Source organism: Spiroplasma endosymbiont of Acasis viretata (assembly GCF_964031275.1).
GTDB lineage: Bacteria > Bacillota_I > Bacilli_A > Mycoplasmatales > VBWQ01 > Spiroplasma_E > Spiroplasma_E ixodetis_A.
On record NZ_OZ035019.1, the window covers coordinates 1,384,116 to 1,441,786 of the forward strand.

Consider the following 57,671-nt stretch of genomic DNA (forward strand, 5'->3'; position numbering starts at 1 on the left):
AAAAATTCAGTGTTGAAGAAGGTATTAATTCAATCAAAGAAATTTTAAGTATCTTAGGTGATGAATATTTAGAACAATTAAACTTAGCATTATTACCAGGTAGAATTGACTATTATGAAGACACAAATAAACGAACTGGTGCTTATTCAACAGGTGGTAATGGCGTAGAACCCATTATTTTAATGAATTGAGATGATACTATTAATTCACTTAATACACTATCTCATGAATTAGGTCATTCTGTTCACACCCTATTTTCAGAAAAATATCAAAAATATCCAAATGCTGACTATCCAATTATTTTAGCTGAAGTTGCTTCAACAGTTAATGAACATCTAGCATTTGATTATTTATATAATAAAGCGTCAAATAATCAAGAACGCATTTACTTACTACAAACTCATATTGAAACTGTAATTGGTACTTTTTTTCGTCAAATTCAATTTGCTGAATTTGAATGAGAAGCACATAAATTAGTAGAAAAAGAAGTGCCATTAAACGCCGATATTTTGGCTGATTTATTTGAAAATACAGCTAATAAATATGGACAAAAAGCATTAGATAAATACGAAGAAAAAACAAAAGGATACTCATGACCACGAATTCTTCATTTTTTCCACTCACCTTATTATGTTTATAAATATGCTACTTCAATTACCGTTTCTTATAAACTTTATGAAGATGTTAAAAATGGTAAAAAAGAAAATTTACTTAACTTTTTAAAAGCTGGTGGCAGCAAATATCCATTAGATATTTTAAAAGATGCGGGTGTTGATTTAACACAAATTGATGTTTATAACCCATTAATTACTAATTTAAAGAAAATGATTAACCAATTATCAGACTTAATTAATAATAAAGATAATTAAATTGCAAAAAAATAATATATAATACTAATGGTGTTTTAGTCCTTTAGCATTTTATTTAAAACGTTATAAAATAATATGTACATATTTTGACTATTACAATTAGTAAAAACTAAGGAGAATAAATAAAAATGAATGTGAAATTTGATTTTGAAGATATAAATCTAATTGCAAATAAAGGAATAGTTAAATCGCGAAAAGAATGTGATACCAGTGTTAAACTAAATGGTTTTACTTTTAAAATTCCAATTATTCCGGCAAATATGAGTGCTGTCATTAACCAAGAATTATGTATTTGATTGGCTAAAAATAATTACTTTTATGTAATGCACCGTTTTAATATCGATCAAATTAAATTTATTAAAAATATGCATGAACAAAAATTATATGCTTCAATTAGCATTGGTGTTAAAAAAGAGGATAAAGAGTTACTTGAACAATTAATCAAACTGAATCTAATTCCTGAATTTATTACTATTGATATTGCTCATGGTCATAGTAATGCTATGGAAGAAATGATTAAATTTATAAAAACTACTTTTACTAAAACAAATAGTAAACCTTTTGTTATTGCTGGTAACGTTATGACAAAAACCGCTGTTAAAGATTTAGAAAAATGAGGCGCTGATGCAATTAAATTTGGTGTTGGTCCAGGAAAAGCTTGTATTACTAAACTAAAAACTGGATTTGGTACAGGTGGTTGACAATTAAATGCTTTACAAGATGTTGCCAATAGCACCACTAAACCATTAATTGCAGATGGTGGTATTAGATGTAATGGTGATATTGCTAAAGCAATAGCTTTTGGTGCCACTATGATTATGGCAGGAAGTATTTTAGCGGGTTATGATGAATCACCTGGCAAAATTGTTACAATAAATGGTCAATCTTACAAAGAATATTTTGGATCAGCAAGTATTTTTAACAAAGCGGAAGCGAAAAATATTGAAGGTAAAAAAATACTTGTTCCATATAAAGGTTCAATTGCTGATACTTATAAAGAAATGGAAGAAGATTTACAATCTGCTATTTCTTATGGTGGCGGTAAAGATTTATCTGCATTAACAAAATGTGATTATGTTATTGTTAAAGGTACTATTAATAATGGTGATGATCGTTAATAACTTTTAATTTTTCGAGGCTTTTATGTAATCTGTGTATCTTTGTTTTACAAAGTACTAGTTTAGATTAATTCTATCTTCAAATTTTATCATAAAATGAACAATTGCTGTATTTCAATTTTGAATGGGCATTGTTCATTTTTTTGTTATATTTTCAATTGCTAAGTAAAATATTTTGAAAACTGCCATATCATTTGGAAAAACTTTTTTATTTCTGATGACTTTTCGTAATTGACTATTTACAGATTCAATAGCATTTGTAGTATAAATCACTCTTTTGATTTCTACTGGATAACTAATAAAAACCATTAAATTATCTCAATTTTTATATCAAGATTTAGCAATTTGAGGATATTGTTTATTTCATTTACTTTCAAAGGATTCTAAAGCCTGCATTGCTTGTTCTTCACTACATGCAGTATAAATTGGTTTTAAATCTGCAACTAGAGATTTTCTATGCTTATATGAGACATATTTCAAACTATTTCTAATTTGATGAACTATGCATAATTGATGTTCTGTTTTAAGATAAACTGATTGTATTGCTTCTGACATGCCTGTTAAATTATCACTGCAGGCAATAAGAATATCATTTAAGCCACGATTTTTCATTTCTGTTAAATTTGCTAATCAAAATTTAGCACCTTCATTTTCACTAATTCATAAACCTAAAACATCTTTTTTACCTTCTAAATCAACTCCTAAAGCTATATAAACTGATTTATTAATAATCCTTTTATCTTGTCGTACTTTCACTACTATGCAATCAAAATAAACAATCGGATAGACACTTTCTAATGGTCGATTTTGCCATGCTTTTACATCATCAATAACATCATCAGTAATTTGGCTAATAACACTTTCACTAATATCAGCACCATGATATAACTCTTGTAATTGCATTCTAATATCTGATAATGTCATTCCTTTTGCATATGGTGGTTGGCCCTTAATTACTGGACCATTTTTGATATAAAATTCTAAATTTTAATTTGTAAAATTGGTGGTTTTAGAAATTTAGAATGTATTCTTTCATAATTATAAAACATAACATATTGATTTACATCATTTATAGCTTCATTGATGGATAAATATTGATTTGATCCTTTAGGTAGTCATTCTTGAGATAAATGAGAAAATCAGTTTTCAGATAATACATTACCACCAATATCATAAGGTTGTTTTTTGCTTAAAATTATTTGTTTATCCTCTGCTCATTTTGTGATATCGTGACAATAAAATTCGTTGGCGTTATCTGAATGTAAAATAACATTTTTTACTTGATTTCAAGAAAATTGTTTGTTGATTTTTTCAAGAGCAGGAAGAATTAAATCCTGATATGATTTATTAGGAGCAATATTAGGTGGTTGGCCCTTAATTACTGGACCATTTTTGATATAAAATTCTAAATTTTAATTTGTAAAATTGGTGGTTTTAGAAATTTAGAATGTATTCTTTCATAATTATAAAACATAACATATTGATTTACATCATTTATAGCTTCATTGATGGATAAATATTGATTTGATCCTTTAGGTAGTCATTCTTGAGATAAATGAGAAAATCAGTTTTCAGATAATACATTACCACCAATATCATAAGGTTGTTTTTTGCTTAAAATTATTTGTTTATCCTCTGCTCATTTTGTGATATCTTGACAATAAAATTCGTTGGCGTTATCTGAATGTAAAATAACATTTTTTATTTGATTTCAAGAAAATTGTTTGTTGATTTTTTCAAGAGCAGGAAGAATTAAATCCTGATATGATTTATTAGGAGCAATATTATAACTAACAACATTATTTGAATAAAAATCAATAATTACAAAAAGATATAATCATCCTTCTTTAGTATTTATTTGTTTAGTGTCCATTGATCAAATTTGATTTGAAGAGGTTGTACTTTTATAATCTTTGTTTACTTTATCCATTGTAGGTATTCACTTATTTGGATTTTTTTTGTTTTTAGGATAGTTATTTTTAGTTTGTTTTAATCCTTGAATATTGTGTTCTTTCATAATTTTTCGCATTTGTTTTATTGATAATTCTATATTTAAAATGATATTTTTTTCTTGTTTTAATCACTCTTTAAAAGCTGAAAAAATTCTTAAATATCCATAAATTCTGCCTTTTCTTGTAGAATGAAATTCGATTAAAAGTTGGCATATTTTTTGATATTTATGATTGCATTTAATAATATGATTTTCTTCTTTTTTAATAGGTTTTTGTTTATTTTTTAAAAAGTAATATGTTGATCTGTTTAATTGAAGATATTGACATAGGTTTCTAATTGAATATTGATTTTTACAATCATCAATAATTTTAATTTTTTCTTTGATATTTAATTTGTTAATTACTAATGCTATTTGTTTAATTTTATCCATTAATAAAAATCCTTTCAGGTTAAAATTAGTGTTAATTATATAACACAATTGTTTTTAGAATACATTCAGGTTTTTTAAATTAATGGTCTAGTAAAAAGGGCTAAGTGGCAAGTGGCAAGTGGCAAGTGGCAAGTGGCCTTCAACATTTGCATTTATAATTGTTTTAATTTTAGAAGCAAATTTTTCACCAGTATAACCAGCATCTACTAGTATTTTTTGAACTGCAGAAAGATTCTCTTTTTCATTTTCAATCATTATTATAGCACTATTACGATCTGTTTTTTCTGCTGTGGTTATGTAAATTGCATGTGGTAAACCTTGAGAATCAACAGCAATATGACGCTTTATTCCTGAAATCTTTTTACCAGCATCATAACCTTTATTTTTAGTAGTATCTGTATTTTTAACACTTTGTGAATCAATTATACAAAAACTAGTTTGTTCTTTTCTACCATTATTGATACGAAATGCCTTGACTAATTTTTTTTAAAACTAATTGTAATACACTAGGTTCTTTATCATTATTTTTACTTCAAGCTTGAAAATAATAATATACAATTTGTCATTTTGGAAAATTTTTTGGTAACATTCTTCACTGGCAACCACTTTTTAATACATATAAAACTGCACAAAATACTTCATATAAATCTAAACTTCTTGGTTTAGTTCTCTTTTTAGTATTTTCTAAAATTGATTTTATATTTTCAAATTGCTCTTTGCTAACATTACTAGGATAATTTTTACACATATATACCTCTTATTTTAAAATATATAATCATTTTATCCTATTCTCTAAAAGATTTTAAACAGGTTCTTAGTAATCTGTGTAACTTACAAAAATAACTATGTTTAATTAATTCTAGTAAATATAATTAAATGACTAGAAAGAGTGAGTTACAGATGGCTAAAAAAGATAACTTTAATAATAATGATCCAATATCAAAAGCAGTAGATTTATTACTAGAAAATACTGAAGATTTAACAACAGTTTTTAAACCTGGCGGTTTATTTAAAAGACTTGGTGCAAAACCTTTAATTTTAATAATTTAACGGTTATTATTAATATCAAAGGTGATAATTATTATGTTAAAAAAATACAAAGATGAACAAGAATTTTATAGTTTAGTGGGAATAAAACTACAAACATTTCAAAAAATGGTTGAAATTTTAAAAAAAGCTGAAGCAATTAAAAAAGCAGTTGGTGGTAAACCTAATAAATTATCAATGGAAAATCGTTTATTAATGACATTAGAATACTGAAAAGAGTATAGTAGTTATAGAGTTATTGCAAAAAGATATAATATTAGTCATACTAGCTGCATTCGTAATATTTTTTGAATTGAAAATACTTTAATAAAAAGTGGAATTTTTAATTTATCTGGCAAAAAAGATTTAATCAAAAATAAAGGAATCAATAATACTTTACTAGCTATTGATGCTACTGAAACTCCAATTGAAAGAATTAAAAAAAACTAAAATTACTTTTTTCGGGTAAAAACAAACATCATACTCTTAAATCGCAAATAATTATTGATATTTTAAATGGAAAAATTATTTCAACCGCTTTTTGTTTTGGAAGCATTCATGATTTTAAATTACTTTTAAAATCTAAAACTTTTATTCATCCAGAAAAACAAGTTTTTGTTGATTCAGGTTATCAAGGAATACAAAATATTCATAAAAATACATTTTTGCCATTTAAAAAAAGTAAATACAATAAATTAATACCAATTCAAAAAGAATACAATAAAACTTTAAGCAAAATTATAATTAAAATTGAACACGTATTTGCTAAACTAAAACGTTTTAAAATTTTAACTTTAAAATATCGCAATAAAATACGAAGATTTGCATTAAGATTTAATTTAATAGCAGAAATATATAATTTTGAATTACCTTAGTTTTGCACCAAGTCTATTAAATCATTGTCACCTTTTCCATCAACAATAATTACTGTTTGATTTAATTTATAAACAAGTTGATTGATTATTGATAATGCTGTTGTAGTTTTCCCCGAACCAGTTGCTCCAATCAATAATGTATGTTGGTTTAGGCCACTTGCCACTTGCCACTTAGCCCTTTTTACTAGACCATTAATTTAAAAAACCTGAATGTATTCTAAAAACAATTGTGTTATATAATTAACACTAATTTTAACCTGAAAGGATTTTTATTAATGGATAAAATTAAACAAATAGCATTAGTAATTAACAAATTAAATATCAAAGAAAAAATTAAAATTATTGATGATTGTAAAAATCAATATTCAATTAGAAACCTATGTCAATATCTTCAATTAAACAGATCAACATATTACTTTTTAAAAAATAAACAAAAACCTATTAAAAAAGAAGAAAATCATATTATTAAATGCAATCATAAATATCAAAAAATATGCCAACTTTTAATCGAATTTCATTCTACAAGAAAAGGCAGAATTTATGGATATTTAAGAATTTTTTCAGCTTTTAAAGAGTGATTAAAACAAGAAAAAAATATCATTTTAAATATAGAATTATCAATAAAACAAATGCGAAAAATTATGAAAGAACACAATATTCAAGGATTAAAACAAACTAAAAATAACTATCCTAAAAACAAAAAAAATCCAAATAAGTGAATACCTACAATGGATAAAGTAAACAAAGATTATAAAAGTACAACCTCTTCAAATCAAATTTGATCAATGGACACTAAACAAATAAATACTAAAGAAGGATGATTATATCTTTTTGTAATTATTGATTTTTATTCAAATAATGTTGTTAGTTATAATATTGCTCCTAATAAATCATATCAGGATTTAATTCTTCCTGCTCTTGAAAAAATCAACAAACAATTTTCTTGAAATCAAATAAAAAATGTTATTTTACATTCAGATAACGCCAACGAATTTTATTGTCAAGATATCACAAAATGAGCAGAGGATAAACAAATAATTTTAAGCAAAAAACAACCTTATGATATTGGTGGTAATGTATTATCTGAAAACTGATTTTCTCATTTATCTCAAGAATGACTACCTAAAGGATCAAATCAATATTTATCCATCAATGAAGCTATAAATGATGTAAATCAATATGTTATGTTTTATAATTATGAAAGAATACATTCTAAATTTCTAAAACCACCAATTTTACAAATTAAAATTTAGAATTTTATATCAAAAATGGTCCAGTAATTAAGGGCCAACCACCGTAGAACGAAGTTTTGCATGATTAGAAAAATGCAGAAGATTATGAAAAAATTGTGAAAAAAAATTAAATACTAGCTTACAAATGGTTGTTCTTGCCTTTATTTCAATTTTATTGAAAAGATTTTAAACAGGTTCTAAAGGATCAAATCAATATTTATCCATCAATGAAGCTATAAATGATGTAAATCAATATGTTATGTTTTATAATTATGAAAGAATACATTCTAAATTTCTAAAACCACCAATTTTACAAATTAAAATTTAGAATTTTATATCAAAAATGGTCCAGTAATTAAGGGCCAACCACCTTCAAATTTGGTAATGTTTAGTAATCTGTGTAACCCATCCAAATTTTATTGTTAAAAAAGTATACAAAGAACTTATTTCGTAAATATTGTAAAATTATAATAATAAAAAATATGATTTAAAATATTTTTAAGAAAGGAGAATAAAAATGTTTAAAAAAATAAAAGAAATTAAGAAAAGTAATAAGCTTAAATCTATAAATGATTATCAGTGATTAGCTTTAGATATTGGAACTGAAAATTTTAAAGCTAGATATATTAATACTGGTCTTAGGTATGATGCACCAACATATTTAGCTGAAGATTATGAAAAAAATATAATTATTTATGGTGAAGAAGCAAAAGTATTGATGGATAAAACTAATGAAAATGTTATTATTAAACGTCCAGTTCGTGATGGTAATATTGCTGATCCCGATGCTTTACAGCGTATTCTTGCTAAAATTTTTCAAGATTTTAGACTTGAAATTAAAAATTCAAAACAAATTGATAATAATATTATAAAAAATTCTAAAGAACTTGAAAAAATAGATAAAAATCGTGATTTAATTGTATTAATGGCTACACCAAGTGAAATCAATACAATACAAAGAGAAGCCTTAGAAAATATTGTTCATCAATTAGGAGCACTTCGTGGATTTGTACAAGAAGAAGTTAAAATGGCAGCTTTAGGTTCGGGACAAGATATTTTTGGAACAGCAATTATGTGTATTGATATTGGTGGAGGAAGCACTGATATTGCTGTCATTAATAATGATTCAATTTTATATTCATATACAACACATTGTGCTGGAGATTTTTTAACACAAAAAATTCAAGAATACATTGCTAAAAAACATGCTATAAAAATTGGAACAAAAGAAGCTGAAGATGTTCTTAAAAAAATTGGTTCACTTATGAAATATCAAAATGAAAAACCGTATACTATTTCGGGGATTTCATTACCTAGATTGGACTCTCAACCCGGAGAAACAATGTCAATTTCTAAAACTATTGAAATTACACCCGAAGAAATTCGTGAAAGTGTTATGCAAGTTCAATTTAGAGAGCATGTTATTCCTACAATTAGAACAGTGTTAAGAACTGTCGGAGACAAAGCTGCTGGAAGTGTTAGTGACTTAAAGAAAAAAGGTAAGGGAATCACAATTTGTGGTGGTGGAGCTTATATTAAAAAAATAGATGAATTTATTATGGAAGAATTATCTAAAGAATATTTCATTGAAATTAAATCTAATAAATCTGGTACAAAACCAGTTCGTCAAAAATATGAAGGAGATATCTTTGAAGTACGTATTGCTCAAAATCCTTTAGAAAATGTTATTGATGGTTGTGTAAAATATCGTGATACAATTTATAAACAAATAATAGCTGAACAAAATCCTAACCGTGAAATTCTTAAAAAAGAATAGGGATTTTCCTAAAAACTGTGTTTTTAGAAAAAATTCATTTGTAAATTAGCAAAGAAACACAGATTAGAGGAAAGTTCCGAAGAATAAAAATAATTAAAAATTAAAATTTTTGGAGGGATAGTATGAATAAAAAATAATTAGTAAAAGGAATAAGTAATGAAATTAATCTAAATCAAAAAGATGTTGAAAACTGCATTGATAAACTTTCAGAAATCATCATCACTAAAAATTCAACTGGGGAATTTGTTGATATTTCAAATCTTGGAAAGTTCATGATTGTTAAAAAGAACGCAAGAATAGTAAGAAATCCTAGAACTGGTCAAACTTTACAAATGAGTGAATATTACTCACCAAAATTTCAACCAAAATCTATTTACAAACAAACAATTAAATCGGGATTTTCCTAAAAACTGTGTTTTTGGAAAAAATTCAGTTGTAAATTAGCAAAGAAACACAGATTACAGGAAAGTCCCATTAAAGCAATTATTCAAAAAGAAACTGAGGTAAAAACAAATGTTTAATAAATTAAAAGAAAAATTTAAAAATAGAAAATGTAAAACTGGTTCATGTGAAAATAAAAATAAACCAGTTGCAAAATCAGAATTTGAAAATAAAAACGAAACCGAGCATAAATAATTAAATAAAGGTCATATATGACCTTTATTTAAAGACAAAACAGCAAGTTGTAAAAATCTGTTTAAAAATATATATTAAATAAATAAGTGTTAAAATATAAAATAAAAGGGTTAGAACCTGTTTAAAATCTTTTCAATAAAATTGAAATAAAGGCAAGAACAACCATTTGTAAGCTAGTATTTAATTTTTTTTCGGTAATGTTTAGTAATCTGTGTAACTTACAAAAATAACTATGTTTAATTAATTCTAGTAAATATAATTAAATGACTAGAAAGAGTGAGTTACAGATGGCTAAAAAGCAAAATATTAATAATAATGATCCAATATCAAAAGCAGTAGATTTATTATTAGAAAATACTGAAGATTTAACAACAGTTTTTAAAGAGAAAGGATTGTATAAAGAATTAACAAAAAGATTAGTAGAAAAAATGTTGAATTCTGAGATGCAAAATTATTTAGGATATGATAAGAATCAACATAGTAATAGTGACAATGCTCGTAATGGTATAAGTTCAAAAAAATTAATAACTCAACAAGGTAAAATTGAGATTGATGTACCACGAGATCGCAATAGTAATTTTAATCCTGTAATAGTTGCAAAAAGACAAAGAAGATTTGATGGTTTTGATCAACAAGTTCTTTCTTTATATGCAAAAGGTATGACATTATCTGACATTAGAATGCAGTTGCAAGAGTTATATCATGGTGCTGATATTAGTGAAAGTGTTATTAGCCAAATTACTGATGATATTATTGATGATGTAAAAGCATGGCAAAATCGACCATTAGAAAGTGTCTATCCGATTGTTTATTTTGATTGCATAGTAGTGAAAGTACGACAAGATAAAAGGATTATTAATAAATCAGTTTATATAGCTTTAGGAGTTGATTTAGAAGGTAAAAAAGATGTTTTAGGATTATGAATTAGTGAAAATGAAGGTGCTAAATTTTGATTAGCAAATTTCACAGAAATGAAAAATCGTGGCTTAAATGATATTCTTATTGCCTGCAGTGATAATTTAACAGGCATGTCAGAAGCAATACAATCAGTTTATCTTAAAACAGAACATCAATTATGCATAGTTCATCAAATTAGAAATAGTTTGAAATATGTCTCATATAAGCATAGAAAATCTCTAGTTGCAGATTTAAAACCAATTTATACTGCATGTAGTGAAGAACAAGCAATGCAGGCTTTAGAATCCTTTGAAAGTAAATGAAATAAACAATATCCTCAAATTGCTAAATCTTGATATAAAAATTGAGATAATTTAATGGTTTTTATTAGTTATCCAGTAGAAATCAAAAGAGTGATTTATACTACAAATGCTATTGAATCTGTAAATAGTCAATTACGAAAAGTCATCAGAAATAAAAAAGTTTTTCCAAATGATATGGCAGTTTTCAAAATATTTTACTTAGCAATTGAAAATATAACAAAAAAATGAACAATGCCCATTCAAAATTGAAATACAGCAATTGCTCATTTTATGATAAAATTTGAAGATAGAATTAATCTAAACTAGTACTTTGTAAAACAAAGATACACAGATTACATAAAAGCCTCTTTTTTTCACAATTTTTTCATAATCTTCTGCATTTTTCTAATCATGCAAAACTTCGTTCTACAACTCATCTTTTTGGTAATACTACAAAAGAATGTAATTCATTACGTTTTATAACTTCAACATTTGCATTTATAATTGTTTTAATTTTAGAAGCAAATTTTTCACTAGTATAACCAGCATCTACTAGTATTTTTTGAACTGCAGAAAGATTCTCTTTTTCATTTTCAATCATTATTATAGCACTATTACGATCTGTTTTTTCTGCTGTGGTTATGTAAATTGCATGTGGTAAACCTTGAGAATCAACAGCAATATGACGCTTTATTCGTGAAATCTTTTTACCAGCATCATAACCTTTATTTTTAGTAGTATCTGTATTTTTAACACTTTGTGAATCAATTATACAAAAACTAGTTTGTTCTTTTCTACCATTATTGATACGAAATGCCTTGACTAATTTTTTTTAAAACTAATTGTAATACACTAGGTTCTTTATCATTATTTTTACTTCAAGCTTGAAAATAATAATATACAATTTGTCATTTTGGAAAATTTTTTGGTAACATTCTTCACTGGCAACCACTTTTTAATACATATAAAACTGCACAAAATACTTCATATAAATCTAAACTTCTTGGTTTTGTTTTCTTTTTGCTATTTTCTAAAATTGATTTTATATTTTCAAATTGCTCTTTGCTAACATTACTAGGATAATTTTTACACATATATACCTCTTATTTTAAAATATATAATCATTTTATCCTATTCTCTAAAAGATTTTAAACAGGTTCTTAGAAAATAAAGTAAAATCATTATATACTTTAAAAGTAAGAGGTGTATATGATTAAAATTTAATTTTATATTCATTTTTTATAATTATTTTGTTCTATAAAAAATAATAACAATTTAATTATAACACTTTTATTTTATATTTAAAACTTATTTAAGTTAAATATTTTCATTAAAATTATACAAATAAAATTGCTAAATAAACTGCACAATTGTGCAGTTTTAAAGTATTTAAGATTTACATTTTTTGTGATTTACTACTAGAACTTTGACCTTTACTTGTTGAAGCTTTATTATTTATTTTTTTAATTTCTTTGAATCCCAAAGAATTACCAACTTTTTGTTTTTCTGTTCATACTTCTTTCAACTGTTCTTGTTCTTTTTTTATAGTGTCTTCTTTTTCAAATCCAAGAGCATTAGCAACTATTTCTCTTCTTTCTTTTTCCTTACTTTCTCCTCATGCTTTGTTTGTTTCTTCAGCTCTTTTTTTTCATGAATCTTTTTCCGCTTGACTTCATTTGTCATATGGTTCTCATGGCATAATTATTTTTCCTTTCTTTATATTATTTTTAAATATTTTTTTCTATCCTTAAAATACTCACAAAAAATTATATATTTTTAAAACTAAAAATGTGTAAAAAATAATAAAAAAATAACTATTTTGAAAAAATAATGATTAAAACTTTATTAATTATGTTAATAAGCATTTTACTTTATTTCAGTTATGATTTGAAGTTGTTGCTAGTAGTTGTTCTTGTTGGTTTACTGTATTTCGTATAGATGAATCAAAATTTTGATTATTTTCTGATTTAATATCTAAATTTTCAGAAATATTGTTTAAATTATGATTTATTATGTTGTTACTTAGTTCGTTGGTATTTTTTTCTTTTCTGTTATCTAGTTCTTGTTTTAAAATCTTATATTTTGTTTCTAATTTTATTTCTTTTTTATCACTAGTAAGATTTTTAATTATTGCTTCACGCTCTTTTTTTTCTTTAACTTTTTGGTTTGTACTTTTAAAATATTTATTTCTAAATCATGATTTAACTTTTTGTGTAGCATTTTCATATAGTGACGAAATTTCTTTAAAGACAATACCTGCAACAGCAAAAGAAACGGCAATTATAACTTTTGTTTCAAGTAGTAATGCTGTTGCTGTTGCAGGTATAAGTGCAGGAATAACAAAAGTACAAATAGGAACTACAACTGCAAAAAATAAAGTAATTCCAATAATAATACCTCATGTTTTTCATTCTTTTTTATTTGGTTTTAGTTTAAAATCTTGTTGTTGTTTTAAAAAATCTTTTGCTGTTATTTTTTTTAAATTTTGATTTTGTTCATCAATTAAAAAAATATTACTTTTATATTCATTTATATTTTTGTAGTATTTGGTTTGTTTTATTATTTTTAAACTATCATCATTAATATTATGAAAAGTTAATATTTCTTCAGTTATAGATTTATTTGCATTAACAAAAGTTGTAATAAAATATAGTTCATTATTAATAGGTAAAATTTCTTCGTGAATTTTTTCAATCCCTGTATCTTTTCTTTGCTTTTCATCATAAATTGTTATGGCATTATATTTAAATTTAGCAAAATTTACATTGCCTTGCTTTAGTTTTAATTCTTCATTTTCTTTTTTAAGTTGTTGAATTTCCTTTTTTAGTTCTTGAATTTTTCTTTGAACTTGTATTAGTTCTTCTGCATTTGGTTTTGGTAAATTTAAGTAATTAGTTAATTTTGTTCATATATCATTATTTGTTTCTTGCTCTTTTTCGTTATTTGTTAAACTAGTTGCAATTGGTTCTAAATTTTCTTGATTTATTTCTGATAGGTCATTATTAACTAGCTGATTATTAGCATCATCTTTTTCAATTATTTTAAATGCTGAACCACCATGTCTACTTTTTTCTAAAACTTCAATGTTTGTTTGTTTTTTAATTTCTTCTATGGATTTATTTTTTGATAGAAAATTATATGTTTGTGATTTAGTCTTATCTATTGTTGCCATTTTAATATCTCCTTTTAAACATTAAAACCCATTTACTTTGGTATAAAAGTAATGGGTTAAAACTTATATATTGGATAACAACTACATGTTATCAAATTTTGTGTATTTTACAATTATTTAAAGTTTTAACCAAAATTGAATTATTAAATATCAATATTATTAAATATTTCAATAGACTTGGTGCAAAACTAAGGTAATTCAAAATTATATATTTCTGCTATTAAATTAAATCTTAATGCAAATCTTCGTATTTTATTGCGATATTTTAAAGTTAAAATTTTAAGAACCTGTTTAAAATCTTTTCAATAAAATTGAAATAAAGGGGTGGTTGGCCCTTAATTACTGGACCATTTTTGATATAAAATTCTAAATTTTAATTTGTAAAATTGGTGGTTTTAGAACCTGTTTAAAATCTTTTAGAGAATAGGATAAAATGATTATATATTTTAAAATAAGAGGTATATATGTGTAAAAATTATCCTAGTAATGTTAGCAAAGAGCAATTTGAAAATATAAAATCAATTTTAGAAAATACTAAAAAGAGAACTAAACCAAGAAGTTTAGATTTATATGAAGTATTTTGTGCAGTTTTATATGTATTAAAAAGTGGTTGCCAGTGAAGAATGTTACCAAAAAATTTTCCAAAATGACAAATTGTATATTATTATTTTCAAGCTTGAAGTAAAAATAATGATAAAGAACCTAGTGTATTACAATTAGTTTTAAAAAAAATTGGGAGCGTACCGATGTTGTCAATAATATTCAAATTTGTCTTAAAATTATAAAGTTAGACGAGAATAATTTTGACTTCAATATGCAATTGTATGTTAATCTTAACACTTGAAAAATATTAGTCAATAATAATACTTACTTTTATAAGTCAAAAATTCTTATTAAAGTTTACTTTAATAAGTTTTTAATATGTTATAATGTAATAAAGTCCTTTAAGATAAACCGTATACCGTTATGATTACTAAGCGTATGTAAAGTACGTGGTCTCTTAGGCAAATCCCTTAATTAGGGATTTTTATTTTATAATAATTATACTGCTGTGTTTATTTGATAGCATTTAAAATTAACCATTTTTGTATACATATCAATGTTATAAGTTCTATCACCAATCATATGCTTTAAAATTTGTTTAATATTAGTTTCAGTAAAGCAACCAATGTTTTCAACTAATGCTTGGTTTAATACACCATCTTTTGCATTAATAAAATAACCAACTTTTAATTTTTTATATTGTAAAGTTAATGATTGTAAAAAATCAATTAATTCATAATATTCACCTTTGGCAAATAAATTTATTGCATTTTGATAGTGTAATTTAGCAATTTGATTTTTTCTTCTTCCAGCCATGATACCAAGAAATAAAACATGAAAAGCATGAAATTTATCTAAAATAAATTTGGCATTTAAAATTGTAGCAGTTTTTCTAATTCATTTTGCACTGTCTCCACAAACTATTAAATTTGCTTGGTAAAAGTTTTCAAAAAATAAATTACCATATTTTTCTATTAATTTTGCGGTTTTTTCAGCACCAATTTCTGTTTTTGAAACTCTTATTTTACATACAGCTCTTTTATTAATTAATTTTCCATTTTTCTTTTTACCAGTACACATTACTATTAATCTCATCGAACATTTTTTACAATTTTTAGTATTGTGTTTTTCATTAAACTTAAATTTTCGATGACCATCATCAATATTTACATATAAATTTTGATTTGGTTGTAATGGTATTTTGGGAATATTTGCTTTTGGTAATTCAAATTTTTGATATCTTCTACAAACTGTACTAGTACCTATTAAATCTTCAATAAAAGTATCACAAACATCACGGTATTTTTTACCATCAGCAAAATATTTTAAAATTTGTTTAATAACATCTGGTGCTAATTTACTATACTTTTTAACACCAAGATATATATCTAATAATGAAACAAATTCCTTTTTTTGTGTTTTTGGGTTATAATATGTACAAATACGTCGTTTATAATTTAATAAACCTTTTTTTGTTTTTAATTTTCTTTTTCTAAATCTATATGATTTATATAAAGATTTATTACATGTATTTCATAAATAATCATCTATTTTTTTAAATAATTCTTCTGTTTGTTGTAAATTTAATTCATCTTGATTAAAATAGTGTTTGTCTCAATCAAAATGATTAGGGAATGGTAGTGTTAACATTTTTAATGTTCCTTTCTTTTAAATAATTTAATTTTAACTTATATATGTTAATAAGGAGTAAATATGGCTTTTATCACTAGTTATGCACAATTAAATAAAAAATATAATCTTAATTTTAGTGATAATAATTATGATTTTAGTTGAGATATTTTTAAAAAATTTGTTGGTGATGAATGAGCCGAATATTTTACTACTAATTGTTTTTATCGTTTTATACCAACAGCACGTGGAACAAGAAAAACTTGAAATTGCTTAGCATTTGATTTATTTATATGTTGTAATTTTAGTGATAGTAGTGTTCAAGAAGTAAGAAGATATGAAAATACTCATAGTGAAACTACAATTGGTGCTTTAATGAATGTTTGTCAAGTTTTATTAGATACATATAATATTAATTTACTACCTAATAATCCACATGGAATTAAATGAAAAATTACTAAGGATGGTGGTTGTATTATTTTTCCTAATAATCAACAAATTGACTTTATTGGTTATGCTAATGGTAATAAAATTTTTGGAAAAGAAGCGGGTGGGTCAAGTTTTTTAGGTTCAAGAACAGATGAAATAATCATGGCAGAAGAAAAAGAAACGTTAACAGAAAAGCAATTAACATATCGATATGAACGTTTACAAAACTCTATGTTTAGAAGTAATCGTATTAAAGTATCCAAAGAACCTATTAAAGAATGAAGTTGAACTTTTATTGATAATAATATATATAGTCCTACTTTTGGAAAATTGATTACTCGTTATTTTTATAAAAGTTTTTTCATTACTTTTACATGTAATCCTTATGATAAATATCATCCATTTTATTTAAAATACTGTACACCATTTTTACCATTAAATGATGAACTCATGAAAAATCTTAAAAAAGTTGGTAAAGTTTATTATGAAAATAAAGATATGTTTAGTGGTTTAGGTTTATTTGTTTTAAGATTTACTATTCAACCATTTTGAAATAAATTACCTGACATTCAACAAAGAACATTATTACAAATGGAAAAAAGTAATCCAGATGAATATAATACTGTTTATTATGCTTTTGAATTTTTAGATAGCGATGCAACAATTTTCCCATTTCAAAAAACAGTAAAATATTGACAATCATATGATTTAAAACAATTTTATAATCAAGAAAAAGAAATGTATAAATTTGATTTTTATAGTGTTGGTATTGATTGAGCTACGGGACCAAAAGACCATACTGTATTTATGGTAGTTGGTTTTAAAGAATATAATAATACTGGTTATTATGATACTTATATTATTTGTGAATTAGTAGTTACTCCAAATGATTTTATTAATGAAAATGAAAAAATTAATGCTTATGTTAATGAAATTTTAGGATTAATGGATAATTTTGAAAATTTTGAACAAGCAATTTATCTTTATGATGATAAAGCAAGAACAGCAATGGATTGATTAAATCAAAAATTAATTGATGAACATAATACTATTTTAATAACACAAACTGCTATTAAACATGCTTCAAATTTAAATCAAGAAGCCGGATTAACTAATAGAGTAGTTTGAATGAGAAATATTATGAGTTATGGAAATTTTTATGCTAATAAAGATGATTTACCAAAAACTACTCAATGTTTAGAAGAATTACGTTATGATGAAACAAAAACTAATATTCCAGACAAGAATATGTATCAAGACCCTTACGATGCTTTGTTTTATGCACTGTATCCATATAAAAATGTAATTAGGGGTAAAAATAATGCTACTGTGAAAAAAAGTATCTTCACATTTGCTATATAATAAACAATTTCAATATAATTAATAGTATAGGTCTCATAAAATAAACGCCTTTAATTTAGGCGTTATTTTGCATTTAAAAGCATACTTGTAAAAATAATCAAAAATAGTATACTTTATAAGTAAAATCAAGGAAAAAAGGAGAAATTTAATATGAAAGCATGAATAAAAACAAATTTAAGTAAAATAACATTAGCATTAGCACTAACTGGTGCAATAAGTGGAGTAACAGGTTTAATAATTGGTTCACTAGCACATAATAAAACAAATGATTTAACTTATTTTTTAGACCATCATTATAATGCGCACTGGGGGGGGCTTCTATTTGACAAAGCCAAAGAGGAGACCATTATAAAATAGATTTATATTTTGCAATTAAACCTAATAAAGATAAAGATATAAAATGAGATGGAACATATCCTGTTGGATATTTTGATAATTAAATTTCTAAATTTATATAAGCAATATTTTCATTATATTTATCAAATAAACCAATATTAGTTAAATTAATTTCTTGTTTATTGGTTATTAAAATTAAATCATAATTTCCAGCACCAAATATTCCACTAATTTCAATCCGATTTAAATTATTAATCGGATTTTCAATTTGTAATTCAAATTCACCATTATTATCAATTTGTGATATTTCTTTATAAAATTCTAATTTAGAAAATAATTGTGATTTATTTGAACCATATAAATTTAAAGCATTTTCCATTTTATTAGTACTAACAATTATTCTTGTAAAGTATTTTCCATATTCACCATTACCTAATGTTCAATCAGTGGGAATTAATGAAGGAATATTGTTGCTTTCCAATTCATTTGTAATAGATAATCAATTAAACTGGTTATCATCTAATTTGAACAATTCGTTTTGACTAATATCATTATTTTTTAATTTAATGTTATTAACATCTGTAAAATCAAAATATTCAGATTTTAATACTACTTTTGCATCTTTAAATTCTCAAACTTTTTCAGATGTAGAATGTATAGGATTTGATTTTAATTCGAAGTAGTAAGGTAATAAAAGTTTATAATCATCATTCACTCCTTTATTTATAGACATTGTTGAATAAATATTACTAGATAACATAATAACTATTTGTTTAAATATTTTTATTTGTTCTAAACTTATATAATTTGGATAATCTAATTTTCATTGTTTAAATAAATTAGTTATAACATCTTCTGGTTTTTGTCCTTCAAATTTTGCTCGCATTATATCTAAATCATTTGGAGATTTAGTTGAATCCAATAATGCACCATCAAAGTTTCTATTATAAGTATATGTATAAGTTAACATATCTAATAATACTTTTTGTAAACTATCATTAGTTGGTGCATCTTTAATTTCTATTTCAATATCATCAAATTTATTATTAGTTGCAACATATTGATAAAATTGACTTTCACCTACAAAATCTCAAACTTCTTTATCCTTTAATTCTTTTTGACTTTTTAATGGTCATTTACCACCTAAAACATTACTAAACTCATATCCTAATCAAGCATGTGTAACTCTTGCGTTTTTAATAACTTCTCTTCTTGTTATATTACCACTACTAATTTTAATTAAATCTAAAACTGATTTTTCTTGTCCTATAAATTGTTTTGCTAAATTTCAAGGTAATATTTGTTCACTAAATCATTGTTGTAATATTCTAACTTTTGGTTGGGTTTCAATAGGCATTGATAATAAGGGAAATGCTATTTTATCTTTAACAAATAATTTAGGGTATACTTCCATATTATCAACTTCACCAAGTACCTTTATATTGCCGAAAATCATGCTTCTAGGGGCTTTAATTTTTAAACTAATAACTTTGGTATCTTTATCTAATGGTTTTTGTAATTTAATAATAATTGGATAACCATCTCTTGTTTTAAAATCTTTAATTTTAATAATAGTAATACTTTTAGTACTTCTTGTTTTTGGATTTTGATAAGGTTGTGAATAGTTATTAATGATATATAAATTATCAATATTATTTTCATTTAATGGTTCATTAATAGATACAGCATATAACTTAAATTGATTTAATAAATTTATTTCTTGAAATATTAAATTTTTAATATCAGTCATACTATATTCAATTGTATTATCATTAATATTAGTACTTGCTCTTTGATTTAATTGCATAGTAAAGTCTGATGTTTCAACAGCAGTAGTTTTTAATACTTTATCAATATCAATAAAACCAATCTTAATAGTATTTGCTGAAAATTTTAAACTATTATTTTCATTATTTTTAAATAAACGTTCAATTTCATAAATATAAATTGTTCTTTTTTTAAATTCATCATATGCTCTATTAATATCTGGGTCACTAGTAGCACTCATCATATTAGTAAAATCATAAGGAATATTATCAATTAAATAATCATTTTCTAGTTCTGCTTGATTAAGTTTAGTTTGCTTCTGTTTCTGTGGAAACTTCGTTTGTGGTTTGTTGTTGTTTTCCATTGTTCTCTCCTATTAATTGGTTATTTTCGGGATTAAATAATTTTAATTTAACAGTTAAATTATTAATTTCTTGTTCATCATTAATATTAAATGTTTTACTATTTAATAAATCTTTATCAATTCTCACTAATATTTGAATAAATTTAAGAATATCAATATTAAATTGTCATAATTTTTGTTCAATATAATTAATAGTTGAAATATTTACTGCTGTACTTTCGGGAACTGATTGTTGTGCTGATTTCTTTTGACTTGGTATATGAATACCACAACGTTTAAATATTTCATTAACATTTCAATCATATATATCAGTTAAATTTTTACCTTTAAAATTACTATTTGTCATATTAGACTTGGTGCAAAACCTTTAATTTTAATAATTTAACGGTTATTATTAATATCAAAGGTGATAATTATTATGTTAAAAAAATACAAAGATGAACAAGAATTTTATAGTTTAGTGGGAATAAAACTACAAACATTTCAAAAAATGGTTGAAATTTTAAAAAAAGCTGAAGCAATTAAAAAAGCAGTTGGTGGTAAACCTAATAAATTATCAATAGAAAATCGTTTATTAATGACATTAGAATACTGAAAAGAGTATAGTAGTTATAGAGTTATTGCAAAAAGATATAATATTAGTCATACTAGCTGCATTCGTAATATTTTTTGAATTGAAAATACTTTAATAAAAAGTGGAATTTTTAATTTATCTGGCAAAAAAGATTTAATCAAAAATAAAGGAATCAATAATACTTTACTAGCTATTGATGCTACTGAAACTCCAATTGAAAGAATTAAAAAAAACTAAAATTACTTTTTTCGGGTAAAAACAAACATCATACTCTTAAATCGCAAATAATTATTGATATTTTAAATGGAAAAATTATTTCAACCGCTTTTTGTTTTGGAAGCATTCATGATTTTAAATTACTTTTAAAATCTAAAACTTTTATTCATCCAGAAAAACAAGTTTTTGTTGATTCAGGTTATCAAGGAATACAAAATATTCATAAAAATACATTTTTGCCATTTAAAAAAAGTAAATACAATAAATTAATACCAATTCAAAAAGAATACAATAAAACTTTAAGCAAAATTAGAATTAAAATTGAACACGTATTTGCTAAACTAAAACGTTTTAAAATTTTAACTTTAAAATATCGCAATAAAATACGAAGATTTGCATTAAGATTTAATTTAATAGCAGGAATATATAATTTTGAATTACCTTAGTTTTGCACCAAGTCTATTGATATTTTCGTTTTGTTCATTATTATCTCCACCACTTTTAAATATGTAATTTTTAGTAACTAATGTTCTTACTGCTTCTTCTAATGTTGATTGAACATTACCATAAGTTTGACTAAATATAAATTTAGGTGAATTTAAAATGGTATCTAAAACAATTTGTTCATAAATAACATCTAATGCTTTAATTTTATCCATTACTTTATTACAATCTGCTAGCTCATTTGCTTTATTTCTCATAATTGCTATTGGTATATAGTTAATATTTAGTGTTTGTTCTTGTGCTAAATTAGGGTTATTAATGAATGATTTAAAATCTAATGGAAATTGTTTTTTATTATCACTAATACTATAAATTGCACGATTAATTGTTACTTGTTCATTATTTAATGTATAAATTTCAAATAATCTTACCATTTGTGCATTTTGTTCATAACTATCATAAAAAATAGTGCATTGAATTAATTTACCAGTAATATCATAAACTCTTTGTTGTATATCTACTACTTGAAAATATAAGTCATCATTAGCAATATAAATTAAATAACCACTAATTCCTAATTTACTTAATTTAAAAATAGAGTTTCAATTTTTTCTATAAAATTCTTCTTGAATTAAATATTTTTTAATAGTTTCATTATTAATATCTAATGGAGCATTATATAAATTAGCATTATTTTCTGCTACAAAATCAGTGAAATAAGTTTCATGATTAAAATCATTAAAACCAAAATAATTTAAAATTGAAGCATGTGTACTTTTATTTTTATTAGTTAAAAAATTTAATTTTTCATTTTGATTATCACTAATATTACTTTTATCTTTTCTAAAAAATCTACCTAACATAATATTCACCACCTTTTTAAAATATTTGATTAATTTTTAATATGATTTTTACAATAATAAATATAATTAAACCCGCTGTTGCAGAAGATAATAAAACTCCTATTAAACCTAAAATAATTTTTATAATTTTAAAAAACATAATATTATTCCTGTAATTCTTCTAATTTTCATACATTACCTTTTAAATTACCTTTTCCAGTATAAATAGTAATCCATTTTGCATGTTGAACTGATAAAATTACTATATTAGCACTATCATTAAAGGTTTGTATTTGTACACCAGCAATTTTTTTATCAGTTATAATAAATTCTTGAATAGTATAAACTGGATTATATATACTTCAAGAATAATAAACTCTATAATGTTTATTCTCTTGAAAATCATAAGTAATTTGTCAATTATCTCATTTATTTTTTTCTCTTGTTCCTACTTCTTTTCAATTTGAACCACTTGGACTTGGTGTTGGAGGAATATCTTTTAATTCAATATCTCAAATATTTTCTTCTATTTCATTAGTTTCTAAACTTCTTGAATTAATTTTTAATTTTGGTGTAATATCTACTTTAATAGTATCTTGTAATTCTTCTAATGAAAATATATTTCCATATTGTTTATTTCCTCCAATAATAATTAATTGACTTTTACCTCCAACAGTTCCTAATTTAATAATTAATGAAGCTTCTTCATTATCAATTTTACCTTTAACAAGCATATAATCTCCACCTATATGAGTAGAACTAGATTTAAATTCTATTTTTAGTTTTACACTTGTTTGATTAAAAGGTGGTTTATCTCATGTTATAAATACTCTATAATATTTATTAAAACTAAGAGCAAAATCTTCTCATGTACGATTATCAAGACTTTTACCTATTATTTTTCAATTTTCTTTATCTTGTTTTTTATCAATATTTGATTTATTTTCATTAATAGCACCAACAACTGTTTTATTAGTAGTTTCTAAATTAGGAATTTCAGTACCAATAGTATTGATAGCAAAAGCATATTGAAATTGTTCTTTATCCATTTTATCTTCTAATTTTTTATCTATTTCTTCTTTTTTATAATAATCAGATAAATCTACTTTACCACCAGTAGCACTAATAGTATTAGTTTTTTCATCAATCTTAATATTTTCACCAGCAATTAATTTATTTTGTTTTTTATCTAATAAATTATTAGTTTCTATTTTTGTATAATAATCACGTTCAGTACCTTCTTCTGCTATAAATTCAGTTGGTGTTCCTTTTCCAATATATTGATATAAAAGAATAGAAGCAGATGTGTAATTATCATTATTAGAGACAACAGTAATATCATTTCCTTCCTTAGTAAATAATAATTGTATTTTTACATTATCATTTACATTTAACTCATCTAATTTAATAGTTTTTTGTGTTGTTCTTTGAATTTCACCACGTAGATTAAATATAGTTTTTTTATTGCCATATATATAATTATCAGTAGGATCACTAGAAGATTGATAAATGTAACCTCATATTGCTAAATATGTTTTACCAAATTGACTACTAGGGATAAAAGAATTCATTTTTTTTCATAAAGGACTAGTTTCAATATTAAATCAATTATTTTTAACATCATTAATATTTTCGTTTGTTTTAATTAATTCAGTATTTAATTTGGTAATTTCATTTTCATTTGTAGTAATTCTTTTTTGTTGTTTAGCAGAAAAATCACAAGTTGGTGCATGTGTATAATCACCAATTTGTGGATTATTTTGTAATGCTTCTGGTGGTAATGTTCCAATTTCATCAGGTCAATCTAAAATCATTGTTTCAGTTTCTTTATCATAATCTGTTGCAACATAACCTTTATTAATAAATTTACTAACAGGACCTCTATATATTTCATTTTCATTATCATCAACTAAATCATCATATAATTTAATTTGTTTTAATAATGTAAATTCTTTTTGTTGTTCAATTAATTCATCAACTTGATTTCTAGTATAAAATGCTTTTAAGTCAATTTTTTCAACATCTATTTCATCATCATTATAACTTGAAAATATTTGTTTTAATTCTGTTAATCTTGCTCATATTTTCATTCTACTAGGTGCTAAATCTCAAACATTAATTGTAGGAGTACTATTTGCACTAAATTGAGTACCATTATTAAATTGAATAGTAGCATCAACATTAAATTCAATTGGTGTACGATTAAATACTCAATGTTCAACCATAACATAAACCATATCTCTTAATGTTTCTTTAATTAATTCATCTTTAAAACTATCGAAAGGAAATTTAGATAAAATAAAATCAAGATAAGCATTAATATCATTTTGAGCACGAATAGCAAAAGTTTTAAATCAATCATTAACATTAGATCATGTTTGTATATATTGCTGTGGGGTTTCTGTAATTTTTCCAGTTAATGGATATCAGTTATTATAATTTTCAAGACTGACATCAGTTCAAAGTTTATTAATCATAATTTATCATTCCTTAAAAAATGCTTTTTTATAATGCTTAGTTTTTGTTTTAGTTTTTCTATGTGAAATATGGATAATTTCTTTTTGCAACTTTTTCTTACCCTTTTCTACAACTTGACTATATGCAAATTTTTCTAAATGATGTAATAATCCAGTACCAAATAAAGTGTTTACTGAAAATTTTAAACCAACATTTTTAAATGATTTGTTAATATTTTCAATAGGATTATTAATAACATTTACTACTTTATGATAAGTTCTAATAGTTCTAAATATTTCTCTATATACTTTAAAACTATCTCTAATTACTTGTTGCACCACTGGTGAAGCAAATGCTATTGCTTTTAATCATTTATTACGATTAACACCATAACCAATGTATCAACCACTATATCAACGATATCAATGAAATGGATGTATTTGTGTAACAAAAGTTTTTGATTTAAGAATACTATCAACAACTGTAATTGGTTTATATTTAGGATTACGATGATAAATAGTAATTGCACATTTATCTAATGACAAAGGTTGAATTTTACAACCCATAAATACTGGTGAATTTAATGGAATTAATTGTGCATGTTTAATTGCTCTTTTTTCTGCACTAGTAAATAAATCAGTTGCTTTTTCTTTTAATTTCTGAATTTTTTCAAATGCTTGTTTTTCTAACTTTTCAAATTTTTCTTGTAATTTATATATACTTTCTCGTATTTTTTCAAAATATGGTGTATCTTTTCAAAATTTATTTAAACCTTTTTTTAAATAAAATCTAATATCAAAATATTTAAAAGTTTGATTTGCTTTTAAAACAAGTTGATGAATAACATTATTTTTAAAATTAAATTTAATAGCATTAGCACGAATTTTTTGTAAATCTAAAATTAAAGTTTTTCCATATCTATTTTCTGTATGTATTGTATGAACTAAATTTAATCAATCATGTTGATTCATTTTTAATACTTCTTTTAAATCAGTATTAAATTTTTTTAAAAAGTTATTTGCTTTTTCGATATCTTTAATCTTAAATTTAGGAGTTAATTGTGGACTTAATTTTATTAATGTATTTTGTAATAATAAGTGTTCTTTTAACTTTTGTGTTTCTAGTTTTTGAAAATTATTCTTATATTGTCTTTCAGCAACATAACCTAAATCTCGTAATACTGTTTCACGATTAGGAGTAAAACTATAATTGGTGGTTGGCCCTTAATTACTGGACCATTTTTGATATAAAATTCTAAATTTTAATTTGTAAAATTGGTGGTTTTAGAAATTTAGAATGTATTCTTTCATAATTATAAAACATAACATATTGATTTACATCATTTATAGCTTCATTGATGGATAAATATTGATTTGATCCTTTAGGTAGTCATTCTTGAGATAAATGAGAAAATCAGTTTTCAGATAATACATTACCACCAATATCATAAGGTTGTTTTTTGCTTAAAATTATTTGTTTATCCTCTGCTCATTTTGTGATATCTTGACAATAAAATTCGTTGGCGTTATCTGAATGTAAAATAACATTTTTTATTTGATTTCAAGAAAATTGTTTGTTGATTTTTTCAAGAGCAGGAAGAATTAAATCCTGATATGATTTATTAGGAGCAATATTATAACTAACAACATTATTTGAATAAAAATCAATAATTACAAAAAGATATAATCATCCTTCTTTAGTATTTATTTGTTTAGTGTCCATTGATCAAATTTGATTTGAAGAGGTTGTACTTTTATAATCTTTGTTTACTTTATCCATTGTAGGTATTCACTTATTTGGATTTTTTTTGTTTTTAGGATAGTTATTTTTAGTTTGTTTTAATCCTTGAATATTGTGTTCTTTCATAATTTTTCGCATTTGTTTTATTGATAATTCTATATTTAAAATGATATTTTTTTCTTGTTTTAATCACTCTTTAAAAGCTGAAAAAATTCTTAAATATCCATAAATTCTGCCTTTTCTTGTAGAATGAAATTCGATTAAAAGTTGGCATATTTTTTGATATTTATGATTGCATTTAATAATATGATTTTCTTCTTTTTTAATAGGTTTTTGTTTATTTTTTAAAAAGTAATATGTTGATCTGTTTAATTGAAGATATTGACATAGGTTTCTAATTGAATATTGATTTTTACAATCATCAATAATTTTAATTTTTTCTTTGATATTTAATTTGTTAATTACTAATGCTATTTGTTTAATTTTATCCATTAATAAAAATCCTTTCAGGTTAAAATTAGTGTTAATTATATAACACAATTGTTTTTAGAATACATTCAGGTTTTTTAAATTAATGGTCTAGTAAAAAGGGCTAAGTGGCAAGTGGCAACCACTAATCATTTTTTTAATAGTTTCTTCAATTTTTGAATTTTCTAGATTATTTGTTTTAAATTTTAAAAAATCATAAAATTCAGTTTTAACTTGATATTTTTTAAATATATTAATTATTTCTTTTTCTTTAATTTCTTGATTAAGTTTATTTAACTTATTTTCTGCTTCATTAACTTTATTTTCTATTTCTTGTGAAGAAGCATTATTTTCAGTTAAAGGTTCAGTTGTTTGTTGAACATTATCTTCATTTTCTAACATTTACATCACCCTTTATTATTTATTTTCTTTATTAATTTTTTCATTTAATTTTGCTAATTTTTTTTGATGTTTTATAATTTTGTTATTTGCTCTAAGAACCTGTTTAAAATCTTTTAGAGAATAGGATAAAATGATTATATATTTTAAAATAAGAGGTATATATGTGTAAAAATTATCCTAGTAATGTTAGCAAAGAGCAATTTGAAAATATAAAATCAATTTTAGAAAATACTAAAAAGAGAACTAAACCAAGAAGTTTAGATTTATATGAAGTATTTTGTGCAGTTTTATATGTATTAAAAAGTGGTTGCCAGTGAAGAATGTTACCAAAAAATTTTCCAAAATGACAAATTGTATATTATTATTTTCAAGCTTGAAGTAAAAATAATGATAAAGAACCTAGTGTATTACAATTAGTTTTAAAAAAAATTAGTCAAGGCATTTCGTATCAATAATGGTAGAAAAGAACAAACTAGTTTTTGTATAATTGATTCACAAAGTGTTAAAAATACAGATACTACTAAAAATAAAGGTTATGATGCTGGTAAAAAGATTTCAGGAATAAAGCGTCATATTGCTGTTGATTCTCAAGGTTTACCACATGCAATTTACATAACCACAGCAGAAAAAACAGATCGTAATAGTGCTATAATAATGATTGAAAATGAAAAAGAGAATCTTTCTGCAGTTCAAAAAATACTAGTAGATGCTGGTTATACTGGTGAAAAATTTGCTTCTAAAATTAAAACAATTATAAATGCAAATGTTGAAGTTATAAAACGTAATGAATTACATTCTTTTGTAGTATTACCAAAAAGATGAGTTGTAGAACGAAGTTTTGCATGATTAGAAAAATGCAGAAGATTATGAAAAAATTGTGAAAAAAAATTAAATACTAGCTTACAAATGGTTGTTCTTACCTTTATTTCAATTTTATTGAAAAGATTTTAAACAGGTTCTAACATGTTTTGGAGTTGTGATAAATCTTTTTAATAAAACAATAATTTCTCTGCAAATTAATGTTCCAACACTTGTTCGAATAATTATTAATTCATGTAAAAATTCTTTCATATCAATATTTTCCTTTCAATTATTTATTTTTTTATTTTTAATTATTCATCAAATTGACCACCATTAATTCTTTCAATCATAGATTTTGAATTACTTACAACTTCTACTAATAAAGATAGTTTTCTTTCTAATGCTTCTATTTGTTCTTCATATGTTTTTATTTCATTGTTATAATATTGAATTATTTTTTCTTTATTCATAAATTATTCATCTCCTTTATAAACTCATGTGATTATAATCTCAATTTAATGAAGCATTATCATTATTTAATGGTACTTCGCTCATATTATCACTACCATAATATTGACTTGATATTTCACTATTAATTGTGAATCTATTATCATTAATTAATCTTGTAGTTTCATTTGTAAATGAAGTTTCTTGCATTTCTTGATTATGATTTGTTTCAATAGGTAGTAAATTATAAATTATTTCACTTACACCAGCAATTATGGTAGGTACTGCATAAGCATTATTAAAATCATTATTAATACCCATTGCTACACCACTAGAAATTAAACAACCACCAGTAGCCATATTACAAATCTTTCTTATTGTTTCAAATCTATTAGGAATTAATTCAGTTAATCCACTGATAAGATTTGATATACCATAAGCATTTAAACTAATATAAGTATCTCAATCCATTAATGACTGATTTTCTTGTTTATTTAATAGTAATCATGGAGGACCTTCTGTTGTAGTTGTAGTAGTTATTGGAGTTGGTGTTGTTGGAATAATAGGAGTAATATTATTTTCACTTCATTTACTATAATTTGCTAATCCAATTGTTCCTAAACCTAATAATATTTTTTTAGAACTATTAATTAATTTAGTTTTAGTATTTGGTCTTTGATTTAAATTTCAAATATCTAAACCTAATTTTTTACCAAATAATAAACTATTAATTGAACCTAATACTGGATTTACAATTACTTGACCATAATAAGCACTTGTACCAATCATTGCACAAATTGGACTTATTCCAGTTCTAATTAATTTAATTAAAGTATAATTTGATTGATTTTCTATATTTGGCATTTTATTCTCCTTTAATTTCTAATTTTTTAACTGTTACTTTAATTCAACCTTGATAAACATCATTATCACCAACTATTAATGCAACATTACTTTCGGGGTCAGAAACAATTATGTGTTTTGATTTAACATTTGGATATTGTCTTAAAATAATTGCTCTAATATCATTACTTGTATGAATTGCTTTTGGAAATGGTGATAATATTTCAATTTCATCTTTATTTTCAAACAAAGTAGGCAATATTATCATTAATTATTTCTCCTTATTTTTAATTTGATTAGCAATTTCACTTAATATTTTTAATACTTTATATTCATTTTTTAATTCTTTACTAATAAATATTAAAAATATTATTAGTGTTATGCTTGTTATTAATATTGGTACTATTAATAAAATTTTTCATAATATCATTTTTTACTCTTTTCATTTTTTAAATCATTTAACATTTATTGAACAAAATGCACGATTTTTAGGAATATTTAAAGTATTAAAGATTTGACCAGTTACTATAATTTCATCGTTTTTGTTTAATAAAATACATCGGTTATAAAGTTTTGGATTGTTAAAAATTAAAGTAACATAGTTTAATCCATTTCATTGTCCACGAACACTATAATATAATCCTTTATTACCTTTTTCGTAATATTTTGCTTCAATACTGTTACTGAGTTTTACTGTTAATTTGACATAATTGGCTTTATCTTTCATTTTTATAATTCCTTAAATAATATTGAATGTGTTTATATGCATCTTGTTCATGTTTTGTTAATTTTATATTTCCTTTATAATTTTCTATTTTAGTTTTATTTTTTGGTTCACTTCCTAAATAATCTCAATTCATAACATCTTCTACTAATACCATTAATGTACCAATAGTTTTAGAACCTGTTTAAAATCTTTTAGAGAATAGGATAAAATGATTATATATTTTAAAATAAGAGGTATATATGTGTAAAAATTATCCTAGTAATGTTAGCAAAGAGCAATTTGAAAATATAAAATCAATTTTAGAAAATACTAAAAAGAGAACTAAACCAAGAAGTTTAGATTTATATGAAGTATTTTGTGCAGTTTTATATGTATTAAAAAGTGGTTGCCAGTGAAGAATGTTACCAAAAAATTTTCCAAAATGACAAATTGTATATTATTATTTTCAAGCTTGAAGTAAAAATAATGATAAAGAACCTAGTGTATTACAATTAGTTTTAAAAAAAATTAGTCAAGGCATTTCGTATCAATAATGGTAGAAAAGAACAAACTAGTTTTTGTATAATTGATTCACAAAGTGTTAAAAATACAGATACTACTAAAAATAAAGGTTATGATGCTGGTAAAAAGATTTCAGGAATAAAGCGTCATATTGCTGTTGATTCTCAAGGTTTAACACATGCAATTTACATAACCACAGCAGAAAAAACAGATCGTAATAGTGCTATAATAATGATTGAAAATGAAAAAGAGAATCTTTCTGCAGTTCAAAAAATACTAGTAGATGCTGGTTATACTAGTGAAAAATTTGCTTCTAAAATTAAAACAATTATAAATGCAAATGTTGAAGTTATAAAACGTAATGAATTACATTCTTTTGTAGTATTACCAAAAAGATGAGTTGTAGAACGAAGTTTTGCATGATTAGAAAAATGCAGAAGATTATGAAAAAATTGTGAAAAAAAATTAAATACTAGATTACAAATGGTTGTTCTTGCCTTTATTTCAATTTTATTGAAAAGATTTTAAACATGTTCTAAAATTAAAACAATTATAAATGCAAATGTTGAAGTTATAAAACGTAATGAATTACATTCTTTTGTAGTATTACCAAAAAGATGAGTTGTAGAACGAAGTTTTGCATGATTAGAAAAATGCAGAAGATTATGAAAAAATTGTGAAAAAAAATTAAATACTAGCTTACAAATGGTTGTTCTTGCCTTTATTTCAATTTTATTGAAAAGATTTTAAACACGTTCTTAGCAAAGAGCAATTTGAAAATATAAAATCAATTTTAGAAAATACTAAAAAGAGAACTAAACTAAGAAGTTTAGATTTATATGAAGTATTTTGTGCAGTTTTATATGTATTAAAAAGTGGTTGCCAGTGAAGAATGTTACCAAAAAATTTTCCAAAATGACAAATTGTATATTAGACTTGGTGCAAAACCTTTAATTTTAATAATTTAACGGTTATTATTAATATCAAAGGTGATAATTATTATGTTAAAAAAATACAAAGATGAACAAGAATTTTATAGTTTAGTGGGAATAAAACTACAAACATTTCAAAAAATGGTTGAAATTTTAAAAAAAGCTGAAGCAATTAAAAAAGCAGTTGGTGGTAAACCTAATAAATTATCAATAGAAAATCGTTTATTAATGACATTAGAATACTGAAAAGAGTATAGTAGTTATAGAGTTATTGCAAAAAGATATAATATTAGTCATACTAGCTGCATTCGTAATATTTTTTGAATTGAAAATACTTTAATAAAAAGTGGAATTTTTAATTTATCTGGCAAAAAAGATTTAATCAAAAATAAAGGAATCAATAATACTTTACTAGCTATTGATGCTACTGAAACTCCAATTGAAAGAATTAAAAAAAACTAAAATTACTTTTTTCGGGTAAAAACAAACATCATACTCTTAAATCGCAAATAATTATTGATATTTTAAATGGAAAAATTATTTCAACCGCTTTTTGTTTTGGAAGCATTCATGATTTTAAATTACTTTTAAAATCTAAAACTTTTATTCATCCAGAAAAACAAGTTTTTTTTGATTCAGGTTATCAAGGAATACAAAATATTCATAAAAATACATTTTTGCCATTTAAAAAAAGTAAATACAATAAATTAATACCAATTCAAAAAGAATACAATAAAACTTTAAGCAAAATTAGAATTAAAATTGAACACGTATTTGCTAAACTAAAACGTTTTAAAATTTTAACTTTAAAATATCGCAATAAAATACGAAGATTTGCATTAAGATTTAATTTAATAGCAGGAATATATAATTTTGAATTACCTTAGTTTTGCACCAAGTCTCTTGAAGTAAAAATAATGATAAAGAACCTAGTGTATTACAATTAGTTTTAAAAAAAATTAGTCAAGGCATTTCGTATCAATAATGGTAGAAAAGAACAAACTAGTTTTTGTATAATTGATTCACAAAGTGTTAAAAATACAGATACTACTAAAAATAAAGGTTATGATGCTGGTAAAAAGATTTCACGAATAAAGCGTCATATTGCTGTTGATTCTCAAGGTTTACCACATGCAATTTACATAACCACAGCAGAAAAAACAGATCGTAATAGTGCTATAATAATGATTGAAAATGAAAAAGAGAATCTTTCTGCAGTTCAAAAAATACTAGTAGATGCTGGTTATACTGGTGAAAAATTTGCTTCTAAAATTAAAACAATTATAAATGCAAATGTTGAAGTTATAAAACGTAATGAATTACATTCTTTTGTAGTATTACCAAAAAGATGAGTTGTAGAACGAAGTTTTGCATGATTAGAAAAATGCAGAAGATTATGAAAAAATTGTGAAAAAAAATTAAATACTAGCTTACAAATGATTGTTCTTGCCTTTATTTCAATTTTATTGAAAAGATTTTAAACAGGTTCTAATAGTGAGTACTTTATGTAAATACTTCTATATCAGAATAAAAGAGCATTTAATGTTAAGCAAGTTATAAAATGTTACACTGTATCGCTTAATGTAATTAAGGGCCAACCACCGCCAACCACCACTATGAACAGTCACAAGCATTAGATTTTACTGTTGATGATATTAGAGCAGTAGGATTAGATAAGTTGGATAATATATTACAAACTGAAAAGAAAGAAACTGAAAATATTGTATGCCGTGCTTGTTATTATAGAAATAAATATTCTAAGAAAAATAAGAAAGATGTTAAAATAGAGTAAACCTATATTATTGGTCAAAGCCAACCAGAACCTTGGTTGGTTGGCCGTGGCGTTTACGCCACTGGGGTAAGTTGCGAAGCAACTAGGGGCAACGCCCCTATATACTTGGTAAGTGCTAAACTTATGGAATAAAGTTAAGGAGAATTTAAAAATGAAAATTAAAACACTTAAAAAATTACAGTTATTAACTGTATCATTATTTATTTTAACTTTAATTATAGGATTAATATTAATAGATTTTAGTCATTTTAATTTTTTTTATTTAAACAAAAATTTAAATTGTATTGATGGATTTGATATGTTAAAACACTTTCGATTAAGTTTTATCATAGAGCATTCTGCAAAATATTTTTATAATCTTGGAACTCATCATATTAAAGAAAATTATTATGAATGAACTGAATTACGAAGTGGAATTTTTTTGCTTTTATTTTTACTTCCAATATTATTTTTTATAACTATATCATTAACTTTTTTTATTATTGGTTTCAAAACAAAATTAAAAAATAATAATTTTTGAGATGCTATTGCAAATTGTGAAATAATCAATAATTATTACATTCATTAAAATTAGGTGGTTGGTGATTGGCGGTGGTTGGCCCTTAATTACTGGACCATTTTTGATATAAAATTCTAAATTTTAATTTGTAAAATTGGTGGTTTTAGAAATTTAGAATGTATTCTTTCATAATTATAAAACATAACATATTGATTTACATCATTTATAGCTTCATTGATGGATAAATATTGATTTGATCCTTTAGGTAGTCATTCTTGAGATAAATGAGAAAATCAGTTTTCAGATAATACATTACCACCAATATCATAAGGTTGGGTAATGTTTAGTAATCTGTGTAACTTACAAAAATAACTATGTTTAATTAATTCTAGTAAATATAATTAAATGACTAGAAAGAGTGAGTTACAGATGGCTAAAAAGCAAAATATTAATAATAATGATCCAATATCAAAAGCAGTAGATTTATTATTAGAAAATACTGAAGATTTAACAACAGTTTTTAAAGAGGGAGGATTGTATAAAGAATTAACAAAAAGATTAGTAGAAAAAATGTTGAATTCTGAGATGCAAAATTATTTAGGATATGATAAGAATCAACATAGTAATAGTGACAATGCTCGTAATGGTATAAGTTCAAAAAAATTAATAACTCAACAAGGTAAAATTGAGATTGATGTACCACGAGATCGCAATAGTAATTTTACTCCTGTAATAGTTGCAAAAAGACAAAGAAGATTTGATGGTTTTGATCAACAAGTTCTTTCTTTATATGCAAAAGGAATGACATTATCAGATATTAGAATGCAATTACAAGAGTTATATCATGGTGCTGATATTAGTGAAAGTGTTATTAGCCAAATTACTGATGATGTTATTGATGATGTAAAAGCATGGCAAAATCGACCATTAGAAAGTGTCTATCCGATTGTTTATTTTGATTGCATAGTAGTGAAAGTACGACAAGATAAAAGGATTATTAATAAATCAGTTTATATAGCTTTAGGAGTTGATTTAGAAGGTAAAAAAGATGTTTTAGGTTTATGAATTAGTGAAAATGAAGGTGCTAAATTTTGATTAGCAAATTTAACAGAAATGAAAAATCGTGGCTTAAATGATATTCTTATTGCCTGCAGTGATAATTTAACAGGCATGTCAGAAGCAATACAATCAGTTTATCTTAAAACAGAACATCAATTATGCATAGTTCATCAAATTAGAAATAGTTTGAAATAGGTGGTTGGCCCTTAATTACTGGACCATTTTTGATATAAAATTCTAAATTTTAATTTGTAAAATTGGTGGTTTTAGAAATTTAGAATGTATTCTTTCATAATTATAAAACATAACATATTGATTTACATCATTTATAGCTTCATTGATGGATAAATATTGATTTGATCCTTTAGGTAGTCATTCTTGAGATAAATGAGAAAATCAGTTTTCAGATAATACATTACCACCAATATCATAAGGTTGTTTTTTGCTTAAAATTATTTGTTTATCCTCTGCTCATTTTGTGATATCTTGACAATAAAATTCGTTGGCGTTATCTGAATGTAAAATAACATTTTTTATTTGATTTCAAGAAAATTGTTTGTTGATTTTTTCAAGAGCAGGAAGAATTAAATCCTGATATGATTTATTAGGAGCAATATTATAACTAACAACATTATTTGAATAAAAATCAATAATTACAAAAAGATATAATCATCCTTCTTTAGTATTTATTTGTTTAGTGTCCATTGATCAAATTTGATTTGAAGAGGTTGTACTTTTATAATCTTTGTTTACTTTATCCATTGTAGGTATTCACTTATTTGGATTTTTTTTGTTTTTAGGATAGTTATTTTTAGTTTGTTTTAATCCTTGAATATTGTGTTCTTTCATAATTTTTCGCATTTGTTTTATTGATAATTCTATATTTAAAATGATATTTTTTTCTTGTTTTAATCACTCTTTAAAAGCTGAAAAAATTCTTAAATATCCATAAATTCTGCCTTTTCTTGTAGAATGAAATTCGATTAAAAGTTGGCATATTTTTTGATATTTATGATTGCATTTAATAATATGATTTTCTTCTTTTTTAATAGGTTTTTGTTTATTTTTTAAAAAGTAATATGTTGATCTGTTTAATTGAAGATATTGACATAGGTTTCTAATTGAATATTGATTTTTACAATCATCAATAATTTTAATTTTTTCTTTGATATTTAATTTGTTAATTACTAATGCTATTTGTTTAATTTTATCCATTAATAAAAATCCTTTCAGGTTAAAATTAGTGTTAATTATATAACACAATTGTTTTTAGAATACATTCAGGTTTTTTAAATTAATGGTCTAGTAAAAAGGGCTAAGTGGCAAGTGGCAAGTGGCATATAAGGTATTGCTTGACCTGTAACTTCTCCACCAACTAAATACATTCTTCCAACTTTACCATCTGCCACTTCTTGAACATAAATAATTGTATCTTGCAACATATATCTTTTCATTGCTCTTGGCGTTGCTAAAACAAATGACATAATTTCATCATCATTTTTATCATTTTTAAAAGTCATATAGTTATCCATTACAATTTGACATAATACACCTTTAATATATAAATCATTACCATTTAATCTTAATTGTTGTGCAATTTCATTATCAGTAATTAAACCTTTATTATCTGCCAAGTAAACTATACTATCATAAAGAGCATTAGTAATAAAGAATCTACAATTTGCAATATTTCTATATTAGACTTGGTGCAAAACTAAGGTAATTCAAAATTATATATTCCTGCTATTAAATTAAATCTTAATGCAAATCTTCGTATTTTATTGCGATATTTTAAAGTTAAAATTTTAAAACGTTTTAGTTTAACAAATACGTGTTTAATTTTAATTCTAATTTTGCTTAAAGTTTTATTGTATTCTTTTTGAATTGGTATTAATTTATTGTATTTACTTTTTTTAAATGGCAAAAATGTATTTTTATGAATATTTTGTATTCCTTGATAACCTGAATCAACAAAAACTTGTTTTTCTGGATGAATAAAAGTTTTAGATTTTAAAAGTAATTTAAAATCATGAATGCTTCCAAAACAAAAAGCGGTTGAAATAATTTTTCCATTTAAAATATCAATAATTATTTGCGATTTAAGAACCTGTTTAAAATCTTTTCAATAAAATTGAAATAAAAGCAAGAACAACTATTTGTAAGCTAGTATTTAATTTTTTTTCACAATTTTTTCATAATCTTCTGCATTTTTCTAATCATGCAAAACTTCGTTCTACAACTCATCTTTTTGGTAATACTACAAAAGAATGTAATTCATTACGTTTTATAACTTCAACATTTGCATTTATAATTGTTTTAATTTTAGAAGCAAATTTTTCACCAGTATAACCAGCATCTACTAGTATTTTTTGAACTGCAGAAAGATTCTCTTTTTCATTTTCAATCATTATTATAGCACTATTACGATCTGTTTTTTCTGCTGTGGTTATGTAAATTGCATGTGGTAAACCTTGAGAATCAACAGCAATATGACGCTTTATTCCTGAAATCTTTTTACCAGCATCATAACCTTTATTTTTAGTAGTATCTGTATTTTTAACACTTTGTGAATCAATTATACAAAAACTAGTTTGTTCTTTTCTACCATTATTGATACGAAATGCCTTGACTAATTTTTTTTAAAACTAATTGTAATACACTAGGTTCTTTATCATTATTTTTACTTCAAGCTTGAAAATAATAATATACAATTTGTCATTTTGGAAAATTTTTTGGTAACATTCTTCACTGGCAACCACTTTTTAATACATATAAAACTGCACAAAATACTTCATATAAATCTAAACTTCTTGGTTTAGTTCTCTTTTTAGTATTTTCTAAAATTGATTTTATATTTTCAAATTGCTCTTTGCTAACATTACTAGGATAATTTTTACACATATATACCTCTTATTTTAAAATATATAATCATTTTATCCTATTCTCTAAAAGATTTTAAACAGGTTCTAATGGATTAGTTAATAATTGTTTTGAATTTAAAAAGAAATTTTCGACAATAACTAATATTTTTTTATTATCAGAATGTTTTTTAATTAATAAAAAGTATTTTTTATACAAATTTTTACTTTCTAAAACTGTTTTAGTTTTAAATGTTTCATTAAAAATAATATTATTGGTTTCATTTGAATATATAACAATTCCATTATTACCAATACCAGCGCGGTCAATACCAATAATTAACTCATATTGCATTAATTAAGTTAACCTCTAATAACTGTTTTAATAATTTCTAAATCACAATTACATCAACAATATTTACATTCTTCAATAAATTCTTTATGACCACAAACTAAATTATCTTTTTTTAAATCATCAATCAGTTTAATTAGTCCTATTTTAAATTCAATATCATCACTGTCTGGTATGCGAATCGTTCCTCTTTTAGTTAAATATTCTTTATCCATATTTATGCCTCCTACTTAACCTAATATTTAAAATACAGTCATAACAAATCGCTTTACTATTTTTATCTCTTAAAAAATATTTTCTTGTTTTTATATCATTAGTATTAAAGAATAAATAATCTAATTTATTTTGTTTACATGTTCAACAAAAATACTTTTTCATTATGAGTTGAAATTTCCTTATAAGAAGTAACTATATAATTAATTGGTAAATCATCATGTTTATATTGATTATTTATTTTAAAACCTTTTCTGTTTTCTTCTCACGTAATGTTATATTTAAAACAAGGATTAGTAATTTTAGTTTTGTTATCTGTTATTTCACCCATAAATCAACTATTATGCTGTTCATAAAATGTTAATGGTTCAAGTTTTATATCATTAAGATAATATTCTTTGGGTGTTTCTTGTTTATTAACAGTTATTTTTTGGTCTTTAATATATGGTTCTAATAATTTTATTAATTCATTACCACTTAATTCTCTTTTAATATTTTCTAAATTAAAAACTCAATATGTGTAACTGTTATCAACAATAAAAGAATTATTTTTAATCATTCATTTTGGAAGCGATAATTTATATTCAACATAATCAATAAGGCCACTTGCCACTTGCCACTTGCCACTTAGCCCTTTTTACTAGCCCATTAATTTAAAAAACCTGAATGTATTCTAAAAACAATTGTGTTATATAATTAACACTAATTTTAACCTGAAAGGATTTTTATTAATGGATAAAATTAAACAAATAGCATTAGTAATTAACAAATTAAATATCAAAGAAAAAATTAAAATTATTGATGATTGTAAAAATCAATATTCAATTAGAAACCTATGTCAATATCTTCAATTAAACAGATCAACATATTACTTTTTAAAAAATAAACAAAAACCTATTAAAAAAGAAGAAAATCATATTATTAAATGCAATCATAAATATCAAAAAATATGCCAACTTTTAATCGAATTTCATTCTACAAGAAAAGGCAGAATTTATGGATATTTAAGAATTTTTTCAGCTTTTAAAGAGTGATTAAAACAAGAAAAAAATATCATTTTAAATATAGAATTATCAATAAAACAAATGCGAAAAATTATGAAAGAACACAATATTCAAGGATTAAAACAAACTAAAAATAACTATCCTAAAAACAAAAAAAATCCAAATAAGTGAATACCTACAATGGATAAAGTAAACAAAGATTATAAAAGTACAACCTCTTCAAATCAAATTTGATCAATGGACACTAAACAAATAAATACTAAAGAAGGATGATTATATCTTTTTGTAATTATTGATTTTTATTCAAATAATGTTGTTAGTTATAATATTGCTCCTAATAAATCATATCAGGATTTAATTCTTCCTGCTCTTGAAAAAATCAACAAACAATTTTCTTGAAATCAAATAAAAAATGTTATTTTACATTCAGATAACGCCAACGAATTTTATTGTCAAGATATCACAAAATGAGCAGAGGATAAACAAATAATTTTAAGCAAAAAACAACCTTATGATATTGGTGATAATGTATTATCTGAAAACTGATTTTCTCATTTATCTCAAGAATGACTACCTAAAGGATCAAATCAATATTTATCCATCAATGAAGCTATAAATGATGTAAATCAATATGTTATGTTTTATAATTATGAAAGAATACATTCTAAATTTCTAAAACCACCAATTTTACAAATTAAAATTTAGAATTTTATATCAAAAATGGTCCAGTAATTAAGGGCCAACCACCAACCACCCATTTACCTTTTTTATTTCCAATATTAGTCAAAAATGAAATAGGTAATACTATATTTTTCACATAACAAGCATAAAAAACCTTTTTAATATAAAAATAAAAAACCTTTTTAATATAAAAATAAAAAACCTTTTTAATATAAAAATCTTGTTGCATATATAAAACTCCAGCTAAACACTACCTTAAAGTAGCAAATTTTATATTTTAATAACAAACAAATCTTAACATAAAAAAATTATAAAAACAAACAATAAAAGAAAAACGTTACTTAATTAATATATTTTGTATAATTATATCATTTTCACAAAAAAAGCAAAATTTTTAATTATTAAATAATAATTGTTATAAACTAATAACATGAACAGCAAAACTAATTGCTTCTTCATATTTATTAAAAAGAAAAAATAAACGTTTATTTTGAAAATTAATTTCAATACCAATATATTTTTGTTTATTTTTTATATAATTATTTTTTTCTCAAAAAAATGTAATACTTTTAACATCAACTAATGGTATTATTTGTAGTTCAAAAGAATCAATAAAATAAAGATTATTTTGTGAAATTAACAAGTCTATTTGATTTAAAGGTATAAAATCTGATGATTTGATAAGATTAACGTCTTTAATTTTATAACGTAAAAATAATTTTTTGGCAGCACTATATTCAGTTTTTAGCAAAATATTTTGGCCAGAAATCTTATTAAGTTCTTCATACTTTCCCAAAATGACTTTGTCACTATAATAAATATCTTCTTTAATTTTTTCTATTGAGACTGGTAATTCTTTAGTATTTATTTTTTTTAATTTTAAGTATTTATATAAAGTATTTATATCTTTAGTAATTTTTAATATTTTCTTTTGTTTATTTTTTTTAATTAATAAAATTAGTGCAATTAATAAAATCAATATTGTTGTGCACGCAATAATAATTAAAATTATTCATCAATTCATAGTATTATCTCCTTTTTTAATACTGTTATCTAATTATTATCTAATAATTTTATCATTAAAACTATTAAAAATAGTTGATGGTTTATTTGTTAAAATCTCACCTGCTACTCTATACCTTAAATTAGGCAAGTTTATATTATGATAATCGTTAATTGGTTGTTCATTACTTAAATTACAACTTGTAGCTACTAAAGGCCCTGTTAATTTAATTAATTTTTGAATAAAATGTGAAGCACTAACTCTAATTGCTATTTTCTTTTTATTTATTCAATATGATGTGTTTAAACTAGGTTGTTTTAAAACTATAACAGTAACTTTACCAGCACTAAAATTATTTATTAAAAATGACTGTAATTGATCGCTAATTATACCAATGCTTTTAGCTTGCTCTCAACTAGCAACTAAAATTGGCAGTTCTTTACTATAATCACGTTTTTTAATTTGATAAATTTTATTAATAGCTTTGTCATCATCAAATTTACAAACAAGACCATAAATTGTATCTGTTGGTAAAGCAACCACTTCGCCATTAGCAATGATTTGGCTAATTTCTTTAATTTGATTTTGCTGTAAAGTTATCATGAAAACACCATTATAAATTTTAACTAAATTATACACCTATTATTTTAAATATAATAGTTGTTTCAAAATAATGAATAAAAAACTTATAAATAATATTTGTAATTTAAAATAAACCTTAAAATTACTAATTAAGGATTGGAAAATCATTAATTAATGGTTTAATAAACATCTTAATTTAATATAGATTAATATTTATATTAGATTTTTATTAAATTAAATATAGAAGGAGAATCAAAAAATATGCCCAAAAGAAAAATAGAAATACAACATACTAATGAAGAAATTGAAAAAATAAGAAAAGAAATTGAAGATAATGATAATAAACCATTTATAATAGAAACAATTTGTATTCAAAATATCATTAGACTTGGTGCAAAACCTTTAATTTTAATAATTTAACGGTTATTATTAATATCAAAGGTGATAATTATTATGTTAAAAAAATACAAAGATGAACAAGAATTTTATAGTTTAGTGGGAATAAAACTACAAACATTTCAAAAAATGGTTGAAATTTTAAAAAAAGCTGAAGCAATTAAAAAAGCAGTTGGTGGTAAACCTAATAAATTATCAATAGACTTGGTGCAAAACCTTTAATTTTAATAATTTAACGGTTATTATTAATATCAAAGGTGATAATTATTATGTTAAAAAAATACAAAGATGAACAAGAATTTTATAGTTTAGTGGGAATAAAACTACAAACATTTCAAAAAATGGTTGAAATTTTAAAAAAAGCTGAAGCAATTAAAAAAGCAGTTGGTGGTAAACCTAATAAATTATCAATAGAAAATCGTTTATTAATGACATTAGAATACTGAAAAGAGTATAGTAGTTATAGAGTTATTGCAAAAAGATATAATATTAGTCATACTAGCTGCATTCGTAATATTTTTTGAATTGAAAATACTTTAATAAAAAGTGGAATTTTTAATTTATCTGGCAAAAAAGATTTAATCAAAAATAAAGGAATCAATAATACTTTACTAGCTATTGATGCTACTGAAACTCCAATTGAAAGAATTAAAAAAAACTAAAATTACTTTTTTCGGGTAAAAACAAACATCATACTCTTAAATCGCAAATAATTATTGATATTTTAAATGGAAAAATTATTTCAACCGCTTTTTGTTTTGGAAGCATTCATGATTTTAAATTACTTTTAAAATCTAAAACTTTTATTCATCCAGAAAAACAAGTTTTTGTTGATTCAGGTTATCAAGGAATACAAAATATTCATAAAAATACATTTTTGCCATTTAAAAAAAGTAAATACAATAAATTAATACCAATTCAAAAAGAATACAATAAAACTTTAAGCAAAATTAGAATTAAAATTGAACACGTATTTGCTAAACTAAAACGTTTTAAAATTTTAACTTTAAAATATCGCAATAAAATACGAAGATTTGCATTAAGATTTAATTTAATAGCAGAAATATATAATTTTGAATTACCTTAGTTTTGCACCAAGTCTATTGTAATTAATTCTTATATTTTTACTTTTTTTTCCAAGTTTTCTATTTCCTAGACTTGATAGTGTGTAGATGTTTTTTTTGGTTAGTTGGTCTACACGAATTAATTTTTTATTATTTAATATTCTAATTAGTGTATCTACGGTTGCATTATTTTTATTTAATAATAGTGCAATTTGTTCAGTGTTTAGGTATCCTCATCGATTTATAATTTCAAGAATTTTTATTTGTTCCATTTTGTTTCAACTCCTTAGTGGCTAATGTGATAATGTTTGAATAACGTTTTCTTTCTTTTTGGGAAGCGCTTTCGCGCGGACTTTTTCTTTCTTTTGCAAAAGAAAGAAAAAGTATTTCTCCCCAACCTAAACAGATGACCCCGTTCACTCATAAGTTTACGTTGGGGGAGCGGGGTCATCTGTGGTAAATTAATGAAATTGCTTTATAAGTTGGGGAGAAATAACTATATAAAGTTCAAATTCATTCTTTAACTTTTCTTTAATCTTTTTCAATGATAATTTTGTCGATAAAATGGATTGAATTTTCTAAAATTATCTTGCAGTATGCTTGTCCAATTTTTAATTTTTTTAAATCATTTGGATGAACAATATATTCTTCAACTTCACGAATAGAACCTTTTGAACTTTTCTTATTTTTGGTATCATATTGCTTAGTAATTTTTTGAGAAGTTTTAGTTCCAAAGACTTTGGCAAGGTATTCAGCACTATTTGGGTCTTTAACATTATGAGCAATAATGTTAGCTGTGTTTCCAAAAATAGTGTCTGTTAAATCTTTATTATCAGTTTTCAAATCATTAATGGTTTGAAAGCATAAAAAGCATTGATAGTTAAAACTTCTAGTTTTATTAATTAAATTGATAATGCTATCGCTTGCAAAAACATTAAATTCATCAAGAATAATATTAATTTGTTGTTCTCTTGGTTTTATAGAAGCAAACTCTTTTAAATCTTGAATTAGTAATTTACCAATGTTGCTAGCTAATTGAGGATAGTCTAATGAATTTAAAGAAAATAAAATAACTTTATGATTTTTAACGATTGAAGAAAAATCATTTTTTAAACCAATACTTTGATTTAATTGTTCGTTATAAACATTTAATCTATTTTCTAAACCTTGGATATCATCATTTTTAAATGTGGTTAAATAATCATAATTTTGATCATTACTATCAATTAAGTTTATTAAATTTTCTTTTGAAAAATATTTAATAATGTTTGATAAAGTCATTTCAATTTTGTTGCTTACCAAAGTTTCTAAAAGAATTAATAAATAACTATGTGCAATTGCTTGATAGTGTGGTTCAGTGAAATCAAATAAGCCACTTGCCACTTAGCCCTTTTTACTAGACCATTAATTTAAAAAACCTGAATGTATTCTAAAAACAATTGTGTTATATAATTAACACTAATTTTAACCTGAAAGGATTTTTATTAATGGATAAAATTAAACAAATAGCATTAGTAATTAACAAATTAAATATCAAAGAAAAAATTAAAATTATTGATGATTGTAAAAATCAATATTCAATTAGAAACCTATGTCAATATCTTCAATTAAACAGATCAACATATTACTTTTTAAAAAATAAACAAAAACCTATTAAAAAAGAAGAAAATCATATTATTAAATGCAATCATAAATATCAAAAAATATGCCAACTTTTAATCGAATTTCATTCTACAAGAAAAGGCAGAATTTATGGATATTTAAGAATTTTTTCAGCTTTTAAAGAGTGATTAAAACAAGAAAAAAATATCATTTTAAATATAGAATTATCAATAAAACAAATGCGAAAAATTATGAAAGAACACAATATTCAAGGATTAAAACAAACTAAAAATAACTATCCTAAAAACAAAAAAAATCCAAATAAGTGAATACCTACAATGGATAAAGTAAACAAAGATTATAAAAGTACAACCTCTTCAAATCAAATTTGATCAATGGACACTAAACAAATAAATACTAAAGAAGGATGATTATATCTTTTTGTAATTATTGATTTTTATTCAAATAATGTTGTTAGTTATAATATTGCTCCTAATAAATCATATCAGGATTTAATTCTTCCTGCTCTTGAAAAAATCAACAAACAATTTTCTTGAAATCAAATAAAAAATGTTATTTTACATTCAGATAACGCCAACGAATTTTATTGTCAAGATATCACAAAATGAGCAGAGGATAAACAAATAATTTTAAGCAAAAAACAACCTTATGATATTGGTGGTAATGTATTATCTGAAAACTGATTTTCTCATTTATCTCAAGAATGACTACCTAAAGGATCAAATCAATATTTATCCATCAATGAAGCTATAAATGATGTAAATCAATATGTTATGTTTTATAATTATGAAAGAATACATTCTAAATTTCTAAAACCACCAATTTTACAAATTAAAATTTAGAATTTTATATCAAAAATGGTCCAGTAATTAAGGGCCAACCACCTTTTTTCAGCTTTTAAAGAGTGATTAAAACAAGAAAAAAATATCATTTTAAATATAGAATTATCAATAAAACAAATGCGAAAAATTATGAAAGAACACAATATTCAAGGATTAAAACAAACTAAAAATAACTATCCTAAAAACAAAAAAAATCCAAATAAGTGAATACCTACAATGGATAAAGTAAACAAAGATTATAAAAGTACAACCTCTTCAAATCAAATTTGATCAATGGACACTAAACAAATAAATACTAAAGAAGGATGATTATATCTTTTTGTAATTATTGATTTTTATTCAAATAATGTTGTTAGTTATAATATTGCTCCTAATAAATCATATCAGGATTTAATTCTTCCTGCTCTTGAAAAAATCAACAAATAATTTTCTTGAAATCAAATAAAAAATGTTATTTTACATTCAGATAACGCCAACGAATTTTATTGTCAAGATATCACAAAATGAGCAGAGGATAAACAAATAATTTTAAGCAAAAAACAACCTTATGATATTGGTGGTAATGTATTATCTGAAAACTGATTTTCTCATTTATCTCAAGAATGACTACCTAAAGGATCAAATCAATATTTATCCATCAATGAAGCTATAAATGATGTAAATCAATATGTTATGTTTTATAATTATGAAAGAATACATTCTAAATTTCTAAAACCACCAATTTTACAAATTAAAATTTAGAATTTTATATCAAAAATGGTCCAGTAATTAAGGGCCAACCACCTTTTTTCAGCTTTTAAAGAGTGATTAAAACAAGAAAAAAATATCATTTTAAATATAGAATTATCAATAAAACAAATGCGAAAAATTATGAAAGAACACAATATTCAAGGATTAAAACAAACTAAAAATAACTATCCTAAAAACAAAAAAAATCCAAATAAGTGAATACCTACAATGGATAAAGTAAACAAAGATTATAAAAGTACAACCTCTTCAAATCAAATTTGATCAATGGACACTAAACAAATAAATACTAAAGAAGGATGATTATATCTTTTTGTAATTATTGATTTTTATTCAAATAATGTTGTTAGTTATAATATTGCTCCTAATAAATCATATCAGGATTTAATTCTTCCTGCTCTTGAAAAAATCAACAAACAATTTTCTTGAAATCAAATAAAAAATGTTATTTTACATTCAGATAACGCCAACGAATTTTATTGTCAAGATATCACAAAATGAGCAGAGGATAAACAAATAATTTTAAGCAAAAAACAACCTTATGATATTGGTGGTAATGTATTATCTGAAAACTGATTTTCTCATTTATCTCAAGAATGACTACCTAAAGGATCAAATCAATATTTATCCATCAATGAAGCTATAAATGATGTAAATCAATATGTTATGTTTTATAATTATGAAAGAATACATTCTAAATTTCTAAAACCACCAATTTTACAAATTAAAATTTAGAATTTTATATCAAAAATGGTCCAGTAATTAAGGGCCAACCACCATATTGCAATTACTAATTTTTATTAACATTGTATTAATAAAAGTAATATTTCTTTGTAAAGTTCGAAATGTAACATTAAATTTTTGCATTAGAAATGCTATATTAACCGAACAAGAATACTGAAAATATTTTAATATTTCAATGATACGCCACATTAAAACTGCCCCCGTTATCCTAATTGAAAGATTAAATGAGATTTTCCTTTTCAAAAAATAAAATAGTCACCTTTTGAGTGACAAAATTATTGTTCTTAAATTGTTTTTATATGTTATAATGTTTGCCAAATAAATAGCATTCTTCATTTATTATTAATATCTTTAATAAATTTGTAATTATATTGTGGTAAATACTTTTTAATAAGAATAGTTAGTGCTTCTTTTTGATCAAAACCAAATTCAAATGCTAATAAAAAAGATTTTTCTAAAACTGCATGACATTGTTGAAAAATTACTTCATAAAAATATAATCCTTTATGATCAGCAAATAAAGCTAATTTTGGTTCATATTGTAAATTATGTTTTGAAAAAGTATTCGCTGTCTCATCAATATATGGCGGATTTGAAATAATAATATTAAATTTATGATTTTTAAGATTTGTAAATATATCGCTTTCAACAAAATTAATATTTTTTAGGTTAAAATTATCATTATTAATCTTAGCAATAGTTAATGCATCTTTGCTAATATCACTTGCTACTATATTTCAATTAGGTTTCTTTAACGCTAAACTAATAGCAATAGCACCACTACCTGTTCCTAAATCTAATACTTTTAAATTATCATTATTAAAAATGTTTTGTGCATAGACAAAAACATTTTTAACTAGTTCTTCAGTTTCATTACGAGGAATTAATACTCTATTATCAACAACAAACTTATGATCAAGAAATCATTGATAACCAATAATATATTGTAAAGGATAGCCAGCAACAAATTTTTTAACTAGTTGTAAATATGATTCTAAAAAATCTATTGCTATTGTTTGACTAAGATTTGCATATAATCAAGATAAATCTTTATTAATAAACTTTAATAAAATTATCTTATTAATTTGTTCATTTTTTTTATTAATTTTTTTTGCTAATAAAAGATAATCTCTATAAGTCATTAATTTATACTCCAAAAATAAATATTTTATTGAAAATTAACAGATGAATTATTATTTCTTGAAGTTTTTTTTATTAAATTATTAACAACGAGAATTAAAACAATAATACTAAAAATAAATAAAAAACTAATTGTTAATAAACAAATAATTGGAAAAAGAATAATGTAACTACAAATACTAATAATAAAACCAAAATTATTAATATTGTTACCATTAATATTTCGTAAAAATTCTAAATTTTTTCATAATAAATAATGAAAAATTAAACTAGATGCACTAGCAAATCATAATGTTAAAACTAAAAATAAAATGTGAATAATACCACTACTAAAAGTTAATGTAATAAATGTTCCTAATGTCGCATATAAAAAAATAACTGATATTAAAAACAAAATTTTTGTTCTAGAGTCTAAAATCTTAAAATCCATAATAATTTCTTCCTTCTTTACTTTAATACTAGACTTGGTGCAAAACTAAGGTAATTCAAAATTATATATTCCTGCTATTAAATTAAATCTTAATGCAAATCTTCGTATTTTATTGCGATATTTTAAAGTTAAAATTTTAAAACGTTTTAGTTTAGCAAATACGTGTTCAATTTTAATTCTAATTTTGCTTAAAGTTTTATTGTATTCTTTTTGAATTGGTATTAATTTATTGTATTTACTTTTTTTAAATGGCAAAAATGTATTTTTATGAATATTTTGTATTCCTTGATAACCTGAATCAACAAAAACTTGTTTTTCTAGATGAATAAAAGTTTTAGATTTTAAAAGTAATTTAAAATCATGAATGCTTCCAAAACAAAAAGCGGTTGAAATAATTTTTCCATTTAAAATATCAATAATTATTTGCGATTTAAGAGTATGATGTTTGTTTTTACCCGAAAAAAGTAATTTTAGTTTTTTTTAATTCTTTCAATTGGAGTTTCAGTAGTATCAATAGCTAGTAAATTATTATTGATTCCTTTATTTTTGATTAAATCTTTTTTGCCAGATAAATTAAAAATTCCACTTTTTATTAAAGTATTTTCAATTCAAAAAATATTACGAATGCAGCTAGTATGACTAATATTATATCTTTTTGCAATAACTCTATAACTACTATACTCTTTTCAGTATTCTAATGTCATTAATAAACGATTTTCTATTGATAATTTATTAGGTTTACCACCAACTGCTTTTTTAATTGCTTCAGCTTTTTTTAAAATTTCAACCATTTTTTGAAATGTTTGTAGTTTTATTCCCACTAAACTATAAAATTCTTGTTCATCTTTGTATTTTTTTAACATAATAATTATCACCTTTGATATTAATAATAACCGTTAAATTATTAAAATTAAAGGTTTTGCACCAAGTCTACTGTAATATTTTCATCAATATTTTCTAATTTTTCTTTTTGTTCACTACTAATTAAAGCAATAATAATTTCATCAATATTACCTTCCATAATACGATCTAACTTTAATAAAGATAATCCAATCCGATGATCGGTTACTCTATTTTGTGGATAATTGTATGTTCTAATTTTTTCTGAACGATCACCGCTACCAACAGCTGTTTTTCTTAAATTACCAATTCTTCCCTGTTCTTCTTCAACTTTTTTTTCATAAAGTTTAGCTCTTAATACCCGCATTGCTTTATCTTTATTATCATGTTGACTTCGTCCGTCCTGTGAAGTTACAACAACACCCGTTGGAATATGAGTAATTCTAATTGCTGAATCGGTAGTATTAACATGTTGACCACCAGCACCACTAGAACGATAAGTATCAATTCTTAAATCAGAATTATTTATTTTAATTTCAACTTCATTAACTTCTGGCAATACAGCAACCGTTGCAATTGAAGTATGAACTCGTCCTTGTGATTCGGTTTTTGGAACTCTCTGAACACGATGTCCACCAGCTTCAAACTTTAATTTAGCAAATACATGTTTACCTTTAACCATAAAAGCAATATAACTAAATCCACCATTTATTGCTTCCTTTGCCTCAATAGTTTCAATTTTTCATCGTTGAATTTCACAATACTTACTATACATACGATATAAATCACCAGCAAAAATATTTGCTTCATCACCACCAACAGCTCCTCTGATTTCAATAATAACATTTTTATCATCATTTATATCTTTAGGAATTAGTGTTAGTTTTAATTCATTTTCTGCTTTTTCTAATTCTATTTCATTTCCTTTAATATCTATTTTAAGCATTTCACAAAGTTCTTGATCCTGTTCGGTTGCTAATGCCTTTTTTGCTTCAATAATTTCTTTGTTAATTTTTTCATATTTTCAATATTGTTCAATAATTGGTTCTAATCTACTATGTTCTTTTGTTAATTGAGTGTATTTATCACGAGGAATTAATTCGGGATTTTCTAACTGCTTTTCAATTTCACTATATTTTTTAGTAAGTTGCATTAACTGTTCTAATGTTTTTTCATTCATAATATCACACCTGATTTATCTATTCTGATTATTTGTTAAGACACGATGATGACTACGACATCGAGCTTCATATTGTTCTTGCGCACCAATTAAAATAATTTCATCATCATATCTAGCTTCTCGGCCATTAATAATACGTTGTGTCCTTGTTGCTGCTTTACCACATTTTACACAAACAGCATCTAATTTAGTTACAAATTCTGCTAAGGCTAATAATTCTTTAGTAACAGGAAATGGTTCACCACGAAAATCTTGATCTAAACCCGCAACAATAACTTGCTTATTTTGATTTGCTAATGTTTTAATCACTTCAATAATTGATGGTTTAAAAAATTGTACTTCATCAATTGCAACTGCTTCTATTTCTTTATCTACATGTTTTAATATTTGCATTGGATCATCAATTACTATCGCTGTGATAGATACTCCTTTATGACTTACTACTTTTTTAGCATCATAACGAATATCAACCTTGGGTTTAAAAACTAGCACTTTGCGTTTAGCATACTGTAAACGATTTATACGTCGCATAAACTCTTCGGTTTTTCCAGCAAACATACAACCAGTAATTACTTCAATTCATCCCTCATTATAACGACTATACATTTATATCCAACTCCATCTCTAATTTTAATTGTTTGTTAATTCTGGTGATTTACTAGCAATTTTATCTAAACTATCAATCAATTTTTCAACTTCATTAATATTTTGTAAATATGCACCAGCTGCTGTCTGATGACCACCACCACCAAACTTGGCAATAGTATCATTAATTATTCATCTTGCACTACGAACACTAACTTTGATTTTACTATTCATTTGATCATAAGCAGCAATTAATCAAATTTTAATACCATCAATATTTGACATTACATTAACTTGGCTAGTTAAATCTTCTCTAGTTAAAACAACTTCACCTTTAATATTTAATATTTTATTTTGAGTAATAATTTTTGTTTGTAAGTCAGTAATTATTTTATCGTTAAATATTATATAAGCAACACCATTATCAGTAATTTTAAAATTTGATAATATATATCCTTTCAATCTTGCGATTTTTAAATTCTGAATATATAAACTTTGATATAAGTCTAATAAATTAAAATTTTGTTTAACTAAAAAACTAGCAATCTGAAAAGTTTCTTCATTAACAGAGCGATACAAAAATCTACCAGAATCAGTAACTAAACCAAGAAATAAATTTCTAGCTGCTAAAGCAGAAACTTTTAAATTCAATACTTGTGCTCATTTTGCCACTACTTGGCAAGCAGCAGAAGCCTTTTCTTCAATTAAATCAATATCACCATATTTATCAACAATTGGATGATGATCAATTTTAATTATCTTTTTTCCTTCTTCTCAAAATTCGCCACTAATTCGTTCGCGATTAGCTGTATCAGTGACTATTACTAGTGCATTTTCATAATCTTCTTTTTTAACAAAAGTTGGTTGTGGAAATAATGATGCCATATGTTCATTTGTTTCACCTGGAACAAGTACTTTTTTATTTTCAAAATTATCTTCAATAATTTTTTTTAATCCTCATTGTGAACCCAAAGCATCTCCATCAGGATTAATATGACAATGAATAATAATTGGATTACTAATTTTTATTAATTCATAAATTGCTTGTGCTTCTTTTTTAAACTTATTCATATTATATATCCTTTCTATCATGTACCAATTAATTGCTTTGTTTCATCATCAAAAACAAAAATTGAATTTTTAGTAATACTAATTCAACCAACAGTTCCCACTTCTAAATTATCATTATTATTAGTTAAAACTTCAAATTGTTCTGATTTAGTAGTTTCAACCAATAAATATGCTTTTTTATCATCAACTTTAGTAATATTTTTAATAACACCATTAATAATAATTGAATTTTTTAAAAAAGTAAATCGTGGTTTCTTTGCACTAAACAAAATGGCATTTGATTTAAAAGCAATAGTAGAAGCGGTTTTAGCACCAAACTTACCTAAATTTACATTATAAAAATATAAATTATGAGCATTTCATTCTCCCTTTGCGATATTAATATGCTGTTCATTTATTTCTTTTAATAAATTTAAAGATAATGGTTTATCAGTGATCTCACTAACATTTCCTTGTTGAATAATTATTTCATTTTCAATAACAGTAACATTAGTTGCTAATAAATTAATATCAACTTGATTATTAGTTGTAAAAATAATAATTATTTTCAAAAATTTTTGTAATTTTTTAATTCAATTTGCTAATTGTTCTTTATTATCAACATTTAAAAGTTCAAATGGGTTATGTAAAATTAAAATTTTAGTAGACACAATTAATTGTTGAATGATTTTTATTATTTGTTGCTCTACTATTGTTAATTGTGTTAAACGTAGTGACAATAAATGACTTAGATCTAAATGTTTAAATATCATAACAATATTTTCACTAATTAAATCACGGACATCAATTAACTGTGAATATAAAGTTTGTAATTGTTGTTGATATGTTTCTTTATCTTGTAACTGTGGATTTTTTAAAATTTTATCATGATAGATTTTAATTTCATCTTTAATATTTTTTAAAAGTAAATGCATTTCATCTGGTAAAAGTTGCATTGCCACAAAATCTTGTTTCATATTAAATTTAATTCTTTGTACTTCTGCTAAGTCAATTCACTGGTCTAAAATTTGATCAATTTGACTACGAGTACATTTAATTTGTTGATATGAAACTAAATGATTAAGTTCACTATTAAAATTTTGATTATGATTGTTACAAGTTTTTAATGTAGTTCTAATTTCACTTCTAGTAGTACTAATCTCTCTATTTAAATAATTATTTATTTCTTTAATAACAAAACTAATTTCTCGTAGTTGAAACTCTCATTTTCTTTCTTTTGGTGGATTACATCCACAAAAACATGGTCCCACTAAACTTTCCAAACTAGAAATACGATCTTGCAAAGATTGTAAAAATAATAAGTTATTATTTGCAATAATATTTTTTTCTTCGGCAGTGAATTTTTTAATTAGAATATCTGTTAATTTTTCACTTCCAGCAAAATTAAATTTCTCTTGAGCAAAGTTTTTATGAAAATGATTAATTTGATATTGATATTCTTTAATAAAATTATTACAAGTGCTTTGTGTCTCATTAATAAAATTTTTAATAATATTAATTAATTTTTCTTTAAAATAACCACTGTCTAAATTTAAACCTGTATTTTTTAAGTTTTCAATATCAGTCTTAATTTTTTGATTAATATTACTTATTTCTTGTAAAAAAGGTTTATTAGTAACTGCTGTTCTTGCTAAGTTACGTTGAATACTAAATAATTTATTTCAACTCTGTAAATGCATACTAACATAAGCCATTTTTCGTTCAAAACCAATACTATTATAAGTAACATCAATATCATCAATTAAAATTTTACCCTCCATAATAGCAGAAGAACCTGCTAGAGCATTAATTAATTTTTCAATATTATCTTCATCATTACTAAAAATTGCCAAGCAACTAGGATATTTTCCTTCAAAACTTCAATCTTTTACGGCTTTTTCAACGGATAAATTAATAATACTAAAATTAAAGTTACTAGTTTGCTCAGTATTATATCTAATACCTTTACTTATTACCAATTTATTAAAATCAGATGATTTTTCCATAAAACCATTCCCTACCTTAAAGTTTTTTATTTCATATACTATTAAAATTATATTCTATATTTATTGGGTTGTATACATACAATATTTTAACTTAATTAATGTTAAATATGTCTGTAAATAATTTTATTTTTAGAGTAGACTTGGTGCAAAACCTTTAATTTTAATAATTTAACGGTTATTATTAATATCAAAGGTGATAATTATTATGTTAAAAAAATACAAAGATGAACAAGAATTTTATAGTTTAGTGGGAATAAAACTACAAACATTTCAAAAAATGGTTGAAATTTTAAAAAAAGCTGAAGCAATTAAAAAAGCAGTTGGTGGTAAACCTAATAAATTATCAATAGAAAATCGTTTATTAATGACATTAGAATACTGAAAAGAGTATAGTAGTTATAGAGTTATTGCAAAAAGATATAATATTAGTCATACTAGCTGCATTCGTAATATTTTTTGAATTGAAAATACTTTAATAAAAAGTGGAATTTTTAATTTATCTGGCAAAAAAGATTTAATCAAAAATAAAGGAATCAATAATACTTTACTAGCTATTGATGCTACTGAAACTCCAATTGAAAGAATTAAAAAAAACTAAAATTACTTTTTTCGGGTAAAAACAAACATCATACTCTTAAATCGCAAATAATTATTGATATTTTAAATGGAAAAATTATTTCAACCGCTTTTTGTTTTGGAAGCATTCATGATTTTAAATTACTTTTAAAATCTAAAACTTTTATTCATCCAGAAAAACAAGTTTTTGTTGATTCAGGTTATCAAGGAATACAAAATATTCATAAAAATACATTTTTGCCATTTAAAAAAAGTAAATACAATAAATTAATACCAATTCAAAAAGAATACAATAAAAATTTAAGCAAAATTATAATTAAAATTAAACACTTATTTGCTAAACTAAAACGTTTTAAAATTTTAACTTTAAAATATCCCAATAAAATACGAAGATTTGCATTAAGATTTAATTTAATAGCAGGAATATATAATTTTGAATTACCTTAGTTTTGCACCAAGTCTAGTATAAAAAAAGAAACTATGATTAGTTTCTAGTTTAATTAAAATTATTTTTTAACTTGTTTAGTATCAGTTAGTTTTAGAACATCTTTTGCTGTTTCTAATACAATAGTTTTAGTATTTTGTGGTTTTGCTTTGTTTATTTCAACAGTTTTTGTTTTTGTTTCAACTTGTTTACTTGCTTTTGTATTAAAGCGTTCAACTCTTCCTTTTGCTGAAACAAATGATTGTTTTCCAGTATAAAATGGATGACAACTTGAACATGTATCAACACGGATTTCTTTACCCTTAGTTGAACCACTTATAAAATTATTGCTACATGTTATACATGTTACTTTAGTTTGAAAATACTCTGGATGGATGCTTGCTTTTGCCATGGTTTCACCTCACTTATAAAATTACTATTAATAAAAAGTACTTAAAAATAATATCATTAACAATATAAAAAAGCAAATAAATATTAATGATGGATAGAGTTTTTATTTTGGTAGATTATGTTGTAAAAATGTGTTCTAATTCAATTAACTAGATATCATGAATTTTATTTTTTTTAAATTAGACTTGGTGCAAAACCTTTGATATTGATAATAATCATTAAATTATTAAAATTAAATGTTTTGCACCAAGTCTATTATATATTCTATTGAAATCTAAAACTTAAAAATTGTTTTTATATGAATAAAAAAATATTATTTACATAATTGATACATTTTTCAGTTAATTAAATACAATAAAAAATATTTACTTTCAGTAATTAAAGATAAAACTTTAATTTGTAAATGATTAGTACTGCTTTGATATTTTTTAATACCTAATGCTAAATTAGAAAGATAAACATAACGATATTTATATTTATCTCAATGTTTATATCGATTGATGGCTATAAGTTAAAATCACCAAAGATATTATTAATTTTCCTTTTTTTGATTTTGAATGGAATGTTTCTTTATCTTCATATTCAAACTTTAAATCTTCTAATGCTCTTTTAAAAACATCAACTAATTTTTGTGATAAAAAACAATACTAATTTGTTCTTGTATTGATATCAATTTCCTATTCTGCTTTTAAAAATTAATTAATACTACATTAATTTTACTAAGTAAATAAAAAATACCCCACTTAAAAGTTTAACTCTAAGTGGGGAATATGGTGTTACAATTTTAAATTAATAATTCTTTTTTTATTTTTAAAATATCTTCTTTAATTAATTTAATTTCTCTATTAAATATATTTGCAAATGTTAAAACTATTTGATTATTTATATTTTCTTTATCTTCTTTAATTAAAGATAAATTAATTATTTCGCTTTTTTCTAAATCTTTTTCTTCTATATTTCATAAATTATTTGTAACATTTTCAAAAATATTTGATATTTCTTGTTCATTAGCATTAAATAAAGATAAATTAATATCCTCATTTGTAATTAAATTTTTTACAATTAAAATATTTTCTTTATCTTTTAACTCTATTTTATAAAGATAATTATTTTCCATAGTAATTTGATCTGTCATTAAATGCTTCCTCTCCACCTTCTAAAATTTTTTCACAAATATCTGCTCAAATAAAATCAGTTTCTTCATTTTGAATATTATGCATAGTTTCTTTAAATGAATTTCCTAAATATGTCTTATTTTCAGTATTTTGGTTTTTATTTAATTCTCTGTAAATTGTTAAATATGGCAGTGTTCTAACTCCAATATTAGCATTATGTGGAACTATAATAACAGCTTTGCCATCTCTGGCTAATTTATTTATTTTTTGAACGATAATTTCGTTTATAGCCACTTGCCACTTGCCACTTGCCACTTAGCCCTTTTTACTAGACCATTAATTTA

The 57,671-nt window shown here is 23.6% G+C and carries 68 protein-coding genes and 8 pseudogenes (1 of these 76 only partly in view); 32 read left to right on the forward strand and 44 right to left on the reverse strand.

Going from position 1 to position 57,671, the window contains the following annotated elements:
* Nucleotides 1-869, forward strand: partial view of an oligoendopeptidase F gene (gene pepF, locus AAHM96_RS07720; RefSeq protein ID WP_342273145.1) — the 3' end only. 970 nt of this gene lie to the left of the window's left edge; 869 of the gene's 1,839 nt are visible here — the last part of the coding sequence; its start codon lies beyond the left edge, outside the window; it ends in the stop codon at nt 867-869.
* Nucleotides 870-997: 128 nt separating this feature from the next.
* Nucleotides 998-1,987, forward strand: coding sequence for a GMP reductase (locus tag AAHM96_RS07725; RefSeq protein WP_342273146.1), 990 nt, complete (start codon nt 998-1,000; stop codon nt 1,985-1,987).
* Between the two features lie 57 nt (nt 1,988-2,044).
* On the opposite strand, the pseudogene AAHM96_RS07730 reads toward AAHM96_RS07725, so the two are convergent.
* The 4 genes and pseudogenes from AAHM96_RS07730 to AAHM96_RS08635 all read right to left on the reverse strand — a co-directional run.
* A pseudogene (locus tag AAHM96_RS07730) lies at nt 2,045-2,923 on the reverse strand (IS256 family transposase); the annotation flags it as partial.
* Between the two features lie 469 nt (nt 2,924-3,392).
* A complete protein-coding gene (locus tag AAHM96_RS07735; RefSeq protein WP_342272797.1) occupies nt 3,393-4,370 on the reverse strand; it encodes an IS3 family transposase in 978 nt (325 codons plus the stop codon).
* An 87-nt stretch (nt 4,371-4,457) separates the two neighbouring features.
* Nucleotides 4,458-4,850 carry a transposase gene (locus AAHM96_RS08630; protein ID WP_425288791.1) on the reverse strand — a complete coding sequence of 131 codons (393 nt, stop codon included), beginning with the start codon at nt 4,848-4,850 and terminating at the stop codon, nt 4,458-4,460.
* Nucleotides 4,825-5,118 (reverse strand): transposase, encoded by a 294-nt coding sequence (locus AAHM96_RS08635; RefSeq protein ID WP_425288746.1) that lies wholly within the window; start codon nt 5,116-5,118, stop codon nt 4,825-4,827. The genes AAHM96_RS08630 and AAHM96_RS08635 overlap by 26 nt, the downstream gene beginning before the upstream one ends.
* Nucleotides 5,119-5,246: 128 nt before the next feature.
* On the opposite strand from AAHM96_RS08635, the gene AAHM96_RS07745 reads away from it, so the two are divergent.
* The 3 genes from AAHM96_RS07745 to AAHM96_RS07755 are packed head-to-tail and all read left to right on the forward strand — an operon-like array spanning nt 5,247 to nt 6,271.
* Complete coding sequence (locus AAHM96_RS07745) at nt 5,247-5,420, forward strand: hypothetical protein (RefSeq protein WP_342273148.1); 174 nt, start codon at nt 5,247-5,249, stop codon at nt 5,418-5,420.
* Between the two features lie 33 nt (nt 5,421-5,453).
* Nucleotides 5,454-5,846 carry a transposase family protein gene (locus AAHM96_RS07750; protein ID WP_342273149.1) on the forward strand — a complete coding sequence of 131 codons (393 nt, stop codon included), beginning with the start codon at nt 5,454-5,456 and terminating at the stop codon, nt 5,844-5,846.
* 2 nt (nt 5,847-5,848) lie between these two features.
* Nucleotides 5,849-6,271, forward strand: coding sequence for a transposase family protein (locus AAHM96_RS07755; protein ID WP_342273695.1), 423 nt, complete (start codon nt 5,849-5,851; stop codon nt 6,269-6,271).
* On the opposite strand, the gene AAHM96_RS07760 is transcribed toward AAHM96_RS07755, so the two are convergent.
* A complete protein-coding gene (locus AAHM96_RS07760; protein ID WP_342273747.1) occupies nt 6,268-6,468 on the reverse strand; it encodes a helicase HerA domain-containing protein in 201 nt (66 codons plus the stop codon). The two genes, AAHM96_RS07755 and AAHM96_RS07760, sit on opposite strands and share 4 nt — an antisense overlap.
* A gap of 78 nt (nt 6,469-6,546) precedes the next feature.
* Here AAHM96_RS07760 and AAHM96_RS07765 point away from each other — a divergent pair, with 78 nt between their 5' ends.
* From AAHM96_RS07765 to AAHM96_RS07785, 6 genes and pseudogenes are all read left to right on the forward strand, one after another.
* On the forward strand, nt 6,547-7,524 hold the full coding sequence (locus AAHM96_RS07765; RefSeq protein WP_342272797.1) for an IS3 family transposase: 978 nt from the start codon (nt 6,547-6,549) through the stop codon (nt 7,522-7,524).
* 43 nt (nt 7,525-7,567) lie between these two features.
* Nucleotides 7,568-7,693, forward strand: a pseudogene (locus AAHM96_RS07770) (IS5/IS1182 family transposase); the annotation flags it as partial.
* Nucleotides 7,694-8,020: 327 nt separating this feature from the next.
* Entirely contained in the window at nt 8,021-9,280 is a 1,260-nt protein-coding gene (locus tag AAHM96_RS07775; RefSeq protein ID WP_342273150.1) for a rod shape-determining protein, read from the forward strand.
* Between the two features lie 149 nt (nt 9,281-9,429).
* Nucleotides 9,430-9,687, forward strand: coding sequence for an HU family DNA-binding protein (locus tag AAHM96_RS08640; RefSeq protein ID WP_425288792.1), 258 nt, complete (start codon nt 9,430-9,432; stop codon nt 9,685-9,687).
* Between the two features lie 106 nt (nt 9,688-9,793).
* Nucleotides 9,794-9,916, forward strand: coding sequence for a hypothetical protein (locus tag AAHM96_RS07780; RefSeq protein ID WP_342273151.1), 123 nt, complete (start codon nt 9,794-9,796; stop codon nt 9,914-9,916).
* A 287-nt stretch (nt 9,917-10,203) separates the two neighbouring features.
* Nucleotides 10,204-11,442, forward strand: a complete 1,239-nt coding sequence (locus tag AAHM96_RS07785; RefSeq protein WP_342273748.1) for an IS256 family transposase — start codon at nt 10,204-10,206, stop codon at nt 11,440-11,442.
* Here the strand turns inward: AAHM96_RS07785 and AAHM96_RS07790 are convergent.
* From AAHM96_RS07790 to AAHM96_RS07800, 3 genes are all read right to left on the reverse strand, one after another.
* Nucleotides 11,429-12,209 (reverse strand): IS5 family transposase gene (locus AAHM96_RS07790; RefSeq protein ID WP_425288747.1). Its coding sequence is split into 2 segments (ribosomal slippage): nt 11,429-11,938 and nt 11,940-12,209, totalling 780 coding nucleotides; the frame shifts between segments, so codons are not numbered across the junction. The genes AAHM96_RS07785 and AAHM96_RS07790 overlap by 14 nt on opposite strands.
* A gap of 302 nt (nt 12,210-12,511) precedes the next feature.
* The gene (locus AAHM96_RS07795; RefSeq protein ID WP_342273153.1) at nt 12,512-12,814 is read right to left on the reverse strand and encodes a hypothetical protein; all 303 of its coding nucleotides are present in this window, start codon (nt 12,812-12,814) and stop codon (nt 12,512-12,514) included.
* A gap of 150 nt (nt 12,815-12,964) precedes the next feature.
* The gene (locus AAHM96_RS07800) at nt 12,965-14,287 is read right to left on the reverse strand and encodes a hypothetical protein (RefSeq protein ID WP_342273154.1); all 1,323 of its coding nucleotides are present in this window, start codon (nt 14,285-14,287) and stop codon (nt 12,965-12,967) included.
* 464 nt (nt 14,288-14,751) lie between these two features.
* Here AAHM96_RS07800 and AAHM96_RS07810 point away from each other — a divergent pair.
* Nucleotides 14,752-15,021, forward strand: a pseudogene (locus AAHM96_RS07810) (transposase); the annotation flags it as partial.
* 307 nt (nt 15,022-15,328) lie between these two features.
* Here the strand turns inward: AAHM96_RS07810 and AAHM96_RS07815 are convergent.
* Nucleotides 15,329-16,480, reverse strand: a complete 1,152-nt coding sequence (locus AAHM96_RS07815) for an Mbov_0401 family ICE element transposase-like protein (RefSeq protein WP_342272911.1) — start codon at nt 16,478-16,480, stop codon at nt 15,329-15,331.
* 63 nt (nt 16,481-16,543) lie between these two features.
* On the opposite strand from AAHM96_RS07815, the gene AAHM96_RS07820 reads away from it, so the two are divergent.
* A complete protein-coding gene (locus AAHM96_RS07820; RefSeq protein ID WP_342273155.1) occupies nt 16,544-18,250 on the forward strand; it encodes a hypothetical protein in 1,707 nt (568 codons plus the stop codon).
* Between the two features lie 150 nt (nt 18,251-18,400).
* Complete coding sequence (locus AAHM96_RS07825; protein WP_342273156.1) at nt 18,401-18,607, forward strand: hypothetical protein; 207 nt, start codon at nt 18,401-18,403, stop codon at nt 18,605-18,607.
* Between the two features lie 79 nt (nt 18,608-18,686).
* On the opposite strand, the gene AAHM96_RS07830 is transcribed toward AAHM96_RS07825, so the two are convergent.
* Together AAHM96_RS07830 and AAHM96_RS07835 are read right to left on the reverse strand one after the other, a co-directional pair.
* Nucleotides 18,687-20,717, reverse strand: coding sequence for a hypothetical protein (locus AAHM96_RS07830; RefSeq protein WP_342273157.1), 2,031 nt, complete (start codon nt 20,715-20,717; stop codon nt 18,687-18,689).
* Nucleotides 20,662-21,063: a hypothetical protein gene (locus AAHM96_RS07835; RefSeq protein ID WP_342273158.1), complete on the reverse strand. Its 402-nt coding sequence runs from the start codon at nt 21,061-21,063 to the stop codon at nt 20,662-20,664. Before AAHM96_RS07835 ends, AAHM96_RS07830 begins: the two co-directional genes overlap by 56 nt.
* A gap of 72 nt (nt 21,064-21,135) precedes the next feature.
* Here AAHM96_RS07835 and AAHM96_RS07840 point away from each other — a divergent pair.
* A pseudogene (locus tag AAHM96_RS07840) lies at nt 21,136-21,953 on the forward strand (IS5 family transposase).
* Here AAHM96_RS07840 and AAHM96_RS07845 read toward each other — a convergent pair.
* The 5 genes from AAHM96_RS07845 to AAHM96_RS07865 all read right to left on the reverse strand — a co-directional run bounded on the left by AAHM96_RS07845 (nt 21,945) and on the right by AAHM96_RS07865 (nt 27,860).
* On the reverse strand, nt 21,945-22,814 hold the full coding sequence (locus tag AAHM96_RS07845) for a hypothetical protein (RefSeq protein ID WP_342273159.1): 870 nt from the start codon (nt 22,812-22,814) through the stop codon (nt 21,945-21,947). The pseudogene AAHM96_RS07840 and the gene AAHM96_RS07845 overlap by 9 nt on opposite strands.
* 143 nt (nt 22,815-22,957) lie before the next feature.
* Nucleotides 22,958-25,270 (reverse strand): hypothetical protein, encoded by a 2,313-nt coding sequence (locus tag AAHM96_RS07850; RefSeq protein ID WP_342273160.1) that lies wholly within the window; start codon nt 25,268-25,270, stop codon nt 22,958-22,960.
* Nucleotides 25,271-25,273: 3 nt separating this feature from the next.
* Nucleotides 25,274-26,221: a hypothetical protein gene (locus AAHM96_RS07855; RefSeq protein WP_342273161.1), complete on the reverse strand. Its 948-nt coding sequence runs from the start codon at nt 26,219-26,221 to the stop codon at nt 25,274-25,276.
* A 283-nt stretch (nt 26,222-26,504) separates the two neighbouring features.
* Nucleotides 26,505-27,482 carry an IS3 family transposase gene (locus AAHM96_RS07860; protein ID WP_342272797.1) on the reverse strand — a complete coding sequence of 326 codons (978 nt, stop codon included), beginning with the start codon at nt 27,480-27,482 and terminating at the stop codon, nt 26,505-26,507.
* Nucleotides 27,483-27,569: 87 nt separating this feature from the next.
* Nucleotides 27,570-27,860 (reverse strand): hypothetical protein, encoded by a 291-nt coding sequence (locus AAHM96_RS07865; RefSeq protein WP_342273162.1) that lies wholly within the window; start codon nt 27,858-27,860, stop codon nt 27,570-27,572.
* A gap of 161 nt (nt 27,861-28,021) precedes the next feature.
* On the opposite strand from AAHM96_RS07865, the gene AAHM96_RS07870 reads away from it, so the two are divergent.
* Nucleotides 28,022-28,811 (forward strand): IS5 family transposase gene (locus tag AAHM96_RS07870; RefSeq protein WP_425288748.1). Its coding sequence is split into 2 segments (ribosomal slippage): nt 28,022-28,282 and nt 28,284-28,811, totalling 789 coding nucleotides; the frame shifts between segments, so codons are not numbered across the junction.
* On the opposite strand, the gene AAHM96_RS07875 is transcribed toward AAHM96_RS07870, so the two are convergent.
* The 6 genes from AAHM96_RS07875 to AAHM96_RS07900 all read right to left on the reverse strand — a co-directional run bounded on the left by AAHM96_RS07875 (nt 28,794) and on the right by AAHM96_RS07900 (nt 30,832).
* Complete coding sequence (locus AAHM96_RS07875) at nt 28,794-28,931, reverse strand: hypothetical protein (RefSeq protein WP_342273164.1); 138 nt, start codon at nt 28,929-28,931, stop codon at nt 28,794-28,796. The two genes, AAHM96_RS07870 and AAHM96_RS07875, sit on opposite strands and share 18 nt — an antisense overlap.
* A 41-nt stretch (nt 28,932-28,972) precedes the next feature.
* Nucleotides 28,973-29,131 (reverse strand): hypothetical protein, encoded by a 159-nt coding sequence (locus AAHM96_RS07880; RefSeq protein ID WP_342273165.1) that lies wholly within the window; start codon nt 29,129-29,131, stop codon nt 28,973-28,975.
* 16 nt (nt 29,132-29,147) lie between these two features.
* Complete coding sequence (locus AAHM96_RS07885) at nt 29,148-29,972, reverse strand: hypothetical protein (protein ID WP_342273166.1); 825 nt, start codon at nt 29,970-29,972, stop codon at nt 29,148-29,150.
* A 1-nt stretch (nt 29,973) separates the two neighbouring features.
* Nucleotides 29,974-30,219: a hypothetical protein gene (locus AAHM96_RS07890; RefSeq protein ID WP_286640816.1), complete on the reverse strand. Its 246-nt coding sequence runs from the start codon at nt 30,217-30,219 to the stop codon at nt 29,974-29,976.
* 165 nt (nt 30,220-30,384) lie between these two features.
* Nucleotides 30,385-30,678: a hypothetical protein gene (locus AAHM96_RS07895; protein ID WP_281748421.1), complete on the reverse strand. Its 294-nt coding sequence runs from the start codon at nt 30,676-30,678 to the stop codon at nt 30,385-30,387.
* The gene (locus AAHM96_RS07900) at nt 30,668-30,832 is read right to left on the reverse strand and encodes a hypothetical protein (protein ID WP_342273167.1); all 165 of its coding nucleotides are present in this window, start codon (nt 30,830-30,832) and stop codon (nt 30,668-30,670) included. Before AAHM96_RS07900 ends, AAHM96_RS07895 begins: the two co-directional genes overlap by 11 nt.
* Nucleotides 30,833-30,917: 85 nt before the next feature.
* Here AAHM96_RS07900 and AAHM96_RS07905 point away from each other — a divergent pair.
* The 6 genes and pseudogenes from AAHM96_RS07905 to AAHM96_RS07930 form a co-directional block, all read left to right on the forward strand.
* A protein-coding gene (locus tag AAHM96_RS07905; RefSeq protein ID WP_342273168.1) for an IS5 family transposase occupies nt 30,918-31,707 on the forward strand; the annotation gives its coding sequence in 2 pieces (ribosomal slippage) (nt 30,918-31,178 and nt 31,180-31,707; 789 coding nt in all).
* Nucleotides 31,708-31,749: 42 nt separating this feature from the next.
* Nucleotides 31,750-31,929 (forward strand): annotated as a pseudogene (locus tag AAHM96_RS07910) (transposase); the annotation flags it as partial.
* Entirely contained in the window at nt 31,889-32,113 is a 225-nt protein-coding gene (locus tag AAHM96_RS07915; protein WP_425288749.1) for a transposase, read from the forward strand. The pseudogene AAHM96_RS07910 and the gene AAHM96_RS07915, both read left to right, overlap by 41 nt.
* A gap of 67 nt (nt 32,114-32,180) precedes the next feature.
* Nucleotides 32,181-32,998: pseudogene (locus AAHM96_RS07920) on the forward strand (IS5 family transposase).
* Between the two features lie 17 nt (nt 32,999-33,015).
* Nucleotides 33,016-33,592 (forward strand): annotated as a pseudogene (locus tag AAHM96_RS07925) (IS5 family transposase); the annotation flags it as partial.
* Between the two features lie 1,239 nt (nt 33,593-34,831).
* A pseudogene (locus AAHM96_RS07930) lies at nt 34,832-35,653 on the forward strand (IS256 family transposase); the annotation flags it as partial.
* A gap of 45 nt (nt 35,654-35,698) precedes the next feature.
* On the opposite strand, the gene AAHM96_RS07935 reads toward AAHM96_RS07930, so the two are convergent.
* From AAHM96_RS07935 to AAHM96_RS07965, 7 genes are all read right to left on the reverse strand, one after another.
* Nucleotides 35,699-36,676, reverse strand: coding sequence for an IS3 family transposase (locus tag AAHM96_RS07935; RefSeq protein ID WP_342272797.1), 978 nt, complete (start codon nt 36,674-36,676; stop codon nt 35,699-35,701).
* A gap of 74 nt (nt 36,677-36,750) precedes the next feature.
* On the reverse strand, nt 36,751-37,095 hold the full coding sequence (locus tag AAHM96_RS07940; protein ID WP_342273170.1) for a hypothetical protein: 345 nt from the start codon (nt 37,093-37,095) through the stop codon (nt 36,751-36,753).
* Between the two features lie 80 nt (nt 37,096-37,175).
* A complete protein-coding gene (locus AAHM96_RS07945) occupies nt 37,176-37,613 on the reverse strand; it encodes a transposase family protein (RefSeq protein ID WP_342273171.1) in 438 nt (145 codons plus the stop codon).
* A protein-coding gene (locus AAHM96_RS07950) for an IS5 family transposase (RefSeq protein WP_342273172.1) occupies nt 37,573-38,362 on the reverse strand; the annotation gives its coding sequence in 2 pieces (ribosomal slippage) (nt 37,573-38,100 and nt 38,102-38,362; 789 coding nt in all). Before AAHM96_RS07950 ends, AAHM96_RS07945 begins: the two co-directional genes overlap by 41 nt.
* A gap of 54 nt (nt 38,363-38,416) precedes the next feature.
* Nucleotides 38,417-38,674, reverse strand: coding sequence for a hypothetical protein (locus tag AAHM96_RS07955; protein WP_342273173.1), 258 nt, complete (start codon nt 38,672-38,674; stop codon nt 38,417-38,419).
* A gap of 8 nt (nt 38,675-38,682) precedes the next feature.
* Complete coding sequence (locus tag AAHM96_RS07960) at nt 38,683-38,886, reverse strand: hypothetical protein (protein ID WP_339042303.1); 204 nt, start codon at nt 38,884-38,886, stop codon at nt 38,683-38,685.
* Nucleotides 38,887-39,020: 134 nt separating this feature from the next.
* Complete coding sequence (locus AAHM96_RS07965; protein ID WP_342273174.1) at nt 39,021-39,497, reverse strand: hypothetical protein; 477 nt, start codon at nt 39,495-39,497, stop codon at nt 39,021-39,023.
* Nucleotides 39,498-39,615: 118 nt separating this feature from the next.
* On the opposite strand from AAHM96_RS07965, the gene AAHM96_RS07970 reads away from it, so the two are divergent.
* Nucleotides 39,616-40,593: an IS3 family transposase gene (locus AAHM96_RS07970; RefSeq protein ID WP_342273175.1), complete on the forward strand. Its 978-nt coding sequence runs from the start codon at nt 39,616-39,618 to the stop codon at nt 40,591-40,593.
* Between the two features lie 391 nt (nt 40,594-40,984).
* Here the strand turns inward: AAHM96_RS07970 and AAHM96_RS07975 are convergent, their stop codons facing one another.
* Both AAHM96_RS07975 and AAHM96_RS07980 read right to left on the reverse strand, forming a co-directional pair.
* Nucleotides 40,985-41,593, reverse strand: a complete 609-nt coding sequence (locus AAHM96_RS07975; RefSeq protein ID WP_338974253.1) for a hypothetical protein — start codon at nt 41,591-41,593, stop codon at nt 40,985-40,987.
* Between the two features lie 36 nt (nt 41,594-41,629).
* Complete coding sequence (locus tag AAHM96_RS07980) at nt 41,630-42,175, reverse strand: L-threonylcarbamoyladenylate synthase (protein WP_342273176.1); 546 nt, start codon at nt 42,173-42,175, stop codon at nt 41,630-41,632.
* Between the two features lie 240 nt (nt 42,176-42,415).
* On the opposite strand from AAHM96_RS07980, the gene AAHM96_RS07985 reads away from it, so the two are divergent.
* Genes AAHM96_RS07985 through AAHM96_RS08650 form a run of 4 tightly spaced genes read left to right on the forward strand, consistent with a single transcriptional unit; the run spans nt 42,416 to nt 43,637 of the window.
* Nucleotides 42,416-42,574, forward strand: coding sequence for a hypothetical protein (locus AAHM96_RS07985; protein ID WP_342273177.1), 159 nt, complete (start codon nt 42,416-42,418; stop codon nt 42,572-42,574).
* Nucleotides 42,575-42,607: 33 nt separating this feature from the next.
* The gene (locus AAHM96_RS07990; RefSeq protein ID WP_342273178.1) at nt 42,608-42,772 is read left to right on the forward strand and encodes a hypothetical protein; all 165 of its coding nucleotides are present in this window, start codon (nt 42,608-42,610) and stop codon (nt 42,770-42,772) included.
* Nucleotides 42,773-42,819: 47 nt separating this feature from the next.
* Nucleotides 42,820-43,212: a transposase family protein gene (locus AAHM96_RS08645; protein WP_342272745.1), complete on the forward strand. Its 393-nt coding sequence runs from the start codon at nt 42,820-42,822 to the stop codon at nt 43,210-43,212.
* A 2-nt stretch (nt 43,213-43,214) separates the two neighbouring features.
* Complete coding sequence (locus tag AAHM96_RS08650; RefSeq protein WP_342273670.1) at nt 43,215-43,637, forward strand: transposase family protein; 423 nt, start codon at nt 43,215-43,217, stop codon at nt 43,635-43,637.
* Here AAHM96_RS08650 and AAHM96_RS08000 read toward each other — a convergent pair.
* Nucleotides 43,629-43,886 carry a BlaI/MecI/CopY family transcriptional regulator gene (locus tag AAHM96_RS08000; protein WP_342273179.1) on the reverse strand — a complete coding sequence of 86 codons (258 nt, stop codon included), beginning with the start codon at nt 43,884-43,886 and terminating at the stop codon, nt 43,629-43,631. The genes AAHM96_RS08650 and AAHM96_RS08000 overlap by 9 nt on opposite strands.
* 259 nt (nt 43,887-44,145) lie before the next feature.
* The gene (locus AAHM96_RS08005; protein WP_342273180.1) at nt 44,146-44,997 is read right to left on the reverse strand and encodes a type IV secretory system conjugative DNA transfer family protein; all 852 of its coding nucleotides are present in this window, start codon (nt 44,995-44,997) and stop codon (nt 44,146-44,148) included.
* A gap of 104 nt (nt 44,998-45,101) precedes the next feature.
* On the opposite strand from AAHM96_RS08005, the gene AAHM96_RS08010 reads away from it, so the two are divergent.
* The 3 genes from AAHM96_RS08010 to AAHM96_RS08020 all read left to right on the forward strand — a co-directional run bounded on the left by AAHM96_RS08010 (nt 45,102) and on the right by AAHM96_RS08020 (nt 47,561).
* Nucleotides 45,102-46,079 (forward strand): IS3 family transposase, encoded by a 978-nt coding sequence (locus AAHM96_RS08010; RefSeq protein ID WP_342272797.1) that lies wholly within the window; start codon nt 45,102-45,104, stop codon nt 46,077-46,079.
* A 117-nt stretch (nt 46,080-46,196) separates the two neighbouring features.
* Complete coding sequence (locus AAHM96_RS08015; RefSeq protein WP_342273181.1) at nt 46,197-46,505, forward strand: DDE-type integrase/transposase/recombinase; 309 nt, start codon at nt 46,197-46,199, stop codon at nt 46,503-46,505.
* Nucleotides 46,506-46,937: 432 nt separating this feature from the next.
* On the forward strand, nt 46,938-47,561 hold the full coding sequence (locus tag AAHM96_RS08020; protein ID WP_342272751.1) for a DDE-type integrase/transposase/recombinase: 624 nt from the start codon (nt 46,938-46,940) through the stop codon (nt 47,559-47,561).
* 311 nt (nt 47,562-47,872) lie between these two features.
* Here AAHM96_RS08020 and prmC read toward each other — a convergent pair whose 3' ends face one another.
* Genes prmC through AAHM96_RS08060 form a run of 8 tightly spaced genes read right to left on the reverse strand, consistent with a single transcriptional unit; the run spans nt 47,873 to nt 54,801 of the window.
* Nucleotides 47,873-48,712 carry a peptide chain release factor N(5)-glutamine methyltransferase gene (gene prmC, locus AAHM96_RS08025; RefSeq protein ID WP_281749192.1) on the reverse strand — a complete coding sequence of 280 codons (840 nt, stop codon included), beginning with the start codon at nt 48,710-48,712 and terminating at the stop codon, nt 47,873-47,875.
* Between the two features lie 26 nt (nt 48,713-48,738).
* A complete protein-coding gene (locus AAHM96_RS08030; RefSeq protein WP_252320576.1) occupies nt 48,739-49,140 on the reverse strand; it encodes a hypothetical protein in 402 nt (133 codons plus the stop codon).
* Between the two features lie 45 nt (nt 49,141-49,185).
* Nucleotides 49,186-49,608, reverse strand: a complete 423-nt coding sequence (locus tag AAHM96_RS08035; RefSeq protein ID WP_342273704.1) for a transposase family protein — start codon at nt 49,606-49,608, stop codon at nt 49,186-49,188.
* Nucleotides 49,609-49,610: 2 nt separating this feature from the next.
* Nucleotides 49,611-50,003, reverse strand: coding sequence for a transposase family protein (locus tag AAHM96_RS08040; RefSeq protein WP_342273182.1), 393 nt, complete (start codon nt 50,001-50,003; stop codon nt 49,611-49,613).
* A 47-nt stretch (nt 50,004-50,050) separates the two neighbouring features.
* Complete coding sequence (gene prfA, locus AAHM96_RS08045) at nt 50,051-51,160, reverse strand: peptide chain release factor 1 (protein WP_342273183.1); 1,110 nt, start codon at nt 51,158-51,160, stop codon at nt 50,051-50,053.
* A 15-nt stretch (nt 51,161-51,175) separates the two neighbouring features.
* Entirely contained in the window at nt 51,176-51,766 is a 591-nt protein-coding gene (locus AAHM96_RS08050) for a thymidine kinase (protein WP_281749194.1), read from the reverse strand.
* Between the two features lie 24 nt (nt 51,767-51,790).
* The gene (locus tag AAHM96_RS08055) at nt 51,791-52,816 is read right to left on the reverse strand and encodes a bifunctional oligoribonuclease/PAP phosphatase NrnA (RefSeq protein ID WP_342273184.1); all 1,026 of its coding nucleotides are present in this window, start codon (nt 52,814-52,816) and stop codon (nt 51,791-51,793) included.
* Between the two features lie 14 nt (nt 52,817-52,830).
* The gene (locus tag AAHM96_RS08060; RefSeq protein WP_342273185.1) at nt 52,831-54,801 is read right to left on the reverse strand and encodes a hypothetical protein; all 1,971 of its coding nucleotides are present in this window, start codon (nt 54,799-54,801) and stop codon (nt 52,831-52,833) included.
* Nucleotides 54,802-55,006: 205 nt separating this feature from the next.
* Between AAHM96_RS08060 and AAHM96_RS08065 the strand changes: the two genes are divergently transcribed.
* Complete coding sequence (locus tag AAHM96_RS08065) at nt 55,007-55,399, forward strand: transposase family protein (RefSeq protein WP_342272745.1); 393 nt, start codon at nt 55,007-55,009, stop codon at nt 55,397-55,399.
* A 2-nt stretch (nt 55,400-55,401) separates the two neighbouring features.
* Nucleotides 55,402-55,824: a transposase family protein gene (locus AAHM96_RS08070; RefSeq protein ID WP_342273749.1), complete on the forward strand. Its 423-nt coding sequence runs from the start codon at nt 55,402-55,404 to the stop codon at nt 55,822-55,824.
* A gap of 59 nt (nt 55,825-55,883) precedes the next feature.
* Here the strand turns inward: AAHM96_RS08070 and rpmE are convergent, their stop codons facing one another.
* From rpmE to AAHM96_RS08085, 3 genes are all read right to left on the reverse strand, one after another.
* Nucleotides 55,884-56,213: a 50S ribosomal protein L31 gene (gene rpmE / locus AAHM96_RS08655; RefSeq protein WP_422397324.1), complete on the reverse strand. Its 330-nt coding sequence runs from the start codon at nt 56,211-56,213 to the stop codon at nt 55,884-55,886.
* A gap of 783 nt (nt 56,214-56,996) precedes the next feature.
* The gene (locus AAHM96_RS08080; RefSeq protein ID WP_338975727.1) at nt 56,997-57,347 is read right to left on the reverse strand and encodes a hypothetical protein; all 351 of its coding nucleotides are present in this window, start codon (nt 57,345-57,347) and stop codon (nt 56,997-56,999) included.
* Nucleotides 57,319-57,642 carry a hypothetical protein gene (locus AAHM96_RS08085; protein ID WP_342273186.1) on the reverse strand — a complete coding sequence of 108 codons (324 nt, stop codon included), beginning with the start codon at nt 57,640-57,642 and terminating at the stop codon, nt 57,319-57,321. Before AAHM96_RS08085 ends, AAHM96_RS08080 begins: the two co-directional genes overlap by 29 nt.
* Between the last annotated feature and the right edge of the window lie 29 nt (nt 57,643-57,671).